Raw genomic sequence first — 57,366 nt, 5'->3', positions numbered from 1 at the left:
AGTAGTACCAGTACAGCCAGCCGACGAGGTAGCCCGCCCAGTCGCCGAGCCCGGCTCTGGCGTACTCCATGAACGACCCGATGGCCGGGCGCGCCGCGGCCATCTCGCCGAGCATCCGCATGGCGAGGAACACGAGCAGCCCGCCGAGCAGGTACGACACGACCGCCGCCGGGCCAACCGACCGCACCACGTTGCCCGAACCGACGAACAGGCTCGCCCCGATGATCCCGCCGAGCGCGATCATCGTGATGTGCCGGGACCGGAGCTTCTTGCCGCCGCCCGCGGGAGAATCGCCGCCGGTGTCCGGATTTTCCGTGCTCTGCGCCGCACCGCGATCGGCCATCGATCGTCTTCTTTCTCGCGTCGCGGACCTGCTGCCGAATCCGCCGAGGGTAGGCCGTTACGCACGGGCCGGCGACGCCGTGCGTCGGTGATCATCCGAATGGATCAGCCTCACGCCGGCCGGACGCGCGGACCATTCTCGACCGTACGAGACGGCCGTTGCCGCGTTCGAGCCGGAATTCAATGCCGATGTTCCGGCGAATCCGGGCGCTGATCCGGATGGAACGCAGCTGCGCGGTGCGGTCCAGCCGGAGGACGAGCCAGCACATCAGCCCTGTGAGGACAGCTATGCAGAATGCGATCGCGATCAAGGGAGACCTCTTTCGTTCGTGTCGCACTGCCTTTCCGCTCGGCCGTGCGCAGGCAGCTGGAGTTGTCGGAAGTTGTCGGAACCGGTATCGGTAATCACACACCGGTGAGCCCACGCCTGGCGGCCGGAAAATCATGATGGTGTGTCGTGTGGGTTCGGCCGCTGCCTGCGACAGAGGATCCTCTCCGACAACCGCAGTCGGGAGGGGTGCACATGACGCAGATCGACGACGCCGACGACCGTGCCGAAGGAGACGCCGCGTTGTTCGAGCAACTGCGTGTGGCGGGATTCTCGGGGCCGAGCTGGCGGCTGGCGACGAGGGAAATCGCCGCGTATTGCCAGACGGTCGTCGGAGCCTGGGTCGAGACCCGGGAGATCTTCCGGCGGTGCCGGCGCCGCGGCTATGTGCTGCGGCATCAGTCGCTGATACTGGGCCGGCCGGAGATCCGCGACCTGGTCACCGACACTGTGGTCGACGGACTGAACATGTTCCGGAGGCGCGCGATGGCCGGCAAGGGGTGGCGGCCCGGGGGAGGAACTTCCCTGGCCAGCTGGGTGACCGACGATTGTGTCGAGGTGTTCCCGAACGTCTGGCGCCGCTTTCTCACCGCGACGGAGCCGTGCCGGAGACTGGAAGCACAGGCGCTGCTGACCGAACTCGAAGTCCTGCGTCCGACGGCCGAACGGTCGGCAGAGGACCGGCACCTGGCCGTCGTTGCCGGGGCGGACCTCCTCCAGCATGTCAAACCGGCGGTCCGGCAGGCGATCGAGCTGCTCGCGCTCGGGTACTCCCAGCGTGAGGCATGCGAGATCGTCGGCTGTGCGCTGACGCCGCGTGCCCTGGAGGGACAATTGCGCCGGCTGCGGCTGCGCTTGCGTACGGCAGAGGAGGCATGAACGTGGACGCGAGTTCTCAACGTGCGGCTTTGCGAGTCGTTCCCCGCCACGACGGCAAAGCGATCCATCAGGTCACGGATCTCCTCGCGGCCTCGTCGTTCGGAACCGAGGCGGCGCAGGCCCTGCGGCGGCGGGCGGCGGCGCTGGAACCGGAGGTGGCCGACCGCATCGACGGGACGGCTCCGCCGTACTCGGTGCCCGAAGCCGTCCCGCCGGCCGAGCGGGGCGAGTACGCGGCGGCGTTGGCCTGCCACCTGAGCGGCGTGACACCTCCACAGCTCGAATACTGGGCTCAGACCGGGCTGGTCGTGCCGAGCGGCGGCACCCGGGCGCGCCGTTCGTACACGGTGCACGATCTGCTTTTGCTGAAGGTGGTCGTGCGGTTGCTCAACACCGGTGTGTCCGTCCGGAACATCCGGGTTGCCTTGGCGCACTTGAGGATCCGCACGACTGCGCAATTGCAGGAGATCACCTTGTTCAGCGACGGTGCCAGCGTCTACGAGTGCACCTCACCCGAGGAGATCGTGGATCTGCTCAAGGACGGACGGGGAATGTTCGGTATCGCGGTGGCCGGTGCCCTGCAGGAGCTGCTTGCCGTGATGAAGGACGAGGTCCCGGACTTCGCCGGCTCGGAGTGACCGCGACGGCCGGACGTGACCTGATCGGCGTGAACGCGCCGATCAGGTCACGAAGCTCCTCACCCGAGACCTCCCCGCTCCGCCTCGTCCCACCCGCGCAATACGTGCAGATCCGGCAGATCCGCCAGCCCCGCCCGGAAATCGGGGGAGGGCACCTCGCCGCTGGTCTGCACGTCGATCAAGGCCGGCGCGTTCGCCAGCGCGAGGCGGATGGCCGGGGCCAGATCCTCGATCCGGGTGACGTGCTGGGCGTGCAGCCCGAGCGCGTCGGCGAGGCGGTCGTAGCGGCAGCCCGGCAATTCGGTGTTGAAGTGGGGGTTCGAGGCGTAGTTCTCCACGTGGTCGAGGCGTTCGATGTTCCACGCCTGGTTGTTGGCGATGATGAACACCGGCTGCGCACCCGACCGCCGGGCGGTGTCGAGTTCGAGTGCGTTGAAGCCGAACGCGCCGTCTCCGATCACGGCGACGACGCGGCGGCCAGGGTGGATCAGGGAAGCGGCCACGGCGAACGGCACGCCGACGCCGAGCGAGCCGAACGTGCCGGTGTCCAGCCGGGCGGGCGGGCGCAGGCCCACCCGCGCGAAGGACAGGATGTCGCCGCCATCGGCGATGAGCAGGGCCGACGGGTCGTCGAGGGTGCGGTTGAGGACTTCGAGCATCGCGTTCGGGTGGATGCGGCCGTCCGGGCCGTACGGGGTGGCGCGGGCCTTGCCGGCCCAGTCGTCCCGTCGCCGGTGGTCGTCCGCGCGGAGCTGCGAGTGCCACTCGGTGTCGGGATCGTGCGGTGTGACGTCCAAGCCGGTCAGCGCGGGAAGAACCCGGCCGGGATCGCCCTTCACCTCGATGTCGGGTGCCCGGTTTTCCGTCAGCTCCTCGAAAGTACGGCCGATGCGGACGAACGTGCGCGCGGACCGGAAGACCGCGGGGGAGCCGTAACCGAGCGAGAAGTCGAGCCGCCTGCCGATCGTGATCACCGTGTCGGCCTGGGCCATCGCGGCGGAACGGACGGCCGGGACGTAACCGGCGTGCGTCGGGGGCACCAGGCCGCGGCTTTCCGGGGTGTCGAGGTAGAGGGCGCCGGTCGCGTCCAGGAAGTCCACGAGCGCGGGCGGGTGCTCCGCGGCGCCGCGACCGCTGATCACGATGGGGCGGCGGCTTTCCCGGATGGCCGCGGCGGCGGCGTGGAGTGCTCCGTGATCGGGATTCACCGGGCCGGCGGCATTGCGGGCCCTGGTCGGCTCGTCCGGGCGGTACCACCGTGCGGCGCCGCGCAGGACGTCCACGGGAAAGTCCAGATAGGACGGACCGGCGGGGCCGTCCTCCCCGAGCGCGGCGGCGACGGCGGCGTGCAGGAACGGCAGCACCTGCCGGTCGTGCCGGACGGTCCGGGCGAAACGGGTGAGGGGGCGGACCAGCTCGGCTTGATCGAGTTCTTCGAGCGCGCCGAGGCCGAGCTGATCGCTTGGCGGCACCGCGGACAGCACCAGGATCGGCGAACGCGCGTAGCCGGCGGCGGCGATGCCGGTGACGGCGTTCGTCAGGCCGGGCCCCGTGGTGACCGTGGCGACCGCGAGCCGTCCGGTGAGGTCGGCTTCGGCCTGTGCCATGTGGACGGCGGCGGCCTCGTGCCGGACATCGACCACCTGCAGGCCGGCGTGGGTGACCGCTTCCCAGATCGGCTTGATGTGGCTGCCGGTGAGTCCGTAGACCCGCCGGACCCCGGCTTGCGCCAGGAACGCCGCGACCGCTTGGGCGACGGTGGGCGGAGAGGATGGCTTGGGCACGGTGAATTCTCCTCGGGGAAGTGGCGGTCAGCTGTGCGTGCCGACGTACCGGTCGGCCTCGGCGTCCCAGGTCCCGGCGGTCAGCCCACGGCGCCGGAGTTCGGTCTTGGCGATCTTTTCCGTCGGCGTGCGCGGCAGCGTGTCGGTGCGCACCTCGACGTAGCGCGGCACCATGAACTTCGGCAGCTGGTCGACGCAGTGCGCGAGCACGTCGCCGGGCGTCAGCGCGGAGCCCTCGGCGGCGACGACGATCAGCAGCACGTCCTCTTCGCTCAGCTCGGACGCGACCGCGACCGCCGCGCTCTCCACGACGAGCGGGTGCTCGCCGACGACCGATTCCAGCTCGAACGCCGAGATGTTCTGGCCGCGGCGCCGGATGACGTCCTTGATCCGGTCGGCGAAGTACAACCAGCCGTCCGCGTCCAGGTGCCCGGCGTCGCCGGAGTGGAACCACAGATTCCGCCAGGCACTCTGGGTTTCGGTGGGCATCGCGTGGTAGCCGCGGGAGATCGTCCACGCATTCCGCGGACGCACCACGATCTCGCCGACCTGCCCCGGCGGGCACGGCTCGTCGAACTCGTCGACCACCCGCACGTCGAAGTGCTCGGCGGCGACCTTGCCGCACGAGCCGGGCCGCGACTCCCCGGCCGTGTCGTAGGCGACCCAGTTGGTCTCGGTCTGCCCGTAGGCGGTGACCAGCTGCAAGCCGAAACGCTCCTCGAAACCGGACTTCATCGAGATCATCGGGAGCGCCTGGGCGATCCGTAGCGAATGCCGGCGGTCGGCCGCGCCGGGCGGCTGCTTCCACAGCATGTGCGCCATGGCGCCGAGCATGTTCGTCGCGGTCGCACCGCTGTCACGGGCCTGCTGCCAGTACCGGCTGACGCTGAAACGTTCGGCGAACGTGCCTTTCGTGCCGTACACCAGGGGAAAGTAGGTGCCCCAGAGCTGCCCGTCGGCGTGGAACAGCGGCAGCGGCGTGAAGTACGAATCCTCCCGGGTGAGCCCCAGGCTCGCCGCGTACAGCTCGACCCACAAGTAGTACTGGTGGTGCGGCATGACCACGCCCTTGGCCGGACCGGTGGTGCCCGAGGTGTACAGGATCGCCAGCGGATCCGAGTAGTGCGGGCGATGGTCGAGTGCGGCGGCACTGCCCTCGGTCAGCTCCCGGAATTCGAGTACGCGATCGGTGGTGATGCCGCGTTCCCGGGCGTCGGCGCGCGAGCCGCCGACGACGATGACGGTCGTGATGCTGGGCTGTGCCGCGACGGTTTCCGCGATGTCGGCGAGAAAGTCTTGGTGGCACAGGAGAACACTCGCCCCGGAGTTGCCGAGGACATGCGCGAGCAGGCGGCCGCGCAGCTGAATGTTGACCGGCACCTCCACCGCGCCGAGCTTCGCGGCCGCGAACCAGGTCAGCACCAGTTCGAGGCAGTTCGGCACCAGCATCGCGATCCGGTCGCCCGCGCCGAGGCCCAGCCCCTTGAGCGTGTGCGCGATCCGGTTCGTCGAGAGCTGGACGTCGTGGAAGGTCACCGCGGCGTCCGCACCGAATTGGAGGAACTCGCGGTCTCCGTCGGTCTCGGCCCACCGGGTGAGCAGTGCGGGCAGGACCCGATCGGCGTGATCGGGAACCTGGAAACCCGCCGGATCCGCATCGCCGGGGGTTCTCAGGGACCGGAAGTCGTTCATTGCAGCGCCACTTCCTTCGAGGTTCGAAGCCGGGCGGCTCAGTCGATCGAGCGAACTGGCCTAGAACAGTAGGCCATATCGAGCGAATATGGGCAACCACCGCCGGGTTTGGCCCTATACTTTGGGTTGTTCTCATCCACGGACCGGCAGGCCATGCCGTCCGAACGGGGTCGGGGAGGTCCCAATGACAGTCCGGAAACGGGGAACAGGGGTGGGCCGATGGCCAGCGTGAGGCTCAGCAGCAGCTCCGCGACCCCGGTGTACCAGCAGATCGTCGAGCAGATCCGGTACCTGATCGAGGCCGGGCAGCTGGAGACCGGCGAGCGCCTGCCCTCGGCGCGGCTGCTCGCGGAGAACCTGCGGGTGAACCGCAACACCGTCGCGAAGGCTTACTCGCGGCTGCGGGACATGCAGCTCATCGCCAGCAACGGCGCGGCGGGCACGGTGGTCAAGGCCAAGGCGGCGCCGGACCTCAACGGCGCCCAGCGCGACCAGGTGCGCGAGCTGCTCGCGGAGCCGGTGCGCGCGGCGGTCGAGCTGGGCCTGGCCCCCGACGAGATCGGCCACATCGCGGTCAACCTCGCACTGCAGGCCGGCAGTGACCAGCTGCACCCGGTTTTCGTGGAGTGCAACGAAGAACGCGCCACGGCCTTCGCCGAGGAGCTCACCGCGCGGCTGGGCGTCACCGTGCGGCCGAGCCTGATCGCCGAGCTGGACGAGCAGGCCGCCGACTGCGACGTGCTGGTCACGACGTTCTTCCACCTCGCCGAGGTGCGCCGCTGGGTGCGCGGGTCGGGCCGGCACATCGAGACCGTCGCGGTGGTGGTGTCCCCGCACATCCAGACCCTGATGCGGATCGCGACGCTGCCGCGCGCGGCCCGGGTCGGCGTGCACTACTCGACCGAGCACCAGGCCGAGCAGGTCCGGGACTGGCTGGTCGACGCCGGCTCGAAACATGTCTCGGTGATCCCGTTCCAGGAGGCGGAGATCCCGGCCGGGCTGGACGTGCTGGTGGTCCCGGCCGAGCACCCCGAGCTGGGCGACGGGGCGGCCGAGGGCACCCAGGTCATCGAGTTCGGCGGCGTATTGGACGAGGGGTCGGTGCGGATGCTCGGGGAGGTGCTCGGCGAGCTGCGGCAGCGGTCGCTCGCGCCGGGGCCGTCCGGACGGGGCCGAAGTGCGTCGGAGTCCCTCGTCCGGGGGAGCTGACTCCTGCTAACGTGACCTAGGAAGCTAGGACAACAACGGTCTGTGCAGGTCGGCCAGTCGGTGCCGGCCTGTTCCGCCGGAAGTCCGGGCCACGCCCTCGCCGCCGGGGGCCCTCGAATGACGCACCCGGGACGCGCCGCCGTCCCGCCGGTGCCTGCCGAAGGGAGCACGACGTGACCGCAACCCAGAGGTGCCGCGACCTGGGGATCACCCTGGGGATCTTCCCGCCGGGGCGGCACAATGCGATCACCGATGTGCCGGGCGTGCGCGTCGGGCACTGCACGATCTCCGAGGGCGAGGGACCGCTGGTCACCGGGAAGGGGCCGATCCGCACCGGTGTGACCATTGTGGAGCCGCGGCCGTCGGTGTGGCGGTCCCCGGTCTTCGCGGGTGCGCACCGGCTCAACGGCAACGGCGAGATGACCGGGCTGTCGTGGATCCGCGAGAACGGGCAGCTGACCACCCCGATCGGGCTGACCAACACGCACTCCGTCGGCGCGGTGCGCGACGCGATCATCGCCGAGATCCACCGTGATCGCGGCGACGACGAGTCCTACTTCTGCCTGCCGGTGGTCGCCGAGACCTACGACGGAATCCTCAGCGACATCAACGGTCAGCACGTCCGCGCGGAGCACGTCGAGGCCGCGTTCCGCGCGTTGTCGGACGGTCCGGTCCCCGAAGGCAGCGTGGGCAGCGGCACCGGAATGATCTGCCACGAGTTCAACGGCGGCATCGGGACCGCCTCGCGGCTGGTGCCCAACGCGCATTCCGGCGCCTACACCCTCGGCGTGCTCGTCCAGGCCAACCACGGCCAGCGGCGCCGGCTGCGCGTCGACGGCGTCCCGATCGGCGAGCGGATCCCCACCGAGACGGTGTCCTCGCCCTACGAGGATCTGCGCAAGGAGATGGCGGGCAGCGGCTCGATCATCGTCCTGATCGCCACCGACGCTCCGCTGCTGCCGCACCAGTGCGAGCGGCTGGCGCAGCGCGGCGCGCTCGCGATCGGCCGGACCGGCGGGATTGGCGAGCACAACAGCGGCGACCTGCTGCTGGCCTTCTCCACCGGCAACGACACGATGCCCGGCGTCGGGCTCGGCGAGCTCGACTTCGAAGACATCCCGGTGCGCATGGCCAGCGACACGGTGGTCGAGCTGCTCTTCGAAGCGGTCATCGACGCGACCGAGGAAGCGATCGTCAACTCGATGCTGGCCGCGACCACGACGGTCGGCCGCGATGGCATCACCGCGCACCCGCTGCCCGCCGAGCAGCTGCGTGCCGCGGTCGTGGGTGCCCGCGAGAACGCGGAGGGCGCCGCGAGCTGAGCCTCGCGGCGGGCGGACCGGGTGGCGTACCCGGTCCGCCCGCCGTCGGTAGTCCCCATCCCCGAACCGGAGGAGAAGCACTGTGGGCACGTCCGGGATCGACGAAGTTCTGGCCGAAATCGAAGAAGAAGCCACGCAGTACCTTGCCGAACGGGCCGAGGGGACACTCGTTCTCGGTGCCTCGGTACGGGGCGAGCGCCACGTCCGCGGCCTGCGTTCGCCCGGCGCGGAGCTCGCGCCGCTGCCCGACGCCGACTCGGTGTATGAGATCGGCTCGGTGTCGAAGGTCTTCTCCACGACGCTGCTGGCCGTCCTGGAGGGACGGGGGCTGCTCGGGCTGGAGGACCCGATCCGCAAGCACCTGCCGAAACACTTGCGGCTGCCCGAGGAGATCGGGTCATTGACGCTGCGGCAGCTGGCTACGCACAGCGCCGGGTTGGGCTCGGTCGGCAAGCAGCACCAGCGGTTCATCGACGAGGAGACGCGCGGCACCGAACCGCCGTTCGGGGTCTACACGCACTATCTGCGCTACCGCAAGGAACATCTGTACGCCGACCTCGAAACCGCGGAGCTGGAATACCCGACCGGAAAGGGCTGGCTTTATTCGGTCCTCGGCATGGGCACCCTCGGGCACATCGTGGAACTGGTGGCCGGGCAGCCGTACGAGGAACTGCTCAAGGAGACGATCTGCGAGCCGCTGGGCCTGGCCGACACCGGCTACACCCTGTCCACGGCCCAGCAGGCGCGGATGGTGACCGCCTTCGACCGGCTCGGGCAGCCGTGCCCGAACTGGTACCACGACGTGATGCTGTCCCAGGGCGGGCTGCGCTCGACGATGAACGACCTGCTCACCTTCACCGAAGCGAACCTCAAGGCGAGCGCGGACGGCGACGATTCCGAGCTGTCCAGGGCGATGCGCCTTACCCGGGTGGAGTACTTCGACGGGCCTGCGGCCTACCCGGGCGTGGGCGACGAGGAAGGGAATGACTTCGTGCAGGGCCTCGCCTGGCGCGGCCTGCCCCGGCCCGCCGGCCGCGCCTGGTGGCATCCCGGCACCACGCTGTTCTACCTCGCCGGTGCCGGAGTGGACGAGCACGCGCAGGTCGGCTTCGCGATCATCTCCTCGCACCGCCTGAGCCTTCTCGACCGGCTGGTGCTGCACCCGCTCCAGCAGGACTGGTTCCGCCGCCTCTGCTGAGGGGCGACGGCGGGACCGGCCCACCATCGCTCCCCGGACCCGCCCGGCTTCCTGGCGCAGGTCCGTGAAGGGGCCCTTCACGGACTCTGAGTCCGTGAAGGGCCCCTTCACAGCCTGCCGGTTCGGTCCAGGTCACCGTCGCAGCGGACTTTCCCTTACGGCTCAAGCAAAGGCGCATGCGACGAACCGCTCCTCCGGAAGCCCGGGGGAGCGGTTCGCAGCTGCCTCAGCCGCCCGCGGTGCGGACGGTCACCACCCGGCCTTCCGGATGAGGTCGCCGAGCAGTTCGGGCAGCAGCGCCCGCATGAGGCTCAGGTGCCCGTGCTCGGCCAGCAGATGCAGGTCCGAGCCCGGGATCTGCAGCGCCATCCAGGCGGTGTGCCGGCAGGAGATGAACTTGTCCTGCCGCCCGGCCCAGAACGCCACCGGGGTGGTCACCGAGGGGAGGTCGAACCCCCACGGCGTGGTGAGGGCGATGTCGTCTTCCAACCAGCCTTCGATGCCGTTCTCCAGCGCCTTGGCCAAGCCCGCGCCGACGCGCCCGGCGTCGCCGAGGATCACCGCGCGGTCCACGTCGGGCAGCGCGTCGCTGGTCAGCTCCACGAAGTTGGCGACCGGATTCTCGCGGATCTCGGCGCCATGGCGCTCCAGCCACGGCCGGACGGCCTCGATACCCTGGTCGGCGAGTGCCCACTCCTCGTGGTTCGACGCGGCCATACCGTCGTAGTAGTCGAGACCTTCCGCGTCCCGCGGTGCCGGGCTGACGACGACCGCGGCCGCCTTGCAGGACGGGGCGAGCGCCGCCGTGGCCAGGGAGTGCGGTCCGCCGCCGGAATAGCCCGCGCTGATGAACTCGCGGACGCCGAGTTTCGCGACCACCGCTTCGATATCGCCCGGCACATCGGCCATCCGCCGCCCGGGGTTCGGGGTGCTGCTGCCGTAGCCCGGCCGCAGCGGGATGACCACCCGCAGCCCGAGCGCGTCGCCCACCTCCGCGAGCAGGGGATCCGGCGCGGTGCCGCTGGGCGTACCGGGCTGATGGACCAGTGCACGCTCCTGATCGCCGTGGACGAGCACTTCGCAGGTGCGTCCGTCGGGCAGCGAAACCAGTTCGGAGGACCAGCCGGGGGCGAGTTCGGCAGACATGAGTGACCCTTCACGTGTCGATGACGGGCGGTACCCGCCCGGTGCTGGTGGCGACTCGGCAGGGTACCCGTGGCGAAGGCGGGACCGGGCGATCTGCTCCCCCCATGGCTGGAGGAGCCCGCGCCGCCAATGATTGTCATAGCTCGGTAGGCGACAACGATAGTGACCAGGCGGCGGGAGTCGCAAGACATGTGTCCGGATCGGTGCCAGTCCTGGAATGCTCCGAGCAAGCTAGGCCATTCCATGCTGATCTTGGGACATATAAGGGGGAAAATGACCTAGGAATGTAGGCCTTGACAGTCATGGGGGTGTGCGACAAACTACATCACCACGTTGAGCCTAGCCGATACACCACTCAGGGTCAGGTATCCAGCACACGTGACCGGTTCCACGCCGGCCCCGACACATCGGAGGTTGGTCCCGATGGCTGCCGTGCACACCCGCTGTGCCGAGGCGAGTCCGGGACGAGTCCCTTCCTTCGGCGGCCCCGTGCGGACGGGGCCGGACAAGAGCACCCGCGAGAGACCTCCCGCGGGCATCGCAGGAGATGGTCAGTCGAACCGGAGGAACTGATGTCCAGGATCCCAGACCTGCGGGCGCGTTCGTCCCGTATGCGGCGAACGCGGGTGATCGCGGCTGGAGCAGCCGCCGTGTGCCTGGTGGTGGCCGGGTGCGCGAACAACCAGCCGCCAGGCGCCGACCGGAAGACCACCGAGGGGGGGTCGGTCGTCTCGGTCGCGCCCGGAAAGAGTGTCGCGACGTCCCCGATCCCCAAGCTCACGGTCGGTTTCTCCCCGGCCTTCACCTCACTCGACCCGACCGCGGGCAAGGCCGGCTCCGGCTATTACTCCATGGGGCAGCTCAGCCTGGAGACGCTGCTGCAGCTCACCCCGGACGGGAAGCTGCAGCCGGGACTGGCCAGCTCGTGGAAGCAGAACAGCCCCACCGAGTACGTCTACAACCTGCGCCAGGGCGTGAAGTTCTGGGACGGCAAGGATTTCACCGCCGACGACGTGGTCTATTCGCTGACCCGCGACGCCGGGCCGTCGTTCGGGAAGAGCGGGTTCTACGGCAGCATAAACAAGATCGAGGCGCGTGATCCGCACACCGTCGTGGTGACGCTGAAGAAGCCGGACACCTCGTGGAAATACACGCCGGCCCTGCCGTACTCGCAGATCTATCAAAAGGCCTTCGCCGAGGCGCACCAGGACTCCTTCGGCAAGCCCGGCACCCTGGTGATGGGCACCGGCCCGTGGAAGGTGACCAGCCTCGACCCGAACAAGGGCGCCGAGTACACGGCGAACCCGACCTACTGGGGCGGCGAGCCGCCGATCAAGCAGCTCACGGTCAACTTCTACCAGAGCGAGACCAGCCTGGCGCTGGCGATGCGGGCCGGCCAGGTCGACGTCGCGCCCGCGGTGGCCTCGCCGGAATCGTTCGCTTCGTCCTCGGGGGTCCCGGTGACGACCCGGTCGACCTGCGGTACCTCGTTGTTCAGCATGCCGACGCAGACCGCGCCGTGGAACGACATCCACGTCCGGCTCGCGGTCGCGGCGGCGCTGGACAAGAAGGAACTGCTCAAGGCGACCGGGGGAGCCGACATCGACACCCTGGACACCTTGATCGCGCCCTCGCTGCTGCACAACATCGGGGACCCCGCGGCGGCGGACGCGGCTTTGGCGAAGATCGAGAAACACCCCTATGATCTGGCCAAGGCCAAAGAGGAACTGGCGAAGTCCGCGAACCCGAACGGCTTCTCCGGCACCCTCACTTCCACCAACGACCAGGGCGCGCTGCGGATCAGCCAGGCGATCGCCGCGCAGCTGAAGAAGATCGGCATCAACCTGGAAATCCAGGCGCTGCCCACCACGGCGTACTACGAGGTGCTGCTTGGACCGGCCGACAAACGTCCCCCGATGTTCCTCTCCACCGGTGGCTGCTCTCCGGACGCGTCCTGGGACAACTTCTTCCTCGGCGACGGTGCGCTCAACGAGGCGAACTACCACCCGGCCGAGATGGATCAGCTCCTCGTGGACGGCAAGACCGCGACGGATCCGGTCAAGCAGCTGCAGGCCTACACCCGGATCCTGGAGATGGTCGCCACCGACGTGCCGTACGTGCCGCTCTTCAAGGAAGGCGCCACCTACGCCTCGAAGAATTACGAGTGGGTGAACTTCGGGGACTACTGGACCTCCACGTCCTGGCCGATGAACTTCAAGCCACGGTGACCGGCCGGACCCAGCACAGCTCATGACGCACGGCCCGGTTCCGGCCGGGCCGTGCGCCCCATTCCCCAGGAGGACGTGATGACGCGACCGGTGGTCCGCCGATGAGCAAATCGGGCTTCGTGTGGTACCTCGTGCGACGGCTGGCCACGATGGCCCTGCTGCTCGTCGTGGTCTCTTTCCTGATCTTCTCGCTGACCTACCTGAGCCCGGGCAGCCCGGTGGACGTGCTGCTCGGGCCGAACACCCGCACGTCCGAGGCGGTCGCCGCGCTCAACGCGCAGTACCACCTGGATGATCCGTTCTTCGCCCAGTACTGGTACTGGCTCACCAATGCGCTGCACCTGGACTTCGGCACCTCGATCCTGTCGTCGCTGCCGGTCGGCGATCAGATCGGCGCCCGGTTGCCGGTTTCGCTGTTCCTCGGCGGGTACGCCTACGTGCTGACCCTGGTGTTCGGGATCATCCCGGGCATCGTCGCCGCGGTGAAGCGGGGCACCGCGTTCGACCGGGGCACGGTGGCCGCCTCGATCGTGGCGCTGAGCGCGCCGGCGTTCGTCACCGGCATCTTCGCCCTCTACCTGTTCGCGGTGGTGCTGCCGGTGTTCCCGGTGGCCGGCATGGGCACCGGATTCGTCGACGGGATCTGGCATCTGACCCTGCCGGCGGCCGCGCTCGCGCTGTCGGTGATGGCCTTGCTGGTCCGGCACACCCGCGCCGCGATGATCGGGGTGCTGGACCAGGACTACGTGACGTTCGCGCGGGCGCGCGGGCTGTCCTCGCGCCGCGTGCTGGTCACCTACGCACTGCGGAACGCACTGATCCCGGTCGTCACGATCAGCGGGGTGCTGCTCGGCGCGGTCATCATCGGCGGGGTGATCGTCGAGCAGACGTTCTCGCTCAACGGAGTCGGATCGCTGTTGATCCAGTCGGTCCAGACGAAGGACGTACCCGCGATCCAGGGCGTCGCGCTGGTGGTGGCCGCGATCATCGTCGCGGCCAACCTGCTGACCGACCTCGCGTACCTGGTCGTCGACCCACGGATCCGGCTCGGGAGGCACGCACAATGACGGTAGCCGAGTACGACCTCGGGCAGGCCCGGGACAAACCCCGCCTGATCCGGCGGCTGCGCCGGGTGCGCGGGGCGGTGGTGGTGTCCTTCGTGATCATGGGGCTCGCCCTGGTGATGGCGTTGTTCGGGGAGTGGCTCGTGCCGCAGGACCCGGCGGCGCAGGACCTGACCGCCGCGCTGGCGCATCCCAGCGGCGCGCACTGGCTCGGTACCGACGAGCTCGGCCGCGACGTGTTCTCGCGGCTGATCGCCGGCAGCCGCACCGCGTTCTTCGCGCCGCTGGTGGTGGCGGGCGGCGCGATGCTGTTCGGCAACGTCCTCGGGCTGCTGGCCGGGTATCGCGGCGGGGTCATCGACGCGTTCATCATGCGGCTGGCCGATGTGCTGATGGCCGTGCCCGGCCTGCTGATCATCATCGTGGTGGCCGGCACGATCGGCGGCGGCTTCTGGACCGCGGTCATCCTGCTGACCGCGCTGATGATTCCCTTCGACGCGCGCGTCGTGCGCGGTGCGACGCTCGAACAGGTGCCGCGCCCCTATGTCGAGGCGGCCCGCACCCTCGGCGTGCCGGATCGCCGGATCATGTTCCTGCACATCTGGCCGAACATCTCGGCGGTGGTCGTGGCCAACACGTGTATCGGCTACGCCAACGCGCTGGTCGGCCTGTCCGGGCTGTCGTTCCTCGGTATCGGCGTGACGCCGGGATCCCCGGACTGGGGCCAGATGCTGTCGGACGGGCAGGCGTCCTTGTTCGAGAATCCGATCGCGACGCTGGCGCCGGGCGCCGCGGTCGTGCTGATCGGGGTCGCGATGAACATCATCGGCGACTGGGGATATGACCGGATCTCGGGACGCGGAGGGGAACGATGACGACCGTGGCGCGGAGCCGGGACGAAGTGGACTCGGCCCTTTTCGATCTGCAGGACGTGCGCATCGTGGCGAAAAAGGCGCACGGCGGGGAGAGCACGATCGTCTCCTCGGCGGCGCTTTCGGTGCGGCGCGGGGAATCGATCGGCATCGTCGGCGAATCGGGCAGTGGCAAGTCGATGACCGCGAAGGCGCTGATCGGGCTGCTGCCACCCGGCGTGCACGCCTCGGGACAGCTGCTCTACCGCGGCGAGAATCTGCTGGACGCCGACGAGCGCCGGTGGCAGGCCATCCGTGGCCGGGAGGTCGGCCTGATCCTGCAGGACCCGTTCACGATGCTGAACCCGGTCATGCGGTGCGGGCGCATCCTGGAGGAATCGCTGCTGCCCGAGAGCATCCAGGACGGCCGGACGCCCCGTGAGGAGGCGCTGCGCCGGCTGGCCGAGGTGGGCATCACCGACGAGTCGGTGATCGACCGCTATCCCTTCCAGCTCTCCGGCGGGATGCGCCAGCGCGTCGGCATCGCCGCGGCGCTGTGCCGCGACCCGCGGGTGCTGATCGCCGACGAGCCCTCGACCGCGCTGGACGCCGCGACCCAGCGCGAGGTGCTCGACCTGATCAAGCGGATCCAGCAGGCCCGCGGGATGGGCCTGATCCTGATCACGCACGATCTGCGGGTCGCCTTCGACACCTGCAACCGGCTCTACGTGCTCTACGCCGGTTCCCTGGTGGAGGTGGGCGACGCGCAGCAACTGCAGGCCGAGCCGCTGCATCCCTACACGCAGGGCCTGCTGCTGTCCGAGCCGCCGGTCGGGCGGCGGGTGGAGAAGCTGGTCGCGATGCCCGGTTCGGTGCCGATCGCGGACGAGGTGCAGGGCAAGTGCACCTTCGAACCGCGGTGCCGATGGGCCGGTCCGGAGTGCCGGGACGGTGCGCCGGCGCTGGCCGAGGTGGCCCCGGACCGGTTGTCCGCCTGCGTCAAGCTGCCCGAGATCCGCCAGGAGATGAACAGTCTCCGCACGTTCGCCGAGCAGGTCGCGGAGGTGACCGGCACCGACCGGCCCGAGCCGATCCTGCAGGTGCGCGAGGTCGGCAAGACCTTCGGTGCCGGGACCCACGGGGTCCGCGCGCTCGACGAGGTGTCGATTCAGGTGGGGCGGAACGAAAGCGTCGGCATCGTCGGGGAATCCGGTTCGGGCAAGACCACCCTGGCCCGGGTGCTGGTCGGGCTGGAGACGCCGACCGACGGTGAGATCGTGATCGACGGGACCACGTTCGGCGAGTGGGCGAAGGTCCGTCCGGAACAGCGCCGCACCATGCGCTCCAACGTGCAGACGGTGTTCCAGGATCCCTATTCGAGCCTGAACCCGATGCGCACGGTGGGCTGGACCCTGCGCGAAGCGGTCGTCACGCACGACCAGGAGGCGGCCAGCCCGAAGCAGCGGGTGGGTGAGCTGCTGGAGATGGTCGGCCTGCCGGCCGGTTACGCGCGGCGGCTGCCTCGGGCTCTGTCGGGCGGGGAACGCCAGCGTGTCGCGATCGCGCGCGCGCTCGCGGTCCGGCCGAAGGTGCTGATCTGCGACGAGCCGACGTCCGCGCTGGACATGTCGGTGCAGGCGCAGATCCTCAACGTGCTCACCACACTGCGTGCCGAGCAGGACATCAGTTACCTGTTCATCTCGCACGATCTGGCGATCGTGCGGCACGTGTCGGAGTTCGTCTACGTGATGTACCGCGGCCGGGTGGTCGAATCCGGGCCGACCGACGTGGTGCTGGACGCCCCGAAGCACGAGTACACCCGCAAGCTGCTCGAATCCATCCCCGGAGAGCCGGGGTGATCATGGCGAGGAGGCCTGGATGATCAACGGTTATGTCGGCGGCGTGATCTATGACGTGATGGCACAGCACGGAGTCCTGGGAAACCGGGCGAACGTCCTGCGCGACATCTACGTGCCGAGGTGGAAGGCGGGCGGCCTGACCGCGGCGGTGGTGCAGGTTTCCGACTGGTCGAGCATCAACGCCTATTTCGCGGAATTCTCGCGGGCGGAGGGGGAGATCACCTACTGCACCACGCGCGCCGACTACGACAACCGCCCCGAGGGCTCGTTCGGGATCTTCTTCTCGCTGGAGGGCCACGGCCCGTTCGCGGGTGATCTGGAAGCCCTGTACACGCTTTCGGAACTGGGCGTCGGCACGTTCACCTTCTCGCACAACCGGCAGAACCTGTTGTGCACCGGCAGCAACGAGCCGATGGAGGGCGGATTCAGCTACCTGGGCAAGGAAATGCTGCGGGAGCTGCAAAACGTGCCGATGATGATCGATCTCGTGCACATGTCGCGGGCGTCCTTCTGGGACGCGCTGCGGTATTACGACGGCGATCTGTTCGTGTCGCACTCCAACGCCGACGCGCTGTGCCCGCACCCGCGCAACCTCACCGACGATCAGATCAGGGCGGTGGCCGAGCGGAACGGGGTGATCGGGCTGAACACCTTCCGCGGTTATGTGTCCAAGGATCCACTGCGCTCGACCCTGTCGGATCTGCTCGACCACGCCATGTACATGTGCGACCTGGTCGGGCCGGAGCATCTGAGCATCGGCGCGGACTACTGCGAGTCGCCGGTGGACATGCTGATCCCTATTCTGGACTGGGTCGATCCCGAAGGGGCGCACGGCATCAAGGGACGGGCCCGGGAGCTCTACACCCACGGCCCGGACGGGATCGAGGACGCGAGCAGTCTCGACCGGCTGGCCGCCGGCTTGGCCGAGCGTGGGCTGAATCAAGCCGAGGTCGACCTGATCTGCGGCGAGTCCTATCTGCGGATGCTCGAACGTGCGCGGCCGTCCAGTTAAGCCCAGTAAGCTAGGCCAAAAATGAACATAAACTATTGACCGTAGTTTGGCTGCATGGCTAACCTTCGTTCAAGCGGAAGACCCGTCCGGCGACGGCGAAGGTGGATGTCTGGTCATGATCAACAACTATGTCGGTCCGGCGGTGGGCAATGTCCTCGCCCTGCATGCGACCCAGGGGCATGGGGCGAACGTCCTGCGCAAGCATCATCTGCCGCGCTGGCGGGACGGTGGGCTGACCGGCGCGGTGATGCAGGTGAGCGACTGGGCCACGCTGGGCATGCTGCTCTCGGAAGTCACCCAGTCCGAGGGCGAGCTGACCTTCGTGCGCAACCGGGCCGAGTTCGAGAACCGGCCGGCAGGTTCGTTCGGGTTGTTCATCTCGGTGGAGGGATATCAGTCCTTCGCCGGCGACTTCGACGCTCTCTACGCCCTGTCGGAACTCGGCATCACCGCGTTCACGTTCACGCACAACGTGCAGAACGTGCTCTGTACCGGTGCGAACGAGCGCTTCGGCGAGGGCGGCCTGACCCACCTGGGCAAAGCCACGTTGGAGGAACTGGAAAAGCTGCCGGTGCTGGTCGATCTGGTGCACATGTCGAGGGCGTCCTTCTGGGACGCCCTCGACCTGTACTCCGGCGACCTGTTCGTGTCGCATTCGAACGCCGACGCGGTCAACCCGCATCCGCGCAACCTCACCGACGACCAGATCAAGGCGGTGGCCGAACGCGGCGGAGTGGTCGGCCTCAACAGCTACCGCGGTTACGTGCATCGCGTCGCGGGCGAGGCCACCCTGGAGCACCTGCTCGACCACGCGATGCACACCTACAACCTGGTGGGGCCGGAACATCTGTCGCTGGGGCTGGATTTCTGGGAGGGCCCCATGGAGATGCTCGCGGGCGTGATGGACTCCGTCGACCCGGACGGCTCGCACGGGCTGCACGGCACCGGCACCTCGATCTACTCCCAGGGCCCGGTCGGCCTGGAGCACATCGGCCACCTGGGCAACCTCGTCGAAGGCCTGGCCGGGCGCGGGCTCACCCCGGCCGAGATCGACCTCGTCACCGGCGGGAGCTATCTGCGCCTGCTCGAGCGCGCCCGCCCTGCCACCGTCCCCGCCACCCACTAGGAGAGGTTCCCGATGTCGGACACCGCGACCACCGAGAAGCCGGCCGAGAAGGACGCGAAACCGTTGGAGGACCAGCAGTTCGTCACGCGGCACAGCGTGACGATCAACGGTGAGCGGATCGGCTACACGGCCAAGACCGGCCGGCTGGTGCTGCACGACGGCGAGGAGCAGTCGACGCCTAAGGTGGCCATCTTCTACGCCGCCTACTTCCGCGACGATGTGGAGTCGCGGCGCGACCGGCCGCTGATCTTCATCTGGAACGGCGGGCCGGGCTCCTCGACGATCTGGCTGCACATGTACGGCTTCGGCCCGCGCCGGATCGCGTTCGAGGGCGACCCGCTGTTCGACACCTCGCGCTGGCAGCTGCAGGAGAACGAGTATTCGCTGCTGGACGTCGCGGACCTGGTGTTCCTCGACGCGCCGAGCACCGGGTTCAGCCGGGTGGCGCCGGGCGAGGAGCTCGACCTGTTCCACGGGGTCGACGAGGACGCGGCTGCCGTGGGCGATTTCGTGGTGGAGTTCGTCGACCGCGAGCGCCGGGGCGAGAGCCCGATCGTGCTGATGGGCGAGAGCTACGGGACGCTGCGCGCCCCGGCGGTCGCCGATTACCTGCAGGGCTTCCCCATGCTCTACGTCGACGGGGTCGTGCTGGTCTCCTCGATCATGGACGTCGCCGGCGCGTCGTTCGGCATCGGCTCGGTATTCGGCCCGGCCGGCATGCTGCCCAGCTACGCGGCCACCGCGCTCTACCACGGCGTGGTGTCCGGAGATCTGCCCACCCTTGCCGCCGAGGCCGAGGACTTCGCGCTCAACGAATACCCCCTGGCCCTGCTGAAGGGCTCGCGGCTCACCGAAGGGGAGCAGGACCGGATCGCCAAGCGCGTGGCCGAGCTGACCGGGCTGTCGGCCGAGCTGGTCCGCGGCTCGAACCTGCGGGTCGACATTTGGCGTTACATGAAGGCGCTGCTGCGTGACCGGCGGCGCACCGTCGGCAGGCTCGACACCCGCTGGACGGGCATCGACTCCGACGTTGTCGGCGAGAAGTTCGAGAACGACCCCAGTATGACGATGGTCTGGAGCCCGGCGGCGCGGGCGCTCAACCGCCACCTGCGCGAGGACCTCGGATGGGAAGGGGACCTGGGGCTGTCGTACCGCCCGCAGACCTACTTCCCGAAATGGAAGGGACGTGCCTCCGAGCAGAACGGCATCTGGACCCCGCAGCTGGAGACCGCGACGCAGCTGCGTGCGTCGCTGAACCGCGCGCCGCACCTGAAAGTGCTGCTGCAGAGCGGTTATTACGACCTCGGGACGCCGTACTTCTCCGCCGAGCTGACCTTCGACCACCTGCACCTCGAACCGGAGCAGGCGCGCAACGTGACCATGAAGCGTTACGAGTCGGGCCACATGATCTACCTGCACGAGCCTTCGCTCGCCGGGATGAAGACCGACCTGATCGCGTTCCTGTCCACGCTCCGGACGACGAATGCCTGACCCCGCCGACGACGACAGAAGGAGCCAGCCCGTGCCCGATCTCTCCGGCCGCTACGCCACTGCCGAAGCGATGCTGCCGCACAAGCTGCGGAAGCTGATCAGTTCCTCCGGTGTACTGCCCACCTGGTTCGAGGGCACTGAGACCTTCTGGTACCGCAACCAGGTCGGGACCGGTCACGAGTTCGTGGTGGTGGACGCCGAGGTCGGCACCCGGCGGCCGGCGTTCGACCACGTCCGGATGGCCACCGCGCTTGCGACGGTGCTGGACACCGCACCCGCCGCGGACGCGCTGCCGATCAGTGACATCGAGCAGCGCGACGGTGCGGTGCGGGTGACCGCCGTGACCCGGCAGGTCGAGGTCGACCTCGACAGTTACACCGCCACCGACCTCGGCGAGGTCCGGCAGGGCGAGGCGCTCTCGCCGGACGGGCGCTGGGCGGTGCTGACCCGGGACCACAACCTCGTTCTGCGCGACACCGAGACCGGCGAAGAACGGCAGCTGACCACCGACGGGGTGGACGGGAACGCCTATGCCGGGATGACCGATCAGGTCGCCGCCTTGGTGATGCAGGAGAATCTGGGCCTCAAGCTGACGCCGCTGGTGGTGTGGTCGCCCGATTCCACGCGGTTCGTGACCCACCGCCTCGACCAGCGCGGTGTCGAGTTGATGCACCTCGTCCGCTCGTCCCCGTTCGACGGCGGGCGGCCGCGGGTGCTGTCCTACCGCTACGCGCTGCCGGGGGAGGAGAAGGTCGCGAGCGCGGAGTTCTTCGTCTTCGACGCGGCGACCGGCAAGTCGGTCAAGGCCGACTGCGGGCCGGTCACCATGCCGTTCGTGCCCGCGATCGCGTACGGCTGGGTGTGGTGGAGCAAGGACCAGACCAAGGCGTACTGGCTGTCCAACGACCGCGGCGACCACAACGTCGCGCTGCACGAACTCGACGCGGCGACCGGTGCGGTCAAGGTGCTCGTGCGGGAGAGCAGCACTTCGCACATCCTGTACGGCCCGCAGCAGCAGGACTGCAACATCCGCACGCTCTCCACCGGCGAGGTGCTGTGGTGGTCCCAGCGTTCCGGCTTCGGGCACTTGTACCGCTACGACCCGGACGGCACGGTCACCACGCTGACGTCGGGCGAGTGGATGGTCCGGCACGTCGTCACGGTCGACGAGGACGCCCGCCGGGTGGTGTTCACCGCGGGCGGCCATGACAAGGAAGCCGATCCGTATCTCCAGCAGCTGTGCGCGGTGTCGCTGGACGGCGGAGTGGTCGAGGCCATCACCTCCGACGGTCTTGACCACGTCGCGACCCCGTCCAAGTCCGGCCGGTACTTCGTGGACATCGCGTCCCGGTGGGACGAACCGCCGGTGACGGTGCTGCGCGATCGCGCCGGCACGGTGGTGACCGAGCTGGAGCGGGCGGACGCTTCGGCGCTGTACGCGACCGGCTGGACCGCGCCGGAGCGGGCCGTGGTGAAGGCCGCGGACGGCGTGACGGATGTCTACTGCGCGGTCTACCGGCCCTTCGATTTCGATCCGGCCAAGACCTACCCGGTGCTGGACTGCATCTATCCGGGACCGCAGATTTCCTCTGCTCCCATGCGGTTCCCGACGTCGCCCGGCCCGTTCACCGGTTCGGTCGCCGGGTTCAACCACCCGGAAGCGTTCGCCGCGCTCGGTTTCGTGGTGACCGTGGTCGACGGGCGGGGCGGCGCGCTGCGTTCGCAGCCGTTCCAGGATCACTCGCGGGTCTCCGGGGACGCGGTGTTCGTGGACGACCACGTGGCGGCGATCAAGCAGCTCGGCGAGAGCCGCTCGTGGATGGACCTGGATCGGGTGGGGATCTACGGGTACTCGGCCGGGGGCTTCGCCTCGGCCCGCTCGATCCTGCAGGCGCCGGACTTCTACCGGGTCGCGGTGTCGTCCGCGGGCAACCACGACAACCGGATCAACCACGCATGGTGGGGCGAGAAGTTCTTCGGGCTCACCGAGGACTTCGACTTCGCCCGGCAGGCGAACGTCTCGCTGGCCCATCAGCTCAAGGGCAAGCTGCTGCTGATCCACGGCGAAATGGACGACAACGCCACCCCGCACGGCACGATGCGCCTGGTGGACGCGTTGATGAAGGCCGACAAGGACTTCGACCTGCTGATCGTGCCGAACGCCGATCACCACATGATGGTGCACCGGGCGTACTTCATCCGGAAGCGGTGGGACTACTTCGTCCGGCACCTGATGGGCGAGACCCCGCCCGTCTACCAGCTCGACGAGGTCCCGATCTTCTGAGTCTCCGGCCGGGTGGGGCGGGGCCGGTGCGCGACCGCTTGCCCCGCCCGGCCGGACCCCCTCGTGGCAGGCCCTCGTGCAAAGGTGAAGCCCGATATGACCATCGACACGCTGGTGGCCGACATCGAGCGGCAGATCGGCGAATACCTGACGGACTGCCCCGAGGCCACCTTCAGCCTGGGGCTGACCGTACGGGGGCAGCGCGTCCTGCGCGGTTTCCGGACGCCGGGCGCGGAACTCGCGCCGGTCCCGGAGCCGGACTCGATCTACGAGATCGGCTCGATCTCGAAGACCTTCTCGAACACCGTGCTGGCCGTCCTGGAGGACCAGGGGCGGCTGTCGATCGACGATCCGATCGGCAAGCACCTGCCGTTTCTGAACCTGGCCCCGGACGTCGCGGCGATCACGCTGAAACAGCTCGCCACGCACAGCTCGGGCCTGGTGTCGACCGGCGACATCCACCTTTACTACCAGCAGACCGAACTTCGCGGCGAGCTGCCGCCGTTCGGCACCTACACGCACTACCTGCGGTACCGGAAGGAAGACCTCTACTCCGACCTGGAGACCGCGAAGTTCGCGCATCCGGCTGGAACCGGGTTCCTGTACTCGGTGATGGGCATGGGCACGCTCGGGCACATCTGCGAACTGGTGGGTGGCAAGCCTTACGAGCAGCTGCTGCGGGAGCTGGTCCTCGAACCGCTGGGCCTCACGGACACCTTCTACACGATCACGCTCGACCAGCTGCAGCGCATGCAGGTCGCCTTTGACGCGGAGGGCCAGCCCCTGCCGAACTGGTACCACGACGTCATGATGAGCCAGGGCGGACTGCGCTCGACGGCGAACGACCTGCTCGGCTTCGCCGAGGCGCAGATCCGGGCCACGACCGAGAACGAGGACACGGTGCTGGCCCGCGCGATGCGCCGGACCCGGCAGCCGTACTTTTCCGCGCACTACGAGGACGGTCCGGACTTCCCGATCATCGGGTCGAACTGGAAAGGCCAGGTCGTGCAGGGACTGGCCTGGCGCGGGTTCACCGATCGCCCGGCCTCCTGGTGGCACAGCGGCACGACGCTGTTCTACCACTCCGGGCTCGCCATCGACACCGAGGCGCGCACCGGGCTGGTGATGCTCACGACGAACCGGCGGACCATGACCGTGATCAGCCAGCTGAACGAACTGTTCCTCACCTGGTTCGAACGCGCCTGCCTGCTGCCGGAGAGCTGAGATCGCGCCGGATTCGCGACGTGCGCCGGCGTCACCCGTGGGCTGCGTCGATCGCGGATTGCAGCGATGCGGCGTAGCCCTCCGCGGTGTAGGTGGCGCCGCTGGCGGTGTCGATGGGCGCGCTCTGGGCTTGCAGCGTCTCCTGGATGAGAGTGGGCACGGCGGCATCGTTGAACTCGATGTCCCGGCCGTTTTCGCTGGGCGTCTGCAGGGTGCGGGCGGCGGTGATGCGACCGGCCGTGGAGGTGATCTCGACCTGCACCGGGCCGTAGCGGGTGTCGGCGCCGCCGCCGTCGTACGTGCCGGAAGTGCCCGTCGGCGTGCTGGATGTGCCGCTGGGCGGGTTGGTGCCCGACGGCACGGCTGACCCGGCCGGCGAGCGGTTCTGCGGCGCGGTGGCGAGTGCGCCGGAGTGCGTGCGGGTGCGGTAGCTGAACAGCAGGACCAGCACCGAGACGGTGGCGGCGAAAACCAGGGCGATCTTGCGCATCGGGCGGTGCCTTCCTCACCAGGCGAAGGTTTCGGTGTGGATGTGCGTGGCGGGAACCCCGGCGGAGGTGCCCGACGCGACGACGGTGCCGGTCCAGCTCGCGGGGCCGCATACGAACACGTCGTGTTCGGCGATGTCGGGTATCCACTGCCGCAGGAGGTGCGCGTCGGGCGTCCCGCGATACTGGTCCGGGAGCCGGGAGCCGGGAGCCGGGAGCCGGGAGCCGGGAGCCGGGAGCCGGGAGCCGGGAGCCGGGAGCCGGGAGCCGGGAGCCGGGAGCCGGGAGCCGGGAGCCGGGAGCCGGGAGCCGGGAGCCGGGAGCCGGGAGCCGGGAGCCGGGAGCCGGGAGCCGGGAGCCGGGAGCCGGGAGCCGGGAGCGCGAGGACCGATCAGGTAGTGGATGGATCCACACGGTGCGCGGGGCCGGCTACACCGCGAAGGCCCGTGCATCTGCGCGGCCAGCTCGTGGCCGGGTTCGCGGTGGTCGGCGGCGGGCAGGCGATCCTGGTCGGGGTGCTGAGTTTCCAGACCGCCGCGCAGCGGATCGGCGCCGAGCTGGACCGATCGCTGAGCGCGCCGCCGAGGTCGCCGCCGGTGCCACCGCGGGCGGTCTCGGCGGAACTGCGCCCACCGCCCCTGCGGCAGACCTCCGATGCGTGGCCACCGCAAGGTCGTTGGCAGGGCGGTGCCCGGAGCGCAGCGCCTGAAGCATGCGTGCCGGGAGCCCGGTGGCGGGACGTGCCTGCCCCGCCACCGCCCCGGACAGGACCTCCCCGGCCAAGAGCGGGAGGCCCGGAGCACCGCAGGCCAAGGAATACCGCATCGCGCGGGACTCGCGCACCGATGACCAGGATGTGGTCGCCGGGCCGCACTTGTTCGTCTTCTCTTGTCCGCAAAGGACTCCCGCGAGCCGGACGGGGTTGTCGCTGTGGTTGCGGCCCTGGTCTCTCCGCCGGAAACAGGGTTCCCGACCAAGAGCATCTCTTCACGATCGTCTCGCCCAGGGTCCCGGCAAAGATTGGTCGAGGACCCGTGATCAGCAGAGCGCCGTGGCTGCCGCGTCATCATCGGTGGTGCCTGCCGTCTTCGTCGGTTGCGTCCGGCAGCGGGCGATGCGGAGGTGTTCGAGGCGCGCGATCACCTCGTGGTGTGTGCCGGACCTGTCTCGGGGTCTGTGAAGGGGCCCTTCACGGACTCTGAGTCTGTGAAGGGCCCCTTCACAGACCTCCGCGGGCTGTGAAGGGCCCCTCACACCGACTTTGCCGACACCCTGACCGTCTCGTCGAACCAGGAGGGCATCGCCTTCCGGGACGACTGCGGCATCACGGCCACCCTGGATGGTTACGGCGGCCCGCACTCGAAGCTGTGGGCGGCGGAAGCGTTGCCTCGATGGCGTCCCAGAGGCCGCGGCGGTTGAAGCCGGGTCCTTGCCGACGATCTTCTGGGCTTTGCCTCGGGCCAGCGAGCGCTGGGGCCGGTTCCTGTGGAATTTCACCAACGTGCCGGCACGCTCGGCGTTCACCAGCCGGAAGCTGGGCACACCGAAGACCTGCATCATCCGGTAGCTGCGCGGGATCAACGCGATCGGATGTGCGCCACAGCATCATGTGCAGTGTTCCGGCTGTCTCCCACGGTGTGTCATGTGCGGACTAGGCCTCCGGGATCTCGTGGCGTGGCTCGTCCAATGGGCGTAAGACTGGCGAAACCACGGGCGTCGCCCACGGTGGGCGGCTGAGCCACGGGAACCGGCGACGGTGGAGAATCAATACCGGGATGCGTTCCCGCTCATGTTGAATTGCGCCGTGGCGTCGGGGCAAGCGAATCGTCGTAGGCCTCGAAATGGCCGTATGGGCTGGCGTCGCGGTGTGAACCACCCATTCAGGTATACGTTTGTGGTCGAAATGGGTGAGATTCTCCCGTGCATGGAAGTCTTCGGGCGCGGTTGGCCCGCGCCCGCCGGGTGGTGAGAGAGTCGTCAGTCGTGGACGCGGCGCACACCCTGCTGCGTGGTCCGCCGGCTCGGACCCGGACCTCGTCGAGCGGTGGTGCTTGGCGTTGTCCTGCGGATCTGTCCCGGCGATGGTGCATTCTGTTCAGGAATGCGTGTGGCTGAATGGGTGGCGATCCGGTCAAGGACCGCTCCTGCGTCGTTCGCCGGGAAACCCGGCACTACGGACGTTTCGATTCTCGATGGCGCATGCGCTCGCCGTGCCGGATGATTACGTGCACAGCCGCCCGTTTCCCGCGAGACCGGCGGGCAACTATTCCTGGAAGGGGGCCGCGGTGATGTGCCGATTTCCGGCGGCGAGGTGTAGCGCCGGCTCGCCCGGGATATCCGCTGTTCGGGGGTCCGGGCCGGGCGGGCTCCCGAGGGTGTGGGAGAACGAGCGATGACCGAGCTGAAACCCCAGCCTGCCCCCGTGCCGGTGCCCGTGCCTCAGGCGCGCGGGAAGAAGGGGTCGGTGCTGCTCGCGCTCGTCCGGACCACCGATCCGAAGAAGATCGGGCTGCTCTACCTGAGTACCTCGATGGCGTTCTTCCTCGCCGGCGGGGCGATGGCGCTGCTGATGCGGGGCGAGCTGGCCCGGCCGGGGCTGCAATTCCTCTCCGCGGAGCAGTACAACCAGCTGTTCACCATGCACGGCACGATCATGCTGCTGCTGTATGCCACGCCGAACCTGTTCGGGTTCGCGAACTACATCCTGCCGCTGCAGATCGGCTCGCCCGACGTCGCGTTCCCGCGGCTGAACGCGTTCTCCTACTGGCTGTACCTGTTCGGCGGGCTGATCGTGCTGTCGGCCTTCCTCACCCCGGGCGGAGCGCCGGACTTCGGCTGGACCGCCTATTCCCCGCTGTCGGAGGCGATGCACTCACCGGGAGTCGGCGAGGATCTGTGGATCACCGGGCTGATCGTGTCCGGGCTGGGCACCATCCTGGGCGCGGTCAACATGATCACCACGATCCTCTGCCTGCGCGCCCCCGGGATGACCCTGTTCCGGATGCCGTTGTTCACCTGGAACATCCTGTTCACCGCGATCCTGGTCCTGCTCGCCTTCCCGATCCTCACCGCGGCCCTGTTCGCCCTGCTGGCCGATCGGCAGATCGGCGCGCACGTGTTCGACCCGGCCAACGGCGGGGCGATCCTGTGGCAGCACCTGTTCTGGTTCTTCGGCCATCCGGAGGTCTACATCGTGGCGCTGCCCTATTTCGGCATCGTCACCGAGATCGTCCCGGTGTTCAGTCGCAAACCGCTCTACGGCTACCGGTTGATGGTGCTGGCGACACTCAGTATCACCGCGCTGTCCGCGACGGTGTGGGCGCATCACATGTTCGCCACCGGCTCGGTGCTGCTGCCGTTCTTCTCGATCCTGACCTTCCTGATCGCGGTGCCGACCGGGATCAAGTTCTTCAACTGGATCGGCACCATGTGGCGGGGCACGCTGAGCTTCGAGACGCCGATGCTGTGGTCGGTCGGGTTCATGGTGACGTTCCTGCTCGGCGGGCTGACCGGGGTGCTGCTGGCCGCGCCCGCGGTGGATTTCCACGTGCACGACAGCTACTTCGTGGTGGCGCATTTCCACTACGTGCTGTTCGGCACGATCGTGTTCGCCACCTTCGCCGGGATCTACTTCTGGTTCCCCAAGATGACCGGCCGGATGTTGCACGAGGGGCTGGGCCGATGGCACTTCTGGACCACGTTCCTCGGCTTCCACGCGACTTTCCTGGTGCAGCACTGGCTCGGCGCGGAGGGGATGCCCCGCCGCTATGCCGATTACCTGTCGACGGACGGCTTCACCCTGCTGAACACGATCTCCACGATCGGGTCCTTCATCCTGGGTGCGTCCATGGTGGTGTTCCTGTGGAACGTGGTCCGCAGTTACCGCTATGGGGAGAAGGTCGAGGTGGACGATCCGTGGGGGTTCGGGAATTCGCTGGAGTGGGCGACGAGCTGCCCGCCGCCGCGGCACAATTTCCTCGATCTGCCGCGGATCCGCTCTGAGCGGCCGGCGTTCGAGCTGCACTATCCGGAGATGCGAGAGCGGTTGTCCGCGGAACGGCATGTGCGGACGGGCCGCGACCGGTGAGGGCGGAGCGGTCGACGACCACGGTGTGTGCCGCCCGGGGCAGCGGCTCGCCGATGACCGGGTAGAGCCGGGCACCTCCCTGGCGATCAGTGGGCGCCTGAGGTCTGGGCGTCGGCCAGCAGCCGGGCTTTGGTTCTGTGGACCCGGCCGAGGTCGATGCGCGGGCGTACCCAGCTGCAGGTTGCGGTCCCGCCGCTGAAGTAACCGGGGGCGAGGGTGGTGGTCAGGGTGCCTGAAGGGTCTGGGTGGCCGGGATTCCGCTGCGCCGGCCGGGCGATGTACTTCAGGTCGTCGAGTTCGCGAAGGCTGATGTCCTGGTCGTCGAGACGATCGGTCCGGGCACGTGCCGGTCGCGGCGAAGGCCCGATCGCCGTGGTTCACCAACTGCTGTACTATTCGAGCCATGGTGACCTGTGAGACGCGGGAGTCCGCGCTGGCCCGGCTCGGGCGGGCGTTGGCGGATCCCACCCGGTGCCGGATTCTCGTGGCCCTGCTCGACGGGGTGAGGTATCCGGCCCGGCTGGCCGAGCATCTCGGGCTGAGCCGGTCGAACGTCTCGAATCACCTCGCCTGCCTGCGTGGCTGTGGGCTCGTCGTCGCCGCGTACGAAGGGCGTCAGGTGCGTTATGCGCTGGCGGATCCGCATCTCGCTCGTGCGCTGGGAGAGTTGACGCAGGTGGTGCTCGCGGTGGCGCCGACGGACGCCTGCGCGGACGAAGACCGTGTGGTCACGCGATGACGGCGGGCGAAGCCGACTGCTGTGCTCCGGGCGCTGTACCGGACGATGGGCGGAAAGCGTTGCTGCGCCGCCGGATTCGATGGTTGGTGGCGGGGACGATCACCTACAACGTGATCGAGGCGGTCGTCGCGATCGCTGCCGGGTCGGTGGCCTCGTCGGCGGCTCTGGTCGCGTTCGGACTGGACTCGGTGGCGGAAGTGCTTTCCGCGGTGGCGGTCGCGTGGCAGTTCGCCGGGGCCGATCCGGAGCGGCGGGAACGTGCGGCGCTGCGGGTGATCGCGGTGTCGTTCTTCCTGCTGGCGGCGTACGTCGCGGGTGACTCGGTGTGGTCGTTGGTGCGGAGTGAGGCGCCGGAGCATTCGACGGCGGGGATCGTGCTCGCGGCCGTTTCACTGGTGATCATGCCCGTGCTGTCCGGGGCGCAACGCCGTGCGGGGCGGGAACTCGGTTCGGCCAGTGCGGTCGCAGATTCGAAGCAGACGTTGTTGTGCACTTACCTTTCCGCCGTATTGCTGGGGGGATTGCTGCTGAACGCGGTGTTCGGCTGGTCCTGGGCGGATCCGGTGGCGGCCCTCGTGATCGCGGTCGTCGCGGTCCGCGAAGGCCGGGAAGCCTGGCGGGGCGACCACTGCTGCTGATCGGGGCCGGGCTCACGGCAAGCGTTGTGCTCGCAGGACGGTGTCGTGGGTGTGGTGCGTGCCGACGGGGGCTGGCGTGGTGCGCGGACGAGTCTCGTTGACCAGCACGTTCCAGGCCGGGCCGAGGAGCCGGACGATCTCCTCGGGCTGGTAGTAGTCGTCGGGATCGAAGTCTCCGCTCGGGGCGAGATCGGTGAGGGCGTGGCTGGTGAACAACAGCGTGCCGCCCGGGGCGGCGGCATCCAGAAGGCCGTGCAGCGCCGCGTGCCCCGGCTGGCGCTTGAGCGGGAAGTAGTGCAGGGACACCAGGTCGAAGGAGCCCGCCGGCGGCGGCGTGGTGGCGAGGTCGGCCCGCGCCCACGACACCCGGGGCTCGAGGTCGGCGGCGGCCGCGGCGGCGCGGTTCAACGCGACCTCGGAGATGTCGACCGCGGTGACGTGCCAGCCCCTTCGTGCCAGCCACTGCGCGTCGGCCCCTTCACCACATCCGACGTCGAGCGCCTGGCCTGGTGGCAGGTCGGAGATTTCGGTGACGAGGACGGGGTTCGGGTTGCCGCTGAACAGCTGTTCGCGGCTGCGATACAGCTCGTCCCAGCGCCGGCTTTCGGCTTGGGGAATTCGGGTCATCGGGACCACCTCCGGCCGCCACTATGCGGGCGGTGTTGGTGATCTGGCCAATGGCTTTGCGGAAAGTGCAAAATCCGGGCTTCAGCGGCACGGTGGCCGGTAGGCGTCGATGCGCAGGCCCCGGAAGCCGAGACTGTTCGGCGTCTTGCCCACGAAGACGAGCCCGCGCGCTTCGCGCAGCGCGGACGCGAAGGAGTACGGCGGGGTGCCGAGTTCCGGCAGCGACGTCCAGGCCTGCGGAGCGAACGGAACGAACTTCCGGACGAGTTTCCCACCCGTCGCCGGGATCGGGGTGAGCCACTTGTCGCCGCCGCTCCAGTGGGAGGCGGGCCGCAGCTGGACGTAGAAGTCGTCGTCCGCGCGGTAGGTCAGCCAGAACCCGGCCGACCCGGTGAGGTCGACCTGGGTGTCGAACAGATTGCCGAGCCATACCACGACGACGTGCCACTCGTTCTTCTGGAAGACCACCTTCGCCGCATAACCGCCGCCTTCCGGGACGAGGAGGCTCCCGGTCGCCGGGACGGTGGTGCCCTCGCCGCTGGCCAGCCACTGCTGCAGCCGATCGATGGAGGGGCTCGTGCATTCGCCACCCGTGGTGGCCGGAGCCGCTTGCGCGCCCGGGGCGGAGAGGGTGGCCAGCAGGATTGCCGAGGAGGCAGCGAAAACCTTGACTCCGGCCGCTGCCCGTCGTGGTAAGCGCATTCCGCGGAAGGTACCAGGGCGGTGAACGGGTGGGCAGGGCCTTTGGGTGGGTTTCCGAGGGAGTATCGAAGCCAGGACCGGGGATCTCTCTGTGTTCGTACCTCCATATGTCCGGCGTTGCGAGGAGGATCCGGGGCGCGAGCCCGCGGTCGCGGTCACCGGCGCGCGGCAGCCGAGAGGACATCGTGGTGAACCTTTCCGTTTGTGGGCGGAGAATGTCCCGGCGTCCGGGCGTGGCGCTGCATCCGTGGTCTGGACTGGTCCGCGCGCCGTGGCCCTGGCAAACCGAGCCGGTCGGAGTGCCGCGGCGGAAAGCCGAGGTCGCTTCGGTTCGTCGCTGGGTCTGTGTGACAACCTCCTTGGTGCGTAAGGTCGAAATCGATATCGCGAAGGCAGCCGGGCGCGTTGTGGTGCCGGACGCGGTGACCGACGGTGCTTCAGGGGCGCGAAGCCTTGCGCGTTTGCGCACAGTCCGAGCATGAGGCTTGGCGGTTTCAGTGGTGTCATGCTTGGCTCGGCGGGAGGCAAGTGAGCGATCGCACCGAGGAGAGACGTTGCCGGAGAAGCTGACCGTGGATCTTCACCCGATCTTTCGTAGTGACAGGGACATCGACGACGCGGTGCGCAAGGCGATCTTTCGTGCGGCGGGTGGGAAAATACCGCTCGTGGAGATCATTCCGGGCAGGGGGTCCGGGAAACTCAAGAACCGTGTACTGGCAATGCTGAAGCAGCCCCACATGAAGAAGCTGTACCGGCGGGTGGAGGTAGCGCCCGGAAACGACGGGATGGTGCTGGTGCACGTGAAGTAGACGCACACCGCCATGTCCGGGATGGCATTCCAGGGGACCGGGCGAAGGGGTTTCGAGATGCGCGGGGTGTGCACGGCCGGGGGTGGTCGAGGTGAGCGCCGGTCAGTCCGGTGCTCGCGCCGATCCCCGGACCCGCGAAACGGCGTGCAGGGCTCGTGATCCTGGATCGCGTGAACCCGCCCGGTGCCGACCACAGTGGTCACGCGGACCGGCACACAACGGTGGTCACGCGGACCGGTAAACCACGGTGATCACACTGATCGGTACCGACCACGGGGACCGGTACCGATCATCCCGGCACGGGTGATCACACCGGCTGGTGCCGGCCATCCTGGCACGGTGATCCCACGGGCTGGTGCCGACTGTCCCGGCACGATGACCACGGGGAACAGGTACCCGGCCACCCTGGCACGGTGACCACGGGAGAGGGGTTCCCGCACTGTCCGCCCCTCGGCCGGCGCCGATGCATCCGGCGCCCTCAGCGTGGGTCGCCGGGGCGGGATCGCCGGTCAGAACGGAGGCTCGTCAGAGAATCCCTCGCTTCCGGCTGGTGCGGAACCCCATGGGCTGCCCGCGGCGGTGACACCATCAGCGGAGCCGCCCGCGTCGCCCGAGCGGATGATCTTGCTGACCTTCGCCGTGGCGAAGCGCAGCGAGGGGCCGATCTCATCGACGTCGAGTTCGACGACGGTGCGTTTCTCGCCCTCCTTCGTCTCGAACGAACGCTGCCGCAGGCGGCCTTTGGCCCATACTCGCGCTCCTTGGGTGAGGCTCCCGGTGAGGTTCTCGGCCATCTGCCGCCAGGCGGTGCAGCGGAGGAACAGCGCCTCGCCGTCCTTCCACTCGCCGGATTGGTGGTCGAGGGTGCGGGGTGTGGACGCGATGGTGAAGTTCGCGACCGCAGCCCCGGACGGGGTGAAGCGGAGTTCGGGGTCGGTCGTGAGGTTTCCGGTGATATCGATGATCGTGTCACCAGCCATGGTGATTCTCCTGGGGATGAGTGATGCGGTTGCGTGCAGATCGACAATGGCTGATCCGGGCCGGTCGGAATCTCGCAGCAATGCATTCCGTCGGACCGGGAACGAACCCGCACCCCGATGTTAGCAACGTCGAATCAGTCGGATGACGATCAGCGGCGAATCTGTGGACAGCCGAGGTGGTTGTGGACAACTCGGCTCGACCGGGCTTGATCAGCTTGACAAACAGGCGGCCAGGGGAGGGGGCCAGGGTCCCGGCAAAGTTGGTGGAGGAGTCGTGATCAGCAGAGTGAGCCGTGGCTGCCGCGTCATCATCGGGGTGCCTGCCCTCTTCGTCGATCACGCCCGGCAGCCGGGGCGATGCGGAGGCGTTCGAGATGCGCGACCACCTCGTGGTGTGCGCCGGACCTGTCTCGGGTCTGTGAAGGGGCCCTTCACAGACTCTGAGTCCGTGAAGGGCCCTTTCACAGACCTCCACAGACTTCCGCGGGTCTGCGCAAGGCCCTCGCGCCGACTTTGCCGACACCCTGCAGGAGGGGTCCACGGCGCGCCCCATACGACGGTCAGCGTCATGTCTGGGCCGGCTCGGTTCGACGAACGCCGTCGGGACGCCGCGGATGACGGCGATATCGCCTGGTGCTGCCCTTGAGTGGCGAGTGTGTTTGGTGGAAATGGCATGAACCAACGGTATAGAGCGGCGTCATCAAAATGCGGGATAGACACTTGCAATAGTGGGCAGCAAGCTGCTCAGTGCGCGCGAACTGCGGTCAGGGAAACCGCGACAACACGGACAAGCCTGAGGAAATGTCGATGACCAGCGATCCACGGAAAAGACCCACGGAGCGCCCCAAGCAGCCAAACGAGCCCGCAGGCCGACCCCACGGTTAGGCCCGCGGAGGGTCGACCTGCCGGTGCGCAACACCGAGCGGCCCGGCCCCAGGAAACTAGGGGAGCCGGGCCGCCGGAAAAGAGGAAATCAGGATTGCGTCTTGGCCTGACGGCGGGAGACCAGTCGCCAGCCGACGACGAGCACCAACGCGATCACCGGGATCGAATAGAAGGCAATCTCCTCGGCGCCATCGGAGAAGCCCATCAGGATCACGACCATCAGCAGGAACGCGAGCGTCCCCCAGTTCGTGTAGGGCGCACCGGGCATCCGATAGCTCGGCCGTTCCAGTTCGCCCCGCAGGGCGGCCTCGCGTAATCGCATTTGCGAGAACACCAGCGTGGCCCAGGTGGCGACCACGCCGAGCGAGGCGACCGCGGTCGCGATGTCGAACGCTTCCGACGGGACTAGGTAATTCAGCACCACGCCGAGCACATACGCGGCCGAGGTGAACAGAATTCCGCCGTAGGGCACGTGACTGCTGTTCATCTTGCCGGTGAACTTCGGCGCCTCACCGTGATCGGCGAGGGCACGCAGGATGCGGCCGGTCGAGTAAAGGCCCGAGTTGCACGAGGACAGCGCGGCGGTGAGCACGACGGCGTTCATCACGTCGCCGATGCCGCCGATGCCCAGCCGCGAGAACACCGTGACGAACGGGCTCTCGTCCCCGCTGTAGAACGGCCAGGGCAGCAGCATCGCCAGCAGCAGCACCGAACCGACGTAGAACACGCCGATCCGCCACACCACGCCGTTGATCGCCTTGGGCAGGACCTTGCGGGCGTCCTTCGTCTCGCCGGCGGCGATGCCGACGACCTCGATCGCGGAGTAGGCGAAGACCACCGCCTGCAGGGTCATCAGCGCGATCCCGAGACCGGCCGGGAAGAATCCGCCGTGGCTGGTGAGGTTCTGCACGCCGGCCTTCTCGCCGCCGATGTTCGCGCCGGCCAGCACCAGCCCGACCGCGGTCACCAGGAACACCACGATCGCGAGCACCTTGACCACGGAGAACCAGAACTCGAGTTCGCCGAACAGCTTGACGCTGACCAGGTTCACCGCGACCAGCACGCCGAGCGCGACCAGCGCGGTGATCCACTGGGGCACGTCCGGCAGCCACTTGTGCACGTAGATCGCGACCGCGGTGATCTCCGCGATCCCGGTCATCGCCCAGTTCAGCCAGTACATCCAGCCGGACACGAAACCGGCCCACGGGCCGATGAACTTCCGCGCGTAGGTCACGAAACTGCCCGAACTGGGCTGATGCAGCACCAGTTCGCCGAGGGCCCGCATGACGAAGTAGGCGGCGATGCCGCACAGTGCGTAGGAGAGCACGAGCGACGGGCCTGCCGTGTGGAGCTTTCCCCCGGCACCGAGGAAGAGCCCGACTCCGATCGCCCCGCCGATCGCGATCATCTGCACCTGGCGATTGCCTAGTGCTTTGGTGTAGTTGTCACCTGTCTCGGTGACGACTCTGGAATCCATGGTTGCTGGACGTTACTTGGTCGATGATTCAGTGACCAAGACCACCTAGCTAAACTTAAAGTGTGCCACAGATCACGGGTGAAAGCTCTGCACAAACCCCCATTTCGGGTTGACAGACTTATTGCCTGCTCGGTGCGCACAAATCGCCGCCGGAGGAGTACTTTGAGGAAGATTTGGGTGACCGTAGGGGAATCGGCCCCGGTGCGTAGGCACGGCGATCATTACGTTTCGCGTGCCCTCGGAGTCCGGCGTGGTGCCCCGTCCGGGTGATCGAGGTCAAGCGGCAGGCGGGCGGTCGCCGGGGCATCGCGGGCTTGTGCCGGGACGAAACGTTCGGGTCGCTTCGACCCTGAATTGTGCCGGAACGGCCGACTTTCACCGCCGAGGTGCCCGATCGGCGGCGCGGGTCCTCGATCCGGCGCCGCCGACCGGTCATCGGGCGGGAGTTTTCGTTGCCGCGCATGCGGAACGGGCTCGGTCGAGGCGTTCCCGAACGCCGGACGGGGGTGCGCCCCGTCCGGGGAAACCGGCCGATCGGCGCGGCCTGGCCGAGCAGCCGGAATCACCGGAACGAGTGTCTATCTACAATGGACAGACGTCACTACGGTGAACGGGCCTGATCCCGGAGTCCAGTCGAGGAGGAACCACATGACGGCCACGGCCGAGGTCGCCAAGGACGAGCCGGCGCCGCCTGGCGCGGCGCTGCCCAAACGCAAGGTGCAGGCGGTCTTCGGCGCGGTGCTGCTGGGCATGCTGCTGGCCGCGCTGGATCAGACCATCGTCGGCACCGCGCTGCCCACCATCGTCGGGGACCTCGGGGGCGCCGGGCACCTGTCCTGGGTGGTCACCGCGTACCTGCTGGCCGAGACGATCACCACGGTGGTCATCGGCAAGCTCGGCGACCTGTTCGGCCGGAAGCTGATGTTCCAGGCGTCGGTGGTGATCTTCGGCGTCGGATCGTTCTTCTGCGGGTTCGCCGACAGCATGATCTGGCTGGTCATCTGGCGCGCGGTGCAGGGCATCGGCGGCGGCGGGCTGATGGTCACCTCGACCGCGCTGATCGCGGACGTGGTGCCGCTGCGCGACCGCGGCAAGTACCAGGGCGCGCTCGGTTCGGTCTTCGGCGTGGTCACCGTCGCCGGGCCGATGCTCGGCGGGCTGTTCGTGGACCACCTGTCCTGGCGGTGGGCGTTCTACGTGAACATCCCGCTGGTGGTCGTGGTGCTGTTCGTCGCCGCGGCGGCGATGCCGCGGGTGCGGACGCTGGTCAAGCCGGCCATCGACTACCTGGGCTTCCTGCTGATCGGGCTCGCCGCGACCGGGCTGACCCTGGTCACCAGCTGGGGTGGCTCCACGTACCCGTGGGGCTCGCCGACGATCATCTGGATGGCCGTCGGCTCGGTGGTGGCGCTGGTCCTGTTCGTGTTCGTGGAGTTGCGGGCCAAGGAACCGACGCTGCCGATGCGGCTGTTCCGCAACCCGGTGTTCACCATCAGCGGCATCCTGAGCTTCGTGGTCGGGTTCGCGATGCTCGGCGCGCTGTCCTATCTGCCCACTTACATGCAGTACGTGCAGGGCACCTCGGCCACCTCCTCCGGCGTGCGGATGCTGCCGATGGTGATCGCGCTGCTGATCGCGTCGCTCGTGTCCGGCTCCCTGGTCAGCCGCACCGGCAAGTACAAGATCTTCCCGGTGCTCGGCACCGCGCTGTTGACGCTGGGGCTGTTCCTGCTGTCCCTGCTCGGGCCGGACACCGGGTTCTGGGCAGCCTCCGCGTACATGATAGTGCTCGGCCTCGGTATCGGGCTGAGCATGCAGGTACTGGTGATCGCGGTGCAGAACACCGCGGATTACCGGGATCTCGGGGTCGCGACGTCCGGGGCCACCTTCCTGCGCTCGATCGGAAGTTCCTTCGGCGCGGCTATCTTCGGCACCATCTACGCCGGCCAGCTCGCCCCGAACCTGGCGAAGACGGCGGCCGAGCACCCGTTGCCCGCCGGGATCGATCCGCGCGTGGTCGAGGCACCGACGGCCCTGCACCGGCTGCCGCGCGAAGTGTCGGAGCCGGTGATCACCGCCTACAGCGATTCACTGCACGTGGTGTTCCTCTACGCCGTGCCGGTCGGTCTGCTGGCCTTCGTGCTTTCCTTGTTCCTCAAGGAGGTTCCGCTGCGGGACACCGCGCGGGCGTCCGCTCCGGACATCGGCGAGGGGTTCGCCATGCCGGAGTCCGGGGAACACAACCGGGAGCTGGAACGGGCCATCGCGACGGTGTTCTTCCGCGAGCGGCGCAAGGTCGCGCCGGCGATCTTCGCCCGCTCCGGCTCGGAGCTGGACGCGGGCGGGCTGTGGTGCCTGGTCCAGGTGCACCTGCGGGAGCAGACCGGGCGACCGGCCACCCTGGCGGCCGTCGGCGCGCACTACGGCATCCCGACGGAGGTGTTCGAGCCCGCCTTCCAGCGGTTGGTGACGACCGGGCAGCTGAGCTTCGAGGACGGCGTTTTCTCCCTCACCGAGAGCGGCCACGAGGAAACGGCGAAGCTGGTGAACGCCTGGCGCGAGTGGGTCGCCGAGCGGCTGGGCGACTGGGGCGACGCGGATCGGGACGAGCTGGACGCCGCGCTCACCAGGGTGGCCACCCGGATCCTGAACGAGAGCGAGGACCCGGCGCGGTCCGGACGGCACGCGCTGGCCTGACCTGACCCTGGCCTGACTGTACGGAGGGGCCCCAGGGCGTCGGCAAAGTCGGTGTGAGGGGCCCTGCGCAGACGGCGGAGGTCTGTGAAGGGGCCCTTCACGGACTCTGAGTCTGTGAAGGGCCCCTTCACAGACCCGAGACGGGTCCGGCGCACGCCACGAGGTGGTCGCGCCTCGAATACCTCCGCATCGTCCGTTGCCGGGCACAATCGACGACGATGAGCCGCGAACAAGGCCCGGCCGCGATCTGGACGTCGTCGGTCGGCATCGGGATGGTCCATCCGGTACTTGCGGGTCGCGCGATCCCCGCCGAGCCGGGTGGTCTCGACCAGGTCCCCGGTTGGCGACGTCGGTCAGGCGGGCGGCGCGGTGACGGCGAAGGTGGCCTTGTTGGCGAGGTCGTTCTTACCGGGGAAAACGCGGTGAGTGGTTTCGTCCGGGCTCGCGGCAGCCTCGCCAGAGCGGCGCAGGCACAGCTCAAGCCGCTCACGGTCACACGGGGTAGGTGCGATGTCCGATCTTGTCCGAAGGACATCGCGGCCGTTTCACCACGGTGCCCCGGCGTACGACCGGGCAGGGTGACCGCCGAAGATCGACAGCGGCCGATTACTGTCTCCGAATCATGTCGGTCGATGAATCTGTGGCCACGATCACCGGGGGAGCGCGCCAACGTGGCCGGGATCGTGGCGCAGGTACCGTACGGTCGTTCTCTGTGCGGTACGGATGGCTGCCCTGGGCAGCGGCCCTGCTGGGCCTGCTGTCGTTTCTGCTCGTGCACGGGAGCCTGACCGACGACGGGTACATCACTCTCGCCTACGCGAAGAATCTTGCCGTGCACGGAGAGTGGGCGCTGGTGCCCGGCAGCATCGCGAACTCCGCGACGTCGCCGCTCGACGTCCTGCTGCTGGGCTTGCTCACCTTCGCGACCCGCATCACCGGCGCCGCGCACCCGGTGGTCGCGCTGGGGCTGCTGACCGTGCTCAGCAGCGGGGCGCTCGGCTGGGCGTGGCTGCGGCTGATCCGCCGGTTCCGGCTCGCGCCGTGGGTCGCGCTGCTCGGGGTGCTGCTCGTGGTGGCGAACCCGTTCCTGCTCTCGGCGACCGGGCTCGAAGTCCTGCTCGTGCCCGCCGTGCTGCTGTGGCTGGTGGTGTTCGCCGTCGAAGGGCGGCCGGTGCTGTTCGGTGTCGCCGCCGCGCTGACCGTGCTGACCCGGCTCGACCTGATCGTGTTCGTCCTGGTCATCACCTTCGCCACCGCGGCGATCCGGCGGCGTTTCCGGCGCGCGTTCGGCACCGCGGTCCTGGTGTCCGCGCCGTGGTTCCTGTTCAGCTGGTTCGGGCTCGGCTCGTTCATCCCGGACACGCTGGTGATCAAACAGGACCAGGACGGTCTGTTCGGGGCCTGGGGTTACTTCAGCGGGCCGATGATGTACTTCCTCTACCAGCCGGTCACGGTGATCTTCACCTTCGCCGCCGCGCTGGCCGGCGTCGTGTTCTTCGCGGCCTGGCTGGGTATCCGCTTCGCGCGCCGGTGGGAGGGCTTCCCCGCGCTCGCGCCGGTCGTCGGGCTCGGTGCCGGAGGGGTGCTCTACTACGTCGTGTACTCGACGCTCGGCGTCGGGCCGTACCACTGGTACTACGTGACGCCGGTGGTCAGCATCGCGACCTTCGCCGTGCTGATGGCCGGTATTTGGCTCGCCGAAGCGAACGAGCGCCCAGCGCTGCGCCGCGGCGCGCCGCTGGCTGCGCTCGGCCTGGGCGCCGTGGTCGCGTTCGGCGGCATCGGGGTCGACCTGGCGCAGGGCGTGCCGTGGCGCTCGCCGGTGATCTTCGGCAACTGGGCGAACTCGGCCGACTACGCCCGGGTGGGCCGGGAACTCGGCGCCCGCCTGCAGGGGAAGGCAGTGGCCGGGCCGGGGGAGATCGGCACTCTGGCCTTCTACTGCGACTGCCAGATTCTCGACGTGTTCTCCGACCGGAGCCAGGTCGCGCCGATCGTGCAGCGGCGGATCTCGGAGGCGTCCGCGGTGGGGGCGTTCGCGTTGCGGGCGAACTACTACTGGTTCGACCGCGCGCAGCAGAAGCGGAAGCCGGAGTACCGGCTGCTCTACGGCAAAGGCCCGGCGTCCGGTCCGGACTCCTGGACGGTGACCTCGGCGGCCAAGGGCGTCGGGCACTTCACGCTGGTCCCGGAGGGCTGACACCGGCTGAAACCCGCGGAATCGCCGGTGAGCGGTTACCGTCGGCACATGGCGAAGGACGCGGCGGTCGAGCTCGAAGTGGATGGCCGGACGGTGCGTGTGTCCAGCCCGGATCGGGTGTACTTCCCGGCCCGCGGCGAGACGAAGCTGGATCTGGCGCGGTACTACCTGTCGGTCGGCGACGGGATCGTGCGGGCGCTGCGGGAGCGGCCGTGCATGCTGCACCGGTTCCCGTCCGGAGTGGCCGGTCAGAAGGTGCACCAGAAACGCGTCCCGAACGGGGCACCGCCGTGGCTGGAAACGGTGCGGGTGCACTTTCCGCGCTACGGCCGGTATGCCGACGAGCTGTGCGTGACCGAGCTGGCACATGTGCTCTGGGCGGTGCAGATGTCCACTGTGGAGTTTCATCCGTGGAATTCGAGAAAGTCCGACACCGAGAAGCCGGACGAGTGGCGGATCGATCTCGACCCGATGCCGGACTGTCCGTTCGCCACGGTGCGCCGGGTCGCCCACGTCGCCCACGAAGTGCTCGACGAGCTGGGGTTTCTCGGCTGGCCCAAGACCTCCGGCGGCAGCGGGCTGCACATCTACGTGCGGATCGAGCCGCGGTGGGGGTTCGCCATGGTGCGCCGGGCGGCACTGGCCTTCGCCCGCGAGGTCGAACGTCGTGCCCCGGACGAGGTGACCACGACCTGGTGGCGCAAGGACCGGGACCCGGCGAAGCTGTTCGTCGACTACAACCAGAACGCGCGGGACCACACGATCGCGAGCGCCTACTCGGTGCGCGGGGTACCCGAGGGCACCGTGTCCACGCCGCTGCGCTGGGACGAGATCGACGACGTCGATCCCCGCGACTGCACGATCGCGACGGTTCCGGCGCGATTCGCGAAACTGGGTGACCTGCATGCCGGAATCGACGACACGGCATACTCACTGGAACCGCTCCTGGCGTGGGCGGATCGGGACGGGCTGGCGGCGGAAAGCAGCTGACCCGGCGTCATACCGAGGTCGTGGGCTCGTCTCCCCGGCACTGCTCGGCGGGGAGGGCGAACGTGACGAACGGTGAATCCGGCGCCGATCCGCTGGACGTGCTGTATCTGCTGCACCGGCAGCTGCGGCTGGTGTCGCCGGCGCTGACCGTCGCCCCGGAGTCGCGAGAGGTGCGCGCCATGCTCGTCGGGCTCGCTGAGACCACCAACCGGGCCGCGCCGCTGCTCGCGTCGGTCGAGCCGGGGGCGCTGGCGGCGTTAGAGCAGGCGTTCCGGCACGCCAGGGCCGGGCGTCCGGACGAGACGAACTCCGAGCTGATCGGCGCGTACGGCCGGCTCTCGGTGCTGCTGCGGCGCGACGCGCCCCGCCGTGAGGCCGCGGCGAACGAGCCGACCGTCCGCTGGATCGTTCCGGATTGACCCGCGTGCCAGGATGGCGGTGGCGTTGGCGAACCCGGGTGGGAGGACGACGTGCCGCAGCAGATCCTGGTGACCGGCGGGAGTGGCCAGCTCGGGCGTGAGGTCGTGGCGCGACTGGTCGCGGCCGGGGAGCGGGTGCGGGCGCTGAGCCGCCGCCGGCGCTCCGGCGCGGGTGCCGAGTGGACCGTGGGCGACCTGCGCACCGGTCGCGGGCTGGACGTCGCGGTCGCCGGGGTGGAGGTGATCGTGCACTGCGCCACGGACTTCCGCCACGAGGTCGAGGTGCTGCAGCGGCTGCTGGAGGCAGCGCGGTGGGGCAAGCAGCGGCCACATCTGGTGTACATCTCGATCGCCGGGGTCGACCGGGTGCCGCTCGGCTACTACCGGGCGAAGCTGGCGGCGGAGCGGGTGCTGGCCGGTTCCGGGCTGCCGTACACGATTTTGCGGGCCACCCAGTTCCACGCTCTGGTCCGGACCCTGCTGGCGGTCGCGGCCAGGGCACCGGTGGTCCCGGTGCCGCGATGGCGGTTCCAGCCGGTCGACGTCCGGGACGTCGCGGTCCGGCTGGCGGAGCTGGCCCGGGGCGAGCCGCAGGGCCGCGTAGCCGACTTCGGCGGGCCTGAGGTGCTGTCGGCGGCCGACCTCGCGCGCGTGGTGCTCGCTGCGTCCGGGCGGGACAAGCGGGTGGTGCACGTCCGGTTGCCCGGACGGCTCTATCGCGCCTACGCCGAGGGCGGCAATCTGGCGCCCGAGCATCCGGACGGCGTGCGGACTTTCGAGCAGTACCTTGCCGAACGCGGGAACGCGGCGGCCCTCCGGTACCGCTGAGGCGGCTTGGGACTCCTGCCTGTGGGGTCTGTGAAGGGACCCTTCACGGACTTAGCGGCTGTGAAGGGTCCCTTCACAGCCGTCCGGGGAGGGGGGCATCACGTGATCTGCCGGGCCTCGCCGGGAGTGACGGGCGGGTCGGCGGGGATTCCGTGCAGGACGGAGGCGAGGATTTCCGCACCGCGGACGACGCGGGGGCCGGGGCGGTTGAAGTAGGCCGGGCCGTCGAGCAGCCAAACCTGCCCGTTGCGGACCGCGGGCAGATCGGACCAGCCGGGGCGGGTGGTGAGGACGTCGAGTTCGGCGGCGGTCCGGTCCGGGCTGAAGCCGCAGGGCAGCACGAGCAGCACGTCCGGGCGCGCGGCGACCACGGCGTCCCACGGCATCGGCTCGGTGTGCTCGCCGGGGGCGGCGAGCAGCGGAGTGCCGCCGGCGGTGGTGATCTGTTCCGGGACCCAATGCCCCGCGGGCCACAACGGATCGAGCCATTCCAGCGCCGCGACGCAGGGGCGCGCCAGCCCGGCGGTTCGGGCCTCAACGTCGGCCAGCCGCTGCCGCAGTTCGGTGACGCGCGCGGCGGCGGCTTCCGGCACGCCGAGTGCTTCGCCGACGGTCGTGACGCAGCCCAGTACCTCGTTGAGCGTCTTCGGTTCGAGGCTGAGTACGCGTGGCCCGACGTCCATCATCCGCACGGCGTCCGCGACGCGGGTGTAGGAGACCGCGCAGACCTCGCAGAGATCCTGGGTGAGCACGAGGTCCGGGGCCAGCTCCGCCAGCTGTTCGACGTCCACCGAGTACAGCGACGAGCCGCTGTGCGCGGATCCCCCGACGGCGTCGGAGATCTCTCGGCTGGACGACCGGTCCGGATCGAGTTCCGCGGCGGTCACCACCGGCACTCCGGTCACCGAGTCCGGCCAGTCGCATTCGTGGGTGCGCCCCACCAGGTCGTCGAGCCGCCCGAGGGTGGCGACGAGGTCGGTGGCGGCGGGGAGCAAGGAGACTATCCGCATCCGCCCACGGTAGGCCGGAACAGCCCCAGTTGTGCAGTCCGCACGATCACGTGATGGCCCGCCCGGCGTAGCCGGGGAGCGGGGACAGGTGCGTGGCGAGCCGTTCGGCGACGGCGTTGGGCAGCGGGCCGGCCCGTCGGCCGATGACGTGCAGGCAGACCAGCTCCTCGGTGGCCACGAGCACGCCGTCGACGTGCATTTCGTGGCACAGCCGGACCTTCTTGGCCCCGACCGACAGCACCGCGGTGGTCACCACCAGCTCGGCGTCCGGGCCGACCTCGCGCAGGTACCGGACGTGCGCCTCCACGGTGTACAGCGACGCGTCGTGGCGCTCGCGGTAGTCCGGGCCGAGCCCGGTGCGGTCCATCAACGCGGTCGTCGCTTCGCCGAAGACGAGGACGTAGTACGGCTCGGAAAGGTGGCCGTTGTAGTCGATCCACTCCGGACGGACACGCGTGCGGTATTCAGCCACGGCGCGCCTCGCCGACCGCCTGCTGAATCGCGATGATGGCCCGGTCCCGTTCCGCGACCAGTTCGGCGATGCTGCGTGATCCGGCCTCTTCGTCGCAGCCGGCGACGACCGCGTCGCGCAGCTCGGGGGTCAGCTCCGGGGCTTGAAGCCGGGTCCACGGGGACTTCAGCGATGGTCCGAAGTGATCCAGCATGTGCGCCATCCCGCCTTCGCCGCCGGCCAGGTGGAAGGTCAGCATCGGGCCTTGGACCGGCCAGCGGAGGCCGGGGCCGTCGGTGATCGCCAGGTCGATCTGCTCCACGGTGGCTTCGTCGTTGGCGACCATGTGCAGCGCCTCGCGCCACAGCGCCTCCTGCAGCCGGTTGGCGACGAACCCGGGCACGTCGCGCGTCATGGTCAGCACAGTCTTGCCGACCCGGCGGTAGAACTCGCCCGCCTGCTCGACCGCCCACGCCGCCGTGAGCCGCCCGCCGACGACCTCGACCAGCGGGATCAGATACGGGGGGTTGAACGGGTGCCCGACCACGAGCCGCTCGGGTGTCTTCGCGGCGACCTGCATCTCGCTCATGCCGTAACCGGAGGTGGAGGAGGCGATCACCACGCGGGCCGGGGTGACGGCGTCGATGTCGGCCAGCAGCTTCTGCTTCAGGGGCAGGTCTTCCGGGGCGCTCTCCTGGACGAAACCGGCGCCTTCGACGGCTTCGGCCAGCGTTTCGGTGATCCTGAGCCGATCGCGGCTCGCGCCCTCGGCGAGGCCCAGCTGGGTGAGTGCGGGCCAGGCGGCGTCAACGAGCCGGGCGAGTTTCGCGGCCGCGTCCGGCGCCGGATCCCACGCCCGGACGTCGAAGCCGCGGGCGAGGAAGTGCGCGACCCAGCCGCCACCGATCACCCCGGCCCCGACGCACGCCACGGTGTCCACAGTGGTCTCAGGCATCGGCCCGCTCCGTCAGCCCGAGGATCTCCCGAGCCCGCGCCGGACTCGCTACCTGCGCGCCGAGATCCTGCACGATGCCGACGGCGCGTTCCACGAGCCGGCCGTTGGTCGCCTTGACCCCGCGGGAAAGGTAGAGGTTGTCCTCCAGCCCGACCCGGGTGTGCCCGCCGAGCAGCACCGACTGCGCGACCCACGGCATCTGGTCGCGGCCGATCGCGAACGACGCCCACCGCGCGCCTTCGGGCAGCAGATGGACCATCGCCTGCAGCAGACCCGGATCAGCCGGCGCGCCATACGGAATACCCATGCACAGCTGAAAAAGCGGCGGCGCGTCGATCAGTCCTTCTTCGACCAGCTTGCTCGCGAACCACAGCTGCCCGCTGTCGAAGATCTCCAGCTCGGGTTTGACGCCGAGTTCCTGGATCCGGCGCGCGCCGGCCCGCAGCATGTCCGGAGTGGACACATAAAGCCGGCTGCCCTCGCCGAAATTCAGGGACCCGCAGTCCAGCGTGCAGATGTCCGGCAGTAGTTCTTCGATGTGCGGCAGCCGGTCCAGCGCGTTGACCAGATCGGTGCCGTCCACCGGCTTGAGCGGGTCCTCCTGGTCGAGCACCAGGTCACCGCCCATCCCAGCGGTCAGGTTGACGACGACGTCCACATCGGACTCCCGGACCAGCCGCACCGCGTCGCGGTACAGCGCGACCTCGCGCGAGGGTGCGCCGGTCTCCGGTTCGCGCACGTGGATGTGCACCACCGCGGCGCCCGCGTTCGCCGCTTCCACGGCGCTCGCGGCGATCTGCGCGGGGGATACCGGCACGTGCGGGCTCCGCCGGACGGTGTCGCCCGCGCCGGTGAGCGCGCAGGTGACGATGACGTCGTGGTTCATCAGGCTCCCTTGACGATCGATCTGGCGATGAAATCGTGCAGGTGGGCGCGCATGGTGTGCACCGAGCTGCCGGGACGGCCGGTCAGCACCTGGATGCCGAGGCCGTCGATGAGCGCGGTCAGCTGCGCGGTGGCGGCGTCGGCATCGGCGACGCGGAACACGCCCTGTCCCTGGCCGGTGTGGATGGTCATCCGGATGGTCTGGTACCAACGGTCGTAGGAGTCGGTGTAGAGCGAACGCAGCTCGGGCTCCAGCGCGACCTCGTTCCAGACCTGCAGCCACACCGACCATTCGGCACGCAGCAGGCCGTCGGCCGGCAGTTGCAGCTCGACCAGCCGGAGCAGCCGGTCGTGCGCCCCGGGGACGGTGTGCAGCTCGGCAACCTGCCGGTCGAAGGCGAGCTTCACGTTGCGCCGCAACGCTTCGTTGAGCACTTCGGTCTTGCCGGGGAAGTGGTAGTGGACGGCCGCGCTGCTGGTGCCGCAGGCCTTCGCGATGTCGGAGATGCGCACCCGGTGGTAGCCGCGCTCGGCGATGAGCGCCCAGGCTGTCTCCAGGATCCGCCTGCGCGGCTCGGACCGCGTGTGGTGCGCGGGATCGCTTTCCGGGCGAGCGGCGGGCGCGGGCACCGCGGTGACGGTGTGCGCGTCGTCGCTGCCGTTGAGCAGCCAGTTGACCGTGACACCGGAGTACTCGGCAATCCGGACCAGCTCGTGCGGCGAGAACCGGCGGGTGCCGGTGAGCGCCTTCGACAGCTTCGTCTCGTCCAGCCCGATCGCGGCGGCGAACTCGCGCTGGGCGCCGGGCAGGGACCGGATCAGCGTGCGGACGCGGGTCCGCAACTGATCCGTGCCGTCCATGGCAGGGACGCTACTGTGGATTGCGAAAATCGCAATGCTTGGAGTGGTAAATGGCCTGATCGTTGGCTATTCGGCCGGTCATCGACTGACTGGCTGATCAGTCAGCCGCCGCGCTCCCATCCCTCGGGACAGGGGCGTCCGGGTCCGGCGGATGATAGGAAGGGCCGGTGACCGAAGCGAACCTGATCGACGCCGCCGCGGACGAGTCCATCACGCTCACCAGCGAACTCCTCCGTATCGACACCACCAACACCGGAGACCCCGCCACCCTGACCGGTGAACGGGCCGCGGCCGAGTACGTCGCGGAGAAGCTCACCGACGCCGGCTACGAGATCACCTACGTCGAATCCGGCGGCAAGGACCGGCACAACGTCATCGTCCGGCTGGCAGGCGCGGATCCGTCGCGGGGCGCGCTGCTGATCCACGGGCACCTCGATGTGGTGCCGGCGGACGCGTCGGAGTGGTCCGTGCATCCGTTCTCCGGTGCGGTGCAGGACGGCTATGTCTGGGGCCGTGGCGCGGTCGACATGAAGGACATGGTCGGCATGATGCTGGCGCTGGCGCGGCACTACAAGATCAACGGCATCGTGCCGCCCCGCGATCTCGTGTTCGCCTTCCTCGCCGACGAGGAGGCGGGCGGCAAGTTCGGCGCGCAATGGCTGGTCGAGCACCGGCCGGAGCTGTTCGAGGGTGTCACCGAGGCGATCAGCGAGGTCGGCGGGTTCTCGATCACGCTGAAGGACGACGTTCGTGCGTACGTGATCGAAACCGCGGAGAAGGGCATCCGCTGGATGAAGCTGCGTGTGCGCGGCACCGCCGGGCACGGCTCGATGATCCACCGGGACAACGCGGTCACCAGGCTGGCCGAAGCGGTAGCGAAGCTCGGCACGCACCAGTTCCCGCTGGTGCTCACCGATTCCGTGCGCGAGTTCCTGGCCGGGATCACCGAGATCACCGGCTGGGACTTCCCGGAGGACGATCTGGAGGGTTCGGTCGCCAAGCTGGGCAACATCTCCCGGATGATCGGCGCGACCCTGCGCGACACCGCGAACCCGACGATGCTCACCGCGGGCTACAAGTCCAACGTGATCCCGTCCGTGGCCGAGGCCGCGGTGGACTGCCGCATCCTGCCCGGCCGGATCGACGCGTTCGACCGCGAGCTGGACGAGCTGCTCGGCCCGGACATCGAGAAGGAGTGGATGGAGCTGCCACCGGTCGAAACGACCTTCGACGGCGCGCTCGTGGACGCGATGACCGCCGCGGTGCTCGCCGAGGACCCGGGCGCGCGCACCCTGCCGTACATGCTCTCCGGCGGCACCGACGCGAAGTCCTTCCAGCAGCTGGGGATCCGCAACTTCGGCTTCGTCCCGCTCCAGCTGCCCGCCGACCTGGACTTCTCCGCGCTCTTCCACGGCGTCGACGAACGGGTCCCGGTGGAGTCGCTGAAGTTCGGCACGCGCGTGCTGGACCGCTTCCTGCGCTCCGCCTGACACCCGCGGTCGACCCCGCCTGCGACAAAGGCTGTGAAGGGGCCCTTCACGGACTCTGAGTCCGTGAAGGGCCCCTTCACAGCACTCCCGGGGAGCGAGGGATCAGGTGGTGAGGCCGGAGGACTGGCCGGTCGCGGTCCGCTTGCGGCGCAGCCAGACCCGGCGGGTGCCATCGGCGTAGAGCCGGACCGTGCGCAGTTCCCAGCCGGCGAACTCGGCGTGGATGGAGAGCTGGATCATCGCCGCCCGCCGGGAGATCGCCGGGGGCAGGCGCAGGCGGCGATACTCCCAATCCCCCTCGACCACCGCCTCGTCGACCGTCGTCATGGCTGGATCACCTGGGTCCCCTCTCCCGTGGCCGAGCCGACCAGCACGCGGCCGGTCTGCTCGTCCACGCTCACCGAGTCCGGCTGGCGCACGGTCGGGAAACGGTACTTCTCCACAGGCTCGCCGCCCCGCACGTCGAACCCGACGACCTGGTTACTCCCGGTGAGGGTCACCCAGGCGAGCGACCGCTGGTGGTCGTAGGCCAGGCCGTACGCCCCGCCGGGCACCGGGTATCGCTGCCGGAGGATCAGCGGGCCGGTGGAGAACGCGAGCAGCGCGCCCGCACGCGCGTCGGTGACCAGCACGCGGCCGTACGAATCGGCCACGGCGTTGGCCGCGCCCGCGCCGGCGCGCAGGCCCTCGTCCATGGTCCCGGCCTGCACGTCGACGCTGAACACCGCGGTGCGCAGCCGATCGAGCACCACGACGTTGGATCCGGTGTCGACCACGCCGTCCGCGCTGTAGAGGCTGCCGGTGATGGTCTTGGCGACCTTGCCGCCGGACAGCACCTCGATGGCCTTGCGGTCGCGTACGGCGACCAGCGTGTCCGCGCCGGCGGCCACGCCCTCGGCGGGCTGCCCGGACACGGGTTCGGTCTGCACCTGCCCGCCCGGCAGCGAAATCCGCGCGAGCACGCCCTTGCCGGGCACACTCGCGAGGGCCTGGCCGCCGGAGGCGGTCAGCGATTCGGCGGGCGCGGGCAGCGGAACGGTGGCCTTGGGCGCGCCGAGCGCCCCGAGATCGTAGATGCGCACGGACGGCGGTTCGCTGAGTGCGACGACGAGGGTGTGGCTCTGCGCGTCGGTGGCGATCGCGGACACGGCGGGCATGGCCAGCACCTGCCCGGCCGGCGGCACCGAGACGGCGGGGGAGACGGCCGCCTTCGCGGCCACCGGATTGTTCACCACCTGCAGGGTGTCGGTGCTGTCCTGGCCGCCGGCGGAACATGCGGACAGCGCGAGGGCACCGGCCAGCGGGATCGCGATCCGCGAGGCGGCGGTGAGCCGACGCACCTGGGGGCCTCCGACGTTCTTCCGGCGAGCAGTTCTGTTCAGCATCCCCCAGGATCCCCGCGCCGTCACGTCCCTGTCATCCACCCGACACCTGCGGCTCACCGGGTGCCCCTTTCCGGATAGCCGAATTCGATCCCGCTGACGTCGTCCAGCGCACTGCGGATGGCCGGCGGCAGCGTCAGCTCCTCCGCGGCCAGCGAACCGGTCAGCTGCCCGGTGTCGCGGGCGCCGATCACCGGCGCCACCACGCCCGGCCGGTCGCGGACCCACGCCAGCGCCACCGCCAGCGGCGACGTGCCGAGACCTTCGGCCGCGGTGACCACGGCTTGCACGATCCGCGCCGCGCGCTCGGTGCGATGGTGTTCGACGTACCCGGCGTACTCGGCCGACGCGCCGCGTGAATCCGCGGGGGTGCCGGTGCGGTACTTGCCGGTGAGTACGCCACGGCCGAGCGGCGCCCACGGCAGGATGCCCACGCCGTGATGCGCGGCGGCGGGCACGACCTCGCGCTCGATCCCGCGTTCCAGGAGCGAGTACTCGAACTGCCCGGCGATGACCGGCGCCGCGGATCCGGCGAGCGCGGCCGCGGTGGCCAGCTGCCAGCCGGAGTAGTTGGACACGCCGACGTAGCGGACTTTGCCGCTGGAGACGGCGTGGTCGAGCGCGGAGAGCGTCTCCTCGATCGGTACGCACTCGTCCCAGGCGTGCAGCTGCCACAGGTCGAGATGGTCGGTGCCGAGCCGGCGCAGCGAGCCGTCCAACGCGGACAGCAGCGCGCCGCGTGAGGCGCCCCCGCCGAACGGGCCTTCGGTACGGCGGGCGACGGTCTTGGTCGCGAGCACCAGGTCGTCGCGCGGCACGAGATCGCCGACGAGCCCGCCCAGGAGCTGCTCGGCCTCGCCCCCGGCGTAGATGTCCGCGGTGTCCACCAGCGTGCCGCCCGCGTCGACGAACGCGACGAGCTGGCTGGCCGCCTCGTCCGGATCGGTGTCACTGGCCCAGGTCATGGTGCCCAGAGCCATCCGCGAGACCCGCAGTCCCGACCGGCCGAGCTGTCGCTTTTCCACGACCCGCGAGCCTAGTGGCCCTCACCCTGTCGGGAGGCTTCAGGTGACCCCGTGTCGCGCGGACACCCCGGCCGTGGGCGGCACGATCCACTCGAATAGGTTCCCCCACGTAGGAATCGGACCGGGTGGCGAAACGGGAGCGGTGTCATGGGGTGGTTCGAGTCCCTCGTGCTGGGGCTGGTGCAGGGACTCACGGAGTTCCTGCCGGTGTCCTCGAGCGCGCACGTGCGGATCGTCGCCGCGCTGGCCGGCTGGGACGATCCCGGGGCTGCGTTCACCGCGGTCACCCAGATCGGCACGGAGCTGGCCGTCGTGCTCTACTTCGGCGCGAAGATCGGGCGGATCCTGCGGGCCTGGTTCCTCGGCCTGTTCCGGCCGCAGTGGCGCCGGGACCCGGATTCCCGGCTGGGCTGGCTGATCATCGTCGGCTCGCTGCCGATCGTGGTGCTCGGCCTGCTGCTGCAGGACCAGATCGACAAGAGCTTCCGGGATCTGCGGATCACCGCGACCACGCTGATCGTGTTCGGCGTGATCCTGCTGATCGCCGACCGGGTCGGCGCCCAGCGCCGCAACCTCGATCACCTGACCGTGCCGCACGGGCTGGCCTTCGGCGTGGCGCAGGCGCTGGCGCTGATCCCGGGCGTGTCCCGGTCCGGCGGCACCACCAGTGCGGGCCTGCTGATGGGCTACACCCGTGCCGAGGCCGCGGAGTATTCGTTCCTGCTGGCCCTGCCCGCGGTGTTCGGATCCGGGCTGTACAAGCTCACCGACATCGGCAAGAACGGGGAGACCGCGCAGTGGGGGCCGACCATTCTGGCCACCCTGGTCGCGTTCGGCGTCGGCTACCTGGTGATCGCCTGGCTGATGTCCTACATCAAGCGGCGCAGCTTCGTGCCGTTCGTGATCTACCGCGTGGCGCTGGGCGTGCTGCTGTTCGGCCTGGTCTTCGGCGGCGTGCTCGACCCGAACGCGGGACCGGCGGGCGGCTGAACACCGAAGTCACCGGATAGGGTGGCGGCGTGAGTACGGTCATCTTGCTCCGCCACGGGAAGTCCACCGCGAACGGTTCCGGCGTGCTCGCCGGGCGTACGCCGAAGGTGGGCTTGGACGACACCGGCCGGGCCCAGGCCGCCGCGCTGCCCGCCCGGCTGGCCGGTGTGCCGGTGGCCGAGCTGGTGGTGTCGCCGATGCTGCGCTGCAAGCAGACCGTCGGGCCGCTGGCCGGGCAGCTGGGGCTGGCCAAGGTGGTGGAAGCCGGGCTGTCCGAAGTGGACTACGGCGAGTGGACCGGGCGCGAGCTGAAGACGCTGGCGAAGGAACCGCTGTGGCGGGTCGTGCAGGCGCATCCCTCGGCCGCGGTCTTCCCGGGCGGGGAGGGGCTGGCCGCCATGCAGGCGCGCGCGGTGGCCGCGATCCGGGCGCACGACGCGCGGATCACCGCCGGGCACGGTGCGCACGCGGTGTGGGTGGCGTGCAGCCACGGTGACGTGATCAAGGCGATTCTCGCCGACGCGCTGGGGCAGCACCTCGACGCGTTCCAGCGGATCGTGGTGGACCCGGCGTCGGTGTCGGTGGTGCGCTACACCGAGACCCGCCCGTTCGTGCTGCGGATGAACGACAACGGCGGTGACCTGGCCGGGGTGGCGCCTCCGCCGCCGAAGAAGGGCAGGCGCGCGAAGAAGTCCGGCAGCGACGCGGAGGTGGGCGGCAGCACCGGGCGGTGAACGCCACCCCGGTGCGGTGTGACGGTCCCTTCGGCGGATGCGCGGACCCGTAGGGTGGTCGGGACCCACCTGCAGAACCAGGAGCGCTAATTCGATGATTTCGCCGGACAACCCGTTCGCCGCCCCCAGCGAGCTGCCCTACGAGCTGCCCCCGTTCGACCGCGTCGCCGACGAGCACTACCTGCCCGCGTTCGAGGCCGGGCTCGCCGAGCACACCGCGGAGATCGAGCGGATCGCGGCGGAGCCCGCCGAGCCGACCTTCGACAACACCGTCGCGGCGATGGAGCGGGCCGGCGCGCTGCTGAGCCGGGTGGCCGGGACGTTCTTCAACCTGTCCGGTTCGGATGCCTCGGAGCCGATCCAGGAGATCCAGGCCGAGCTGGCCCCGCGGCTGGCCGCCCACTCCGACGCGATCCACCTCGACCCGCGGCTGTTCGCGCGCATCGACGTGCTGCACGGGCGCCGCGCGGACCTCGGGCTCACTCCGGAGCAGCTGCGGCTGCTGGAGCGGGTGCACACCGACTTCCGCCGGGCGGGTGCCGGGCTGCCGGCCGCGGAGCAGGAGAAGCTGCGTGCGCTGAACGGCGAACTGTCCACCCTGCAGACCCGGTTCGCGCAGAACCTGTTGCGGGACACCAATGATCTCGCCGTCGTGCTCGACGACGCGGCGGAGCTCGCCGGGCTGGGCGAGGGGGCGATCGCGGCCGCCGCCTCGGCGGCGGGGGAGCGGGGGCTGGGGGGCAAGTACGTGCTCACCCTCACCCTGCCGACCGCGCAGGCGGCCTTGGCGTTACTGGAGAACCGTGCGGTGCGCGAGCGTGTCTTCAGCGCATCGGTGTCGCGTGGCAACCGGGACAACGAGTACGACAACAAGGCGATCGTCATCGAGATCGCCCGGCTGCGTGCGGAGCGGGCCGCATTGCTCGGCTATCCGAACCACGCGGCGTACGTGATCGAAGACGAGACGGCGAAGACGCTGGAAGCGGCGAGCGGCCTGCTGGAACGGCTGGCTCCGGCCGCCGTGGCCAACGCTCGCGTGGAAGCCGCGCAGTTGCAGGCGTACCTGGAGGCGGACGTCCCGGGCGCGACGTTGCAGCCGTGGGACTGGGCGTTCTACGCGGAGAAGGTCCGTCGTGAACAGTACGATGTGGACACTGCCGCGCTCCGCCCGTACTTCGAGCTGGACCGGGTCCTCACCGACGGCGTGTTCTTCGCCGCGAACCGGTTGTACGGCTTGACTTTCACCGAGCGTCACGATTTGCCGAAGTACCACCCCGAAGTGCGAATCTTCGAGGTGACCGACGCGGACGGCAGCGGGCTCGGGCTGTTCCTGATGGACTACTACGCGCGGGAATCGAAGCGTGGCGGCGCGTGGATGAACAACTTCGTGGACCAGTCGCGGCTGCTCGGCAAGCGCACCGTGGTGGTCAACGTGCTCAACGTGTCGAAGCCGCCGGCGGGGGAGCCCACGCTGCTTTCGCTGGACGAGGTGCGCACCTCTTTCCACGAGTTCGGGCACGCGCTGCACTCGCTGCTGTCCGGAGTGGAGTTCCCGGCGTTCTCCGGGACGAACGTGCCCCGGGACTTCGTGGAATACCCCTCGCAGGTCAACGAGATGTGGCAGATGTGGCCGGAGGTGCTGGCCAACTACGCCAAGCACCACGTGACCGGCGAGCACCTGCCGCCCGCGCAGGTGGCGAAGCTCAAGGACGCCGAACAGTACGGCGAGGGCTTCAGGACCATCGAGTACCTGGCCGCCGCCCTGCTCGACCTGGCCTGGCACCGGCTCGGCCCGGACGCGCAGGTGGACGACGTGCAGCGCTTCGAGGCCGAGGCACTGGAGAAGGCCGGCGTCGCCGTGGCGAGCATCCCGCCCCGGTACCGCACGACGTACTTCAACCACATTTTCGCCAGCGGCTACAGCGCGGGCTATTACTCTTATATCTGGAGCGAAGTCCTCGACGCCGACACCGTGGAATGGTTCACCGAGAACGGCGGCCTCCAGCGCGAGAACGGCGACCATTTCCGCCGCACCCTGCTCGGCCTCGGCGGCAGCGTGGACCCGATGGAAGCCTTCGAGGCGTTCCGGGGTCGCGGTCCGGAGATCCAGCCGCTGCTCACCCGGCGTGGTCTCGGCACGGCTTGATCTGGGTGTATAACGGCCTATACATTTGGGTGTGAACTGGCTGACGTTTCCCAGGGCGATCAAGGCGGGCTGAGACGGCACGTCCGCGACTTGGGTGGTTCGGCTGCGGCATGGCGGGCTGGACACCCAAGTCGCGGACGGGATGACCGGCGTGCGGCTGGCTTGGTGGCCGCTACCGCTCGCAGAAGTCCTGGAGGTGCCGCTTGAATTCGTCGTCCTCGGGCAGCTCGCCCTCCGGGGTAACCGCGTTGGCGGCGGCGGGCAGTGCCTGTGCAAGCTGGTCGGCGTACTCATGCACGCTCATCCCGGCTCCGGTCGCTGCCTCTTGCAGTTCCAGGACGCCCAGGAGCTGTTCCCCGGTGATCGGCTGATTCGGCGTCTCGACGCTGACCCAGGACCCGACCTCTGCGGCGAACCCGTTGTCGGCCAAGAGAAGCAGCAGTTGTCCCAGGTCGATCGGATCGACCTCGGGAGCGTCCACGCTCATTCGACCCCCGCCTTGAGGGTGTTCTGCATGGCCTGCGTGGCCAGGTCCGCCAGCGCCTTGAGGTTCTCCTGCGCCTGCGCGTTGTTACGCGCGGCCTCTGCGACTCCCTTCTTTGCCGAGATCTTGACGACCGTCCAGATCAGCTTCTTGAACACGACACCTCCTCGTGACTCGTGGTCGCGCCACCGCGCAACCAGTTGTGGAGAGCATTCGGTCGAGTACGTAAAGGCCGTCGAGGAACATCGGACCGGAAACCAACGTTAGGCCGTGATCATGTCTTGACCTGCTGGTCTGCTGGTTGACTCACCTGGTGGTGTGCTGCTGATCTACCGGCGGTTCCGCCACGGTGGGCGGTGTTGCAGCCAGGAGAGTTGCGTTGCCAGTTGAGTTCTTATCCGACGAGCAGGCGTCGGCGTACGGCCGATTCCCCGGCGGGTTCACCCGTGCGGAGTTGGAGCGGTACTTCTTCCTCGACGACGTCGACCGGGCGTTGATCGAGCCCAAGCGTCGCGACCACAACAAGCTCGGGTTCGCGGTCCAGCTCGCGACGGTCCGGTATGTGGGCCGGTTCCTGGACGATCCGCTGGACGTGCCGGCCGTGCTGGTGGAGTACCTGGCCGAACAGCTCGATATCGCCGACCCGTCGTGCCTGAAGTCCTACGGTGAGCGGGAGCAGACCCGCACCGATCACGCCGGCGAGATCCGCGAGGCGGACGACTGGCGCGAGTTCGCCGAGGTCGACGACGAGTTGACCGAGTGGATCGAGGGGCGGGCCTGGACCACGGGGGACGGGCCGAAGGCGCTGTTCGACGCGAGCGTGACGTGGCTGCGGGAACGCCGGGCGTTGCTGCCGGGTGTGACCACGCTGGTTCGGCTGGTGGCCAGCCGGCGGGACGTGGCGACCCAGCGATTGTGGGAGACGCTGTACGCGCTCCTGACCGACGAGCAGAAGGCGATGCTGGACCGCCTGCTCGATGTCGGCGACGGGCACCGCACCTCGCGGCTGGATGCGCTGCGCCGGCCGCCCACGCGAGTGTCGGGGCCGGTGATGATCGAGGCGTTGGAACGGGCCGCCGAGATCCTGGGCCAGGGGCTGGGCGAGGTAGACGCCTCCGTGGTACCGCCGCGACGGTTGGCCGAGCTGTCCCGCTACGGCATGGAAGGCAAGGCCACGCTGCTGCGCCGGCACCCCGACAGCCGCCGGCTGGCCACTCTGTTGGCCACCGTGGTGTACTTGCAAACCCGCGCGGTGGACGACGCGCTGGACCTGCTGGACGTGCTGTTCGTCAGCAAGCTGTTGGCTCGCGCGGAGCGGGAATCGAACAAGCAGAAGATCCGGGTGTTCCCGAAGCTGGGCAAGGCGTCGGTGACCATCGCCGCGGCTATGGTGTGTTCTTGGAGATCACCGGCGCCAGCGAGGACCTGACCGCGCAGGCCGAGCACGACGGGATCGACGTCGAGTTGCCAGCCTGACCCAGGTGTGGGAACAGATCGAGACAGTCGCCTCCCGCAAGGAGATCACGCAGGCCCTCACTTACATCGTGGACCTGGCCGGCCCGGCCGATGACGACGCGGACGCCGCGTGGCGCACCGAGCTGGTCAAGCGTTACCACACCGTGCGGCCGTTCCTTCCGTTGCTGTGCAAGGTGATTCGGTTCGGTGCCACGCCGGCCGGGCACCGGGTGCTGGCCGCGCTGCGGGACCTGCCGCGGCTGTGGGGCGGCGGCCGGAACAAGGTCGGCGTCGAGGAGATCGACCAGGACCTGCTGATCGGCTCGTGGCGGCGGCTGGTGCTCCAGGCGCCGGACCTGGAGCCGGGCAGTGTGGATTGGCGGGCTTGGACGTTCTGCGTGCCGGAGCAGTTCCATCGGCACCTGCGCCACCGCGACATCTTCGCCACCAACTCCTCGAAGTGGGGTGATCCACGCGCCAAGCTGCTCGGTGGCGCCGCGTGGACCACGGCCAAGCCGATGGTGCTGGCCAGTCTCGGCCTGCCCGACGCCCCGGATGAGCACCTGGCGCAGCGCGCCGAGCTGCTGCACGCCACCTACCTCGACGTGGTCGGCCGGCTGCCCGGCAACGCCGCGGCCAGCTTCGATGACGAGGGCCGGCTGCACCTGGCGGCGCTGCCCGCCGAGGCCGACCCGCCCAGCCTGGTCGAGCTGCGCCGGCTGACCAACCGGATGCTGCCGCGCGTGGATCTGCCCGAGGTGCTGCTGGAGGTGTTCTCCTGGACAGGTGCCGACGCCGCGTTCACCTCGATCACCGGCGGCGAGACCCGGCTGACCGACCTCGGGGTGACGATCGCGGCGCTGCTGGTGGTCGAGGCGTGCAACATCACCCGCCGACCGGTGGTGAAGTCCAACGTCGAGGCCCTGACGCGGGACCGGTTGGCGCATGTGGACGCCCACTACCTGCGGTTGGACACCATCCGCGCTGCGAATGCCGCGCTGATTGAGGCCCAGGCCGGCATTGACCTGGCCCAGCTCTGGGGCGGCGGGCATGTCGCGTCGGTCGACGGGATGCGGTTCGTCGTGCCGGTGCGCACCATCCACTCCGGATCCAATCCGCGGTACTGGCCCCGCGGCCGAGGATCACGGGGCGCGACCTGGCTGAACATGATCAACGACCAGGCCGCTGGCCTGGGGGCGAAGGTCGTGGCCGGCACCCCCCGCGACTCGCTGTACGTGCTGGACGTGCTGTATGA

At 69.2% G+C, this 57,366-nt stretch carries 51 protein-coding genes (2 of these 51 running past the window's edge); 29 read left to right on the top strand and 22 right to left on the bottom strand.

Features of this window, described 5'->3' with window-relative positions:
- On the bottom strand, window positions 1-343 hold the 5' end (the start) of the coding sequence (locus ATK36_RS05645; protein ID WP_098510125.1) for an amino acid permease. It extends 1,082 nt beyond the left edge of the window; only the first 343 of its 1,425 coding nucleotides appear in the window; its start codon is at window positions 341-343; its stop codon lies beyond the left edge, outside the window.
- A gap of 91 nt (window positions 344-434) precedes the next feature.
- The gene (locus ATK36_RS31280; protein WP_141544377.1) at window positions 435-653 is read right to left on the bottom strand and encodes a hypothetical protein; all 219 of its coding nucleotides are present in this window, start codon (window positions 651-653) and stop codon (window positions 435-437) included.
- A gap of 212 nt (window positions 654-865) precedes the next feature.
- Here ATK36_RS31280 and ATK36_RS05640 point away from each other — a divergent pair, with 212 nt between their 5' ends.
- On the top strand, window positions 866-1,549 hold the full coding sequence (locus tag ATK36_RS05640; RefSeq protein ID WP_098510124.1) for a hypothetical protein: 684 nt from the start codon (window positions 866-868) through the stop codon (window positions 1,547-1,549).
- A gap of 2 nt (window positions 1,550-1,551) precedes the next feature.
- Window positions 1,552-2,187 (top strand): helix-turn-helix domain-containing protein, encoded by a 636-nt coding sequence (locus ATK36_RS05635; protein ID WP_386999322.1) that lies wholly within the window; start codon window positions 1,552-1,554, stop codon window positions 2,185-2,187.
- A gap of 59 nt (window positions 2,188-2,246) precedes the next feature.
- Here the strand turns inward: ATK36_RS05635 and ATK36_RS05630 are convergent, their stop codons facing one another.
- Window positions 2,247-3,971: a thiamine pyrophosphate-binding protein gene (locus ATK36_RS05630; RefSeq protein WP_098510122.1), complete on the bottom strand. Its 1,725-nt coding sequence runs from the start codon at window positions 3,969-3,971 to the stop codon at window positions 2,247-2,249.
- A gap of 27 nt (window positions 3,972-3,998) precedes the next feature.
- Window positions 3,999-5,663, bottom strand: coding sequence for an AMP-binding protein (locus ATK36_RS05625; protein WP_098510121.1), 1,665 nt, complete (start codon window positions 5,661-5,663; stop codon window positions 3,999-4,001).
- Window positions 5,664-5,882: 219 nt separating this feature from the next.
- Here ATK36_RS05625 and ATK36_RS05620 point away from each other — a divergent pair, with 219 nt between their 5' ends.
- The 3 genes from ATK36_RS05620 to ATK36_RS05610 all read left to right on the top strand — a co-directional run bounded on the left by ATK36_RS05620 (window position 5,883) and on the right by ATK36_RS05610 (window position 9,392).
- On the top strand, window positions 5,883-6,872 hold the full coding sequence (locus tag ATK36_RS05620) for a GntR family transcriptional regulator (RefSeq protein ID WP_170069607.1): 990 nt from the start codon (window positions 5,883-5,885) through the stop codon (window positions 6,870-6,872).
- A 173-nt stretch (window positions 6,873-7,045) separates the two neighbouring features.
- Window positions 7,046-8,194, top strand: coding sequence for a DmpA family aminopeptidase (locus ATK36_RS05615; RefSeq protein WP_211291792.1), 1,149 nt, complete (start codon window positions 7,046-7,048; stop codon window positions 8,192-8,194).
- Between the two features lie 82 nt (window positions 8,195-8,276).
- On the top strand, window positions 8,277-9,392 hold the full coding sequence (locus tag ATK36_RS05610) for a serine hydrolase domain-containing protein (RefSeq protein ID WP_098510119.1): 1,116 nt from the start codon (window positions 8,277-8,279) through the stop codon (window positions 9,390-9,392).
- Between the two features lie 249 nt (window positions 9,393-9,641).
- Here the strand turns inward: ATK36_RS05610 and ATK36_RS05605 are convergent, their stop codons facing one another.
- Window positions 9,642-10,538: an alpha/beta fold hydrolase gene (locus tag ATK36_RS05605; protein ID WP_098510118.1), complete on the bottom strand. Its 897-nt coding sequence runs from the start codon at window positions 10,536-10,538 to the stop codon at window positions 9,642-9,644.
- A gap of 572 nt (window positions 10,539-11,110) precedes the next feature.
- Between ATK36_RS05605 and ATK36_RS05600 the strand changes: the two genes are divergently transcribed.
- The 9 genes from ATK36_RS05600 (at window position 11,111) to ATK36_RS05560 (ending at window position 23,677) form a co-directional block, all read left to right on the top strand.
- Entirely contained in the window at window positions 11,111-12,766 is a 1,656-nt protein-coding gene (locus ATK36_RS05600; protein WP_170069606.1) for an ABC transporter substrate-binding protein, read from the top strand.
- Window positions 12,767-12,867: 101 nt separating this feature from the next.
- The gene (locus ATK36_RS05595; protein WP_098510116.1) at window positions 12,868-13,833 is read left to right on the top strand and encodes an ABC transporter permease; all 966 of its coding nucleotides are present in this window, start codon (window positions 12,868-12,870) and stop codon (window positions 13,831-13,833) included.
- Window positions 13,830-14,705, top strand: coding sequence for an ABC transporter permease (locus ATK36_RS05590; protein ID WP_098510115.1), 876 nt, complete (start codon window positions 13,830-13,832; stop codon window positions 14,703-14,705). The genes ATK36_RS05595 and ATK36_RS05590 overlap by 4 nt, the downstream gene beginning before the upstream one ends.
- Window positions 14,702-16,540, top strand: a complete 1,839-nt coding sequence (locus tag ATK36_RS05585) for a dipeptide ABC transporter ATP-binding protein (RefSeq protein ID WP_098510114.1) — start codon at window positions 14,702-14,704, stop codon at window positions 16,538-16,540. Before ATK36_RS05590 ends, ATK36_RS05585 begins: the two co-directional genes overlap by 4 nt.
- Before the next feature lie 19 nt (window positions 16,541-16,559).
- The gene (locus ATK36_RS05580) at window positions 16,560-17,552 is read left to right on the top strand and encodes a dipeptidase (RefSeq protein WP_098510113.1); all 993 of its coding nucleotides are present in this window, start codon (window positions 16,560-16,562) and stop codon (window positions 17,550-17,552) included.
- A gap of 115 nt (window positions 17,553-17,667) precedes the next feature.
- The gene (locus ATK36_RS05575; RefSeq protein WP_098510112.1) at window positions 17,668-18,678 is read left to right on the top strand and encodes a dipeptidase; all 1,011 of its coding nucleotides are present in this window, start codon (window positions 17,668-17,670) and stop codon (window positions 18,676-18,678) included.
- A gap of 12 nt (window positions 18,679-18,690) precedes the next feature.
- Window positions 18,691-20,169 carry a S10 family peptidase gene (locus tag ATK36_RS05570; RefSeq protein WP_098510111.1) on the top strand — a complete coding sequence of 493 codons (1,479 nt, stop codon included), beginning with the start codon at window positions 18,691-18,693 and terminating at the stop codon, window positions 20,167-20,169.
- 31 nt (window positions 20,170-20,200) lie between these two features.
- Window positions 20,201-22,453: a S9 family peptidase gene (locus tag ATK36_RS05565; RefSeq protein WP_170069605.1), complete on the top strand. Its 2,253-nt coding sequence runs from the start codon at window positions 20,201-20,203 to the stop codon at window positions 22,451-22,453.
- A gap of 96 nt (window positions 22,454-22,549) precedes the next feature.
- Complete coding sequence (locus ATK36_RS05560) at window positions 22,550-23,677, top strand: serine hydrolase domain-containing protein (RefSeq protein ID WP_098510109.1); 1,128 nt, start codon at window positions 22,550-22,552, stop codon at window positions 23,675-23,677.
- A 31-nt stretch (window positions 23,678-23,708) separates the two neighbouring features.
- Here ATK36_RS05560 and ATK36_RS05555 read toward each other — a convergent pair whose 3' ends face one another.
- From ATK36_RS05555 to ATK36_RS34175, 3 genes are all read right to left on the bottom strand, one after another.
- Window positions 23,709-24,167 carry an FMN-binding protein gene (locus tag ATK36_RS05555; protein ID WP_098510108.1) on the bottom strand — a complete coding sequence of 153 codons (459 nt, stop codon included), beginning with the start codon at window positions 24,165-24,167 and terminating at the stop codon, window positions 23,709-23,711.
- A 1,036-nt stretch (window positions 24,168-25,203) separates the two neighbouring features.
- The gene (locus ATK36_RS34180; protein ID WP_281259025.1) at window positions 25,204-25,722 is read right to left on the bottom strand and encodes a hypothetical protein; all 519 of its coding nucleotides are present in this window, start codon (window positions 25,720-25,722) and stop codon (window positions 25,204-25,206) included.
- A 94-nt stretch (window positions 25,723-25,816) separates the two neighbouring features.
- Window positions 25,817-26,146, bottom strand: a complete 330-nt coding sequence (locus ATK36_RS34175) for a catalase (protein ID WP_141544383.1) — start codon at window positions 26,144-26,146, stop codon at window positions 25,817-25,819.
- A gap of 411 nt (window positions 26,147-26,557) precedes the next feature.
- On the opposite strand from ATK36_RS34175, the gene ctaD reads away from it, so the two are divergent.
- The 3 genes from ctaD (at window position 26,558) to ATK36_RS05535 (ending at window position 29,629) form a co-directional block, all read left to right on the top strand.
- Window positions 26,558-28,252: an aa3-type cytochrome oxidase subunit I gene (ctaD, locus tag ATK36_RS05545; RefSeq protein WP_098510107.1), complete on the top strand. Its 1,695-nt coding sequence runs from the start codon at window positions 26,558-26,560 to the stop codon at window positions 28,250-28,252.
- 403 nt (window positions 28,253-28,655) lie between these two features.
- A complete protein-coding gene (gene cmtR / locus ATK36_RS05540) occupies window positions 28,656-28,991 on the top strand; it encodes a Cd(II)/Pb(II)-sensing metalloregulatory transcriptional regulator CmtR (protein WP_098510106.1) in 336 nt (111 codons plus the stop codon).
- Window positions 28,988-29,629 (top strand): cation efflux transmembrane domain-containing protein, encoded by a 642-nt coding sequence (locus tag ATK36_RS05535; RefSeq protein ID WP_098510105.1) that lies wholly within the window; start codon window positions 28,988-28,990, stop codon window positions 29,627-29,629. The genes cmtR and ATK36_RS05535 overlap by 4 nt, the downstream gene beginning before the upstream one ends.
- Window positions 29,630-29,641: 12 nt before the next feature.
- Here the strand turns inward: ATK36_RS05535 and ATK36_RS05530 are convergent, their stop codons facing one another.
- Both ATK36_RS05530 and ATK36_RS05525 read right to left on the bottom strand, forming a co-directional pair.
- A complete protein-coding gene (locus tag ATK36_RS05530) occupies window positions 29,642-30,256 on the bottom strand; it encodes a class I SAM-dependent methyltransferase (protein WP_098510104.1) in 615 nt (204 codons plus the stop codon).
- An 81-nt stretch (window positions 30,257-30,337) separates the two neighbouring features.
- Window positions 30,338-30,958, bottom strand: a complete 621-nt coding sequence (locus ATK36_RS05525) for a hypothetical protein (protein WP_098510103.1) — start codon at window positions 30,956-30,958, stop codon at window positions 30,338-30,340.
- Window positions 30,959-31,512: 554 nt separating this feature from the next.
- On the opposite strand from ATK36_RS05525, the gene ATK36_RS05520 reads away from it, so the two are divergent.
- Window positions 31,513-31,767, top strand: coding sequence for a Smr/MutS family protein (locus ATK36_RS05520; RefSeq protein ID WP_098510102.1), 255 nt, complete (start codon window positions 31,513-31,515; stop codon window positions 31,765-31,767).
- A 509-nt stretch (window positions 31,768-32,276) separates the two neighbouring features.
- Here ATK36_RS05520 and ATK36_RS05515 read toward each other — a convergent pair.
- Together ATK36_RS05515 and ATK36_RS05510 are read right to left on the bottom strand one after the other, a co-directional pair.
- Window positions 32,277-32,747, bottom strand: a complete 471-nt coding sequence (locus ATK36_RS05515; RefSeq protein ID WP_098510101.1) for a single-stranded DNA-binding protein — start codon at window positions 32,745-32,747, stop codon at window positions 32,277-32,279.
- 973 nt (window positions 32,748-33,720) lie between these two features.
- Window positions 33,721-35,109: an amino acid permease gene (locus tag ATK36_RS05510; RefSeq protein WP_098510100.1), complete on the bottom strand. Its 1,389-nt coding sequence runs from the start codon at window positions 35,107-35,109 to the stop codon at window positions 33,721-33,723.
- Between the two features lie 648 nt (window positions 35,110-35,757).
- Here ATK36_RS05510 and ATK36_RS05505 point away from each other — a divergent pair.
- The 5 genes from ATK36_RS05505 to ATK36_RS05485 all read left to right on the top strand — a co-directional run bounded on the left by ATK36_RS05505 (window position 35,758) and on the right by ATK36_RS05485 (window position 42,243).
- Window positions 35,758-37,806, top strand: coding sequence for an MDR family MFS transporter (locus ATK36_RS05505; RefSeq protein WP_098510099.1), 2,049 nt, complete (start codon window positions 35,758-35,760; stop codon window positions 37,804-37,806).
- Window positions 37,807-38,518: 712 nt separating this feature from the next.
- Window positions 38,519-40,006 carry a hypothetical protein gene (locus ATK36_RS05500; protein ID WP_245914351.1) on the top strand — a complete coding sequence of 496 codons (1,488 nt, stop codon included), beginning with the start codon at window positions 38,519-38,521 and terminating at the stop codon, window positions 40,004-40,006.
- A gap of 48 nt (window positions 40,007-40,054) precedes the next feature.
- The gene (ligD, locus tag ATK36_RS05495) at window positions 40,055-40,996 is read left to right on the top strand and encodes a non-homologous end-joining DNA ligase (RefSeq protein WP_098510098.1); all 942 of its coding nucleotides are present in this window, start codon (window positions 40,055-40,057) and stop codon (window positions 40,994-40,996) included.
- 62 nt (window positions 40,997-41,058) lie between these two features.
- Window positions 41,059-41,415, top strand: a complete 357-nt coding sequence (locus ATK36_RS05490; RefSeq protein WP_120026195.1) for a hypothetical protein — start codon at window positions 41,059-41,061, stop codon at window positions 41,413-41,415.
- Between the two features lie 51 nt (window positions 41,416-41,466).
- Window positions 41,467-42,243: an SDR family oxidoreductase gene (locus ATK36_RS05485; protein ID WP_098510097.1), complete on the top strand. Its 777-nt coding sequence runs from the start codon at window positions 41,467-41,469 to the stop codon at window positions 42,241-42,243.
- Window positions 42,244-42,341: 98 nt separating this feature from the next.
- Here the strand turns inward: ATK36_RS05485 and ATK36_RS05480 are convergent, their stop codons facing one another.
- The 5 genes from ATK36_RS05480 to ATK36_RS05460 are packed head-to-tail and all read right to left on the bottom strand — an operon-like array spanning window position 42,342 to window position 46,405.
- A complete protein-coding gene (locus tag ATK36_RS05480) occupies window positions 42,342-43,253 on the bottom strand; it encodes a cobalamin-binding protein (RefSeq protein WP_098510096.1) in 912 nt (303 codons plus the stop codon).
- 46 nt (window positions 43,254-43,299) lie between these two features.
- The gene (locus tag ATK36_RS05475; protein WP_098510095.1) at window positions 43,300-43,725 is read right to left on the bottom strand and encodes a thioesterase family protein; all 426 of its coding nucleotides are present in this window, start codon (window positions 43,723-43,725) and stop codon (window positions 43,300-43,302) included.
- The gene (locus ATK36_RS05470) at window positions 43,718-44,659 is read right to left on the bottom strand and encodes a 3-hydroxyacyl-CoA dehydrogenase NAD-binding domain-containing protein (protein WP_098510094.1); all 942 of its coding nucleotides are present in this window, start codon (window positions 44,657-44,659) and stop codon (window positions 43,718-43,720) included. The genes ATK36_RS05475 and ATK36_RS05470 overlap by 8 nt, the downstream gene beginning before the upstream one ends.
- Complete coding sequence (locus ATK36_RS05465) at window positions 44,652-45,545, bottom strand: beta-keto acid cleavage family enzyme (protein WP_098510093.1); 894 nt, start codon at window positions 45,543-45,545, stop codon at window positions 44,652-44,654. The genes ATK36_RS05470 and ATK36_RS05465 overlap by 8 nt, the downstream gene beginning before the upstream one ends.
- Complete coding sequence (locus ATK36_RS05460) at window positions 45,545-46,405, bottom strand: TetR/AcrR family transcriptional regulator (RefSeq protein WP_098510092.1); 861 nt, start codon at window positions 46,403-46,405, stop codon at window positions 45,545-45,547. The genes ATK36_RS05465 and ATK36_RS05460 overlap by 1 nt, the downstream gene beginning before the upstream one ends.
- Before the next feature lie 167 nt (window positions 46,406-46,572).
- Between ATK36_RS05460 and ATK36_RS05455 the strand changes: the two genes are divergently transcribed.
- Window positions 46,573-47,895: a M20/M25/M40 family metallo-hydrolase gene (locus tag ATK36_RS05455; protein WP_098510091.1), complete on the top strand. Its 1,323-nt coding sequence runs from the start codon at window positions 46,573-46,575 to the stop codon at window positions 47,893-47,895.
- Window positions 47,896-47,997: 102 nt separating this feature from the next.
- Here the strand turns inward: ATK36_RS05455 and ATK36_RS05450 are convergent, their stop codons facing one another.
- The 3 genes from ATK36_RS05450 to ATK36_RS05440 form a co-directional block, all read right to left on the bottom strand.
- Window positions 47,998-48,222 carry a DUF5703 family protein gene (locus ATK36_RS05450; RefSeq protein WP_098510090.1) on the bottom strand — a complete coding sequence of 75 codons (225 nt, stop codon included), beginning with the start codon at window positions 48,220-48,222 and terminating at the stop codon, window positions 47,998-48,000.
- Entirely contained in the window at window positions 48,219-49,235 is a 1,017-nt protein-coding gene (locus tag ATK36_RS05445; RefSeq protein WP_098510089.1) for a YncE family protein, read from the bottom strand. Before ATK36_RS05445 ends, ATK36_RS05450 begins: the two co-directional genes overlap by 4 nt.
- A gap of 98 nt (window positions 49,236-49,333) precedes the next feature.
- A complete protein-coding gene (locus ATK36_RS05440; RefSeq protein ID WP_170069604.1) occupies window positions 49,334-50,302 on the bottom strand; it encodes an aldo/keto reductase in 969 nt (322 codons plus the stop codon).
- A 147-nt stretch (window positions 50,303-50,449) separates the two neighbouring features.
- On the opposite strand from ATK36_RS05440, the gene ATK36_RS05435 reads away from it, so the two are divergent.
- The 3 genes from ATK36_RS05435 to ATK36_RS05425 all read left to right on the top strand — a co-directional run bounded on the left by ATK36_RS05435 (window position 50,450) and on the right by ATK36_RS05425 (window position 54,172).
- On the top strand, window positions 50,450-51,292 hold the full coding sequence (locus tag ATK36_RS05435; RefSeq protein WP_098510088.1) for an undecaprenyl-diphosphate phosphatase: 843 nt from the start codon (window positions 50,450-50,452) through the stop codon (window positions 51,290-51,292).
- Between the two features lie 29 nt (window positions 51,293-51,321).
- Window positions 51,322-52,026 carry a histidine phosphatase family protein gene (locus tag ATK36_RS05430; RefSeq protein WP_098510087.1) on the top strand — a complete coding sequence of 235 codons (705 nt, stop codon included), beginning with the start codon at window positions 51,322-51,324 and terminating at the stop codon, window positions 52,024-52,026.
- Between the two features lie 94 nt (window positions 52,027-52,120).
- Window positions 52,121-54,172, top strand: a complete 2,052-nt coding sequence (locus ATK36_RS05425; protein WP_098510086.1) for a M3 family metallopeptidase — start codon at window positions 52,121-52,123, stop codon at window positions 54,170-54,172.
- A 172-nt stretch (window positions 54,173-54,344) separates the two neighbouring features.
- On the opposite strand, the gene ATK36_RS05420 is transcribed toward ATK36_RS05425, so the two are convergent.
- Together ATK36_RS05420 and ATK36_RS32035 are read right to left on the bottom strand one after the other, a co-directional pair.
- Window positions 54,345-54,659, bottom strand: coding sequence for a YidB family protein (locus ATK36_RS05420; protein ID WP_141544375.1), 315 nt, complete (start codon window positions 54,657-54,659; stop codon window positions 54,345-54,347).
- Entirely contained in the window at window positions 54,656-54,814 is a 159-nt protein-coding gene (locus ATK36_RS32035) for a hypothetical protein (protein WP_170069603.1), read from the bottom strand. The genes ATK36_RS05420 and ATK36_RS32035 overlap by 4 nt, the downstream gene beginning before the upstream one ends.
- Window positions 54,815-55,035: 221 nt before the next feature.
- On the opposite strand from ATK36_RS32035, the gene ATK36_RS32775 reads away from it, so the two are divergent.
- Both ATK36_RS32775 and ATK36_RS32770 read left to right on the top strand, forming a co-directional pair.
- The gene (locus ATK36_RS32775; RefSeq protein ID WP_211291791.1) at window positions 55,036-56,085 is read left to right on the top strand and encodes a DUF4158 domain-containing protein; all 1,050 of its coding nucleotides are present in this window, start codon (window positions 55,036-55,038) and stop codon (window positions 56,083-56,085) included.
- Between the two features lie 52 nt (window positions 56,086-56,137).
- Window positions 56,138-57,366 carry the 5' portion of a Tn3 family transposase gene (locus ATK36_RS32770; protein WP_211291790.1) on the top strand. It continues 772 nt past the right edge of the window, so the window shows 1,229 of its 2,001 coding nt (coding positions 1-1,229); the start codon lies at window positions 56,138-56,140; its stop codon lies beyond the right edge, outside the window.

Source organism: Amycolatopsis sulphurea (genome assembly GCF_002564045.1).
GTDB classification, from domain to species: domain Bacteria; phylum Actinomycetota; class Actinomycetes; order Mycobacteriales; family Pseudonocardiaceae; genus Amycolatopsis; species Amycolatopsis sulphurea.
The sequence above is the reverse complement of the archived record's forward strand: the minus strand, read 5'-3'. Positions and strand labels throughout refer to the sequence as shown.

Bases quoted from the DNA above. Each gene is read 5' to 3' on its own strand.
- ATK36_RS05640 (WP_098510124.1), top strand. From the start codon at position 866: ATGACGCAGATCGACGACGCCGACGACCGTGCCGAAGGAGACGCCGCG.
- ATK36_RS05625 (WP_098510121.1), bottom strand. From the start codon at position 5,663: ATGAACGACTTCCGGTCCCTGAGAACCCCCGGCGATGCGGATCCGGCG.
- ATK36_RS05620 (WP_170069607.1), top strand. From the start codon at position 5,883: ATGGCCAGCGTGAGGCTCAGCAGCAGCTCCGCGACCCCGGTGTACCAG.
- ATK36_RS05605 (WP_098510118.1), bottom strand. From the start codon at position 10,538: ATGTCTGCCGAACTCGCCCCCGGCTGGTCCTCCGAACTGGTTTCGCTG.
- ATK36_RS05600 (WP_170069606.1), top strand. From the start codon at position 11,111: ATGTCCAGGATCCCAGACCTGCGGGCGCGTTCGTCCCGTATGCGGCGA.
- ATK36_RS05595 (WP_098510116.1), top strand. From the start codon at position 12,868: ATGAGCAAATCGGGCTTCGTGTGGTACCTCGTGCGACGGCTGGCCACG.
- ATK36_RS05590 (WP_098510115.1), top strand. From the start codon at position 13,830: ATGACGGTAGCCGAGTACGACCTCGGGCAGGCCCGGGACAAACCCCGC.
- ATK36_RS05585 (WP_098510114.1), top strand. From the start codon at position 14,702: ATGACGACCGTGGCGCGGAGCCGGGACGAAGTGGACTCGGCCCTTTTC.
- ATK36_RS05580 (WP_098510113.1), top strand. From the start codon at position 16,560: ATGATCAACGGTTATGTCGGCGGCGTGATCTATGACGTGATGGCACAG.
- ATK36_RS05575 (WP_098510112.1), top strand. From the start codon at position 17,668: ATGATCAACAACTATGTCGGTCCGGCGGTGGGCAATGTCCTCGCCCTG.
- ATK36_RS05570 (WP_098510111.1), top strand. From the start codon at position 18,691: ATGTCGGACACCGCGACCACCGAGAAGCCGGCCGAGAAGGACGCGAAA.
- ATK36_RS05560 (WP_098510109.1), top strand. From the start codon at position 22,550: ATGACCATCGACACGCTGGTGGCCGACATCGAGCGGCAGATCGGCGAA.
- ATK36_RS05555 (WP_098510108.1), bottom strand. From the start codon at position 24,167: ATGCGCAAGATCGCCCTGGTTTTCGCCGCCACCGTCTCGGTGCTGGTC.
- ATK36_RS34180 (WP_281259025.1), bottom strand. From the start codon at position 25,722: ATGCAGGTCTTCGGTGTGCCCAGCTTCCGGCTGGTGAACGCCGAGCGT.
- ctaD (WP_098510107.1), top strand. From the start codon at position 26,558: ATGACCGAGCTGAAACCCCAGCCTGCCCCCGTGCCGGTGCCCGTGCCT.
- cmtR (WP_098510106.1), top strand. From the start codon at position 28,656: ATGGTGACCTGTGAGACGCGGGAGTCCGCGCTGGCCCGGCTCGGGCGG.
- ATK36_RS05535 (WP_098510105.1), top strand. From the start codon at position 28,988: ATGACGGCGGGCGAAGCCGACTGCTGTGCTCCGGGCGCTGTACCGGAC.
- ATK36_RS05530 (WP_098510104.1), bottom strand. From the start codon at position 30,256: ATGACCCGAATTCCCCAAGCCGAAAGCCGGCGCTGGGACGAGCTGTAT.
- ATK36_RS05525 (WP_098510103.1), bottom strand. From the start codon at position 30,958: ATGCGCTTACCACGACGGGCAGCGGCCGGAGTCAAGGTTTTCGCTGCC.
- ATK36_RS05515 (WP_098510101.1), bottom strand. From the start codon at position 32,747: ATGGCTGGTGACACGATCATCGATATCACCGGAAACCTCACGACCGAC.
- ATK36_RS05510 (WP_098510100.1), bottom strand. From the start codon at position 35,109: ATGGATTCCAGAGTCGTCACCGAGACAGGTGACAACTACACCAAAGCA.
- ATK36_RS05505 (WP_098510099.1), top strand. From the start codon at position 35,758: ATGACGGCCACGGCCGAGGTCGCCAAGGACGAGCCGGCGCCGCCTGGC.
- ligD (WP_098510098.1), top strand. From the start codon at position 40,055: ATGGCGAAGGACGCGGCGGTCGAGCTCGAAGTGGATGGCCGGACGGTG.
- ATK36_RS05480 (WP_098510096.1), bottom strand. From the start codon at position 43,253: ATGCGGATAGTCTCCTTGCTCCCCGCCGCCACCGACCTCGTCGCCACC.
- ATK36_RS05470 (WP_098510094.1), bottom strand. From the start codon at position 44,659: ATGCCTGAGACCACTGTGGACACCGTGGCGTGCGTCGGGGCCGGGGTG.
- ATK36_RS05465 (WP_098510093.1), bottom strand. From the start codon at position 45,545: ATGAACCACGACGTCATCGTCACCTGCGCGCTCACCGGCGCGGGCGAC.
- ATK36_RS05460 (WP_098510092.1), bottom strand. From the start codon at position 46,405: ATGGACGGCACGGATCAGTTGCGGACCCGCGTCCGCACGCTGATCCGG.
- ATK36_RS05450 (WP_098510090.1), bottom strand. From the start codon at position 48,222: ATGACGACGGTCGACGAGGCGGTGGTCGAGGGGGATTGGGAGTATCGC.
- ATK36_RS05435 (WP_098510088.1), top strand. From the start codon at position 50,450: ATGGGGTGGTTCGAGTCCCTCGTGCTGGGGCTGGTGCAGGGACTCACG.
- ATK36_RS05425 (WP_098510086.1), top strand. From the start codon at position 52,121: ATGATTTCGCCGGACAACCCGTTCGCCGCCCCCAGCGAGCTGCCCTAC.
- ATK36_RS05420 (WP_141544375.1), bottom strand. From the start codon at position 54,659: ATGAGCGTGGACGCTCCCGAGGTCGATCCGATCGACCTGGGACAACTG.